Raw genomic sequence first — 56,680 nt, 5'->3', positions numbered from 1 at the left:
TTAAGGTCACCATCGCCGGCGAGCGCATGGAGGTCGACTTCAACGGCTCGGACGGCGCGGTCGCCGGGCCGGTCAACCTGCCCATCGGCGCCACCGAGAGCCTGGCCAAGGCGATCTACAAGGAGCTGACCACCGCGACGGAGCCGTCCAACGCGGGGCACTACCGGGCGCTGGACATCAAGGCGGACCCCGGCAACTTCTTCCACGCCGTCTACCCGGTCGCGACCTTCACCCAGTGGAGCGGCATCGTCGCCTTCGAACTGATGCACAAGGCGCTGGCCCAGGTGCTCGACTCCATTCCCGCCTCCTCGGGGGGCGACGAGCCCGGGTTCATGGCGCTCGGGCACGACCCGCGTACCGGCGCCGACTATGTGATCAGCAACAACGAGGGCATCGGCTGGGGCGCCAGCAGGGACCACGACGGCGCCAACGCCCAGCAGCACCCCTCGCAGAGCGTGGTGCGCAACACCCCGATCGAGGTGCTGGAGCACAAGGCGACCCTGTTCCACGAGCGGCTCGAACTGATCCCCGACTCCGGCGGCGCGGGCCGGCACCGCGGCGGCCTGGGCGTGCTCAGGCAGGTCCGCTACCTGGCCGACGGCGAGGTGCTGTCGATGAAGAAGAAGAGCAAGACCCGCCCCTGGGCGCTGCACGGCGGCCAGGAGTCCGAGCCCAGCGAGATGGTGCTGTGGCCGGAAACCGAACGCGCCAAGCGGGTCGGAATGTACCGCGCGGCGATGCGGGCGGGGGACCGGTTCGTGAACCGGACCGCGGGCGGCGGGGGATACGGCGATCCGCTGGAGCGCGATCCAGCCGCGGTGGTGGCCGACGTGCTGGACGGCTACGTCAGCGCCGAGATCGCCGAGCAGATCTACGGGGTGATCGTCGATGAGACCGGCGGCTGGCGGCCCACACCCGCCAGAGCCGAAAACCACGAAGGGTAACAGCCGATGCACCGCTCCCATATCCCGCCCAAACTGATCTCCCTCCTGCTCCTCGGTTCGCTGGCCCTCGCGGCGTGCGGCGGCGCCGGCGAGCAGAGCGGCTCGACCGGCTCCACCGGCGGCGCCGACCCGCGCAAGCAGACACTGATCATCGCCGAGAACGAGCCGCCGGCCACGTTCGACCCGGCCCAGGCGGACAACTCCACCGTGGACGAGGTGGTCATCCCCGCCTACGACACCCTGGTCCGGTACGAGGGCGACAAGCTCAGCCCCTCGGTGGCCACCGAATGGGCCTTCGCCGCCGACGGGAAGAGCCTCGACGTCACCCTGCGCGGCGACGTGACCTTCCACGACGGCGCCAAGCTGACCGCCGCCGACGTGGCGTACACGCTGGACCGCATCGCCAAGCTCAAGATCGGTGTGGCCTCGCTGATGAGCGCCTACGACTCGACCACGGTCACCGACGACACCCACCTGACGATCAAGCTGAAGCAGGCGTACTCGCCGTTCCCCGCCGCGCTGACCAGGGTCTACCTGCTCAACTCCGCGCTGGTGAAGAGCAACGCGGGCGCGGATGACGGGCAGCAGTGGCTGGCCTCCAACGACGCCGGGTCCGGGCCGTACAAGCTGGCCGGGTACACCCCCAACCAGGAGGCCAAGTTCGTCAAGTTCGACGGCTACTGGGGCGGCTTCACCGGCCAGGCGGCCAACGTGGTCTTCCGCTACCTGCCGCAGGCGGCGACCCAGAAGACCTCGCTCACCAGCGGCGACATCGACATCGCGATGGACATCGACCCCAACGACTGGGCCGGTCTGGAAAGCTCCGGCTACGTGGTGAACAAGGCCGACACCAACGTGCAGCTGTACGTGTTCTTCAAGATGAAGGACTCCCCGCTGGCCGACAAGGCGCTGCGCGAGGCCATCGCCTACTCCTACGACTACGACCAGCACGTCTCGGCGATCCTCAAGGGCGCGGGCAAGAAGGCCGTCGGCGTGCTGCCCAGCGCGATGTCCTGCTTCGACCCGACCGTGCCGCAGCCCGGCCGCGACCCGGAAAAAGCCAAGAGCATCCTCGCCGCCGCCGGTCTCAAGGACGTCACCCTGACGATGACCTACCTGAAGGCGACGGCCGAGATGGAGCAGGCGGCCACGCTGCTCCAGTCGAACCTGGCGGAGGTGGGCATCACCCTCCAGCTTGAGGCGATCACCTACCCGCAGTACGTGGAGAAGCTGAAGAGCAACGCCACCACTCCCGACCTCGGCATGATCTACGCCTTCCCGCCGTACCCGGACCCCGACTCGGTCCTGTACCTGCTGTTCGACTCCAAGTTCATCAACAACGGCCAGAACAGCGGCGGCTACAGCAAACCCGCGATCGACGCCCTGGTCCAGGGCGCGCAGCAGCAGACGGACATCGACGAGCGGTGCACGGCGTACAAGGAGGCCCAGCAGACCATCGCCGCCGACGTGCCCTCGGTCAACATGTCCAATCCGCAGTACGTGACGGTCCTGCGCGCCGGGCTGAACGGCTACGTCTACCAGCCCGCGCACCACCAGACCGTGGACGTCTACAAGATCCAGGTGGGCTGACCTCCCATGGGCCGCTTCCTGCTGCGGCGCCTGGTCACGAGCGTCGTCGTCCTGGCCGGGCTGGCGGTCGTCACGTTCCTGATGACCCAGGTCCTGCCCGGCGACCCGGCCAGGGCCGCGGCGGGGCGGAACGCGACGGCCGAGCAGGTCGCCGCGGTCCGCGCGCGGCTCGGTCTCGACCAGTCGCTGCCCGACCAGTTCTCCGGCTACCTGGGGCGGTTGCTCCACGGCGACCTCGGCACCTCGGTCTTCACCCAGCGGCCGGTGCTGGCCGACGTGGCCGCCATGCTGCCCGCCTCGGTGGAACTGGTGCTGGCCGCGATGGCGATCAACATCGCGGTGGCCGTGCCGCTGGGCGTCTACGCCGCCTACCGGCGCGGCCGGGCGGCGGACGTCGCCGCCCGGCTCATCACCCTGCTCGGCGCGGCGGTGCCCGTGTTCTGGCTGGGGCTGATGCTCCAGCTCGTCTTCGCGGCCCAGCTGCGCCTGCTGCCGCTCACCGGCCAGCTCGCCTTCGGGCAGCAGGTGCCGAGGATCACCGGCATGATCTCGCTCGACGCCCTGCTGTCGGGGAACTGGGTGGCCTTCGGCGACGCTCTGCTGCATCTCGTGCTGCCGGCGGTGACGCTTGCGGCGGCGTTCGTCGCCGTGGTGGCGCGGACGGTGCGCTCCTCCATGATCACCACGCTGGACTCCGACTACATCACGCTGGCCCGGGCGACCGGCGCGTCGGAGCTCCGCGTGGTGGTGCGCCACGGCCTGCGCAACGCCCTGGTCCCGGCCAGCACGATCCTCGGCATGCAGCTCGGCTGGATGCTCGGCTCCACCGTGCTGGTCGAGGCCATCTTCGGCCGGACCGGTATCGGCGCGTACGCGGTGACGGCGGTCCTGCAGAACGACCTCTACGCCGTGATCGGCACCGTCCTGGTGATCGGAGTGGTCTTCGTGGTGATGAACGTCGTCGTGGACCTGGTCCAGCTCTGGCTGAACCCGCGCCTGCGCAAGGCGGCCGGCCGGGAGCGGCGGGCGGAGATCGCGGTGAACGCATGACGCGGATCATGGCGATCGATCGGATCGCCCTGGCGGTCGCCGTGCTCGTGGTGACGCTCGCCGTGGTGGGGCCGTTCCTCGCGCCCCACGACCCGTACGCCGTCGACCTGGCCAACGCGCTCCACGGTCCCTCCGCCGCGCACTGGTTCGGCACCGACGTCAACGGCCGCGACGTGCTCAGCCGCATCCTGTACGGCGCCCAGGTCACCCTGCCCGCCACCGTGATCGTGATCGCCGCCGCCACGCTGCTCGGCACCCTGATCGGCACGGTCGCCGCGCTCGGCGGGAAGGCCGTGGACGAGGTGCTGATGCGGCTCACCGACATCGGCCTGTCGCTGCCCTCGATCATCCTCGCCCTCGGGCTCGCCGCCGCGCTCGGCCCCGGCCTGCGGTCCGCGGTCATCGCCCTGGCCCTGACCTGGTGGCCCGGCTACGCCAGGCTGGTCCGCACCCTGGTCCGCGAGGTCAAGGACGCGGAGTATGTGGACGCGGCCCGCATGCTCGGCGTCTCCCGGGCCAGGCTCGTCTTCCGGCACATCCTCCCCAACGCCCTGAACAGCCTCTACGTCCAGACCACGCTGGATGTCTCGGCCGTGATGCTGGTCATCTCCGGCCTGTCGTTCGTCGGGGTGGGCGCGCAGGTGCCGTCCGCGGAGTGGGGGGCCATGATCGCCGCGGCCGCCAACAACCTCACCAACGGCTGGTGGGCGGTGGCCTTCCCCGGCCTGGCGATCCTGCTCACCGCCGTCGCCTTCAACCTGGTGGGCGACTGGCTGCGGGTACGCAACGACCCGACGATCCGGGAGGGGGTCCGATGACGTCCACTCTGCTGGCCGTACGAGACCTGCGGGCGTCTTATCCCGGGCCTTCGGGCCCTGTTGAGGTCGTCCACGGCGTGGATCTCGACCTGGCGCGCGGCGAGAAGCTCGCCCTGGTCGGCGAGTCCGGCTCGGGCAAGTCCGTCACCGCCCGCGCGATCCTGCGGCTCGACCCCGACGCCACGCTGAGCGGGCGGGTCGAACTCGACGGCGCCGACCTGCTCGCGCTGCCGACCCGCCGGATGCGCGCCATCCGCGGCGCCCGCGTCGGGCTGGTGTTCCAGGACCCGCTCGCCGCGCTCAATCCCGTCATGACGATCGGCTGGCAGATCACGCAGCCGCTGGTCATCAGGGGCGTACCAAAGAAGATCGCCCGGCGGCGCGGCGTCGACCTGCTCGCCCGCCTCGGCGTCCGCGACGCCGAGCGCCGCTTCGACGACTACCCCCACCAGTTCTCCGGCGGCATGCGGCAGCGGGTCGTCATCGCCATCGCGGTCATCGCCGAACCCGACCTGCTCATCGCCGACGAGCCGACCACCGCCCTGGACGTGCGCGTCCAGGCGCGGGTGCTGGAACTGCTGCACGAGCTGACCGGCGAGCGGGACATGGCCGTCCTGCTCATCACCCACGATCTCGGCATCGTGGCCGGCTTCGCCGACCGGGCCGTGGTCATGCGGCACGGCCGGGCGGTGGAGACGGGCTCGGTCGAGGACATCTACCACCGGCCCCGGCACGAGTACACCAAGGCGCTGCTGGCCGCCGTCCCCCGAATCGGCGGCGACCCCACCCGCCCGCTGATCACGATCAAGGAGGGCGAACGGTGACCGAGCCCCTGTTGCGGGTGACGAATCTGACGAAGAGCTTCGCCGGGCGCCGCGTGCTGTCCGGCGTCTCCTTCGAGGTCGCGCCGGGCGAGGTGCTCGGCCTGGTCGGCGAGTCCGGGTCGGGCAAGTCCACCACCGCGCGCTGCGTCGCCCGGCTGACCGAACCCGACGCCGGGCAGGTCGTCCTCGGCGGGCGCGACGTGCTCGCCGCCGGCCGCCGCGAGCTGCGGGTGCTCCGGCGCGACATGCAGATGGTCTTCCAGGATCCGTACGCGTCGCTGAACCCGCGCATGACCGTGGCCGCGCTGATCGAGGAGCCGCTCGCCGTGCACGGGCTCGAACCCGACCGGCGGCTGCGCCGGAAGCGGGCCGCGGACCTGCTGGAGACCGTGGGCCTGTCGGCCGAGCACCTGGACCGCCACCCCCGGTCCTTCTCCGGCGGGCAGCGGCAGCGCATCTCCATCGCGCGGGCGCTGGCCGTGCGGCCCCGGCTGCTCATCTGCGACGAGCCGGTCTCCTCGCTGGACGTCTCGGTGCAGGCGCAGGTGCTCAACCTGCTGCGCGACCTGCGGCAGCGGCTGGACCTGTCGATCCTGTTCATCGCCCACGACCTCGCGGTCGTCTACTACCTGTGCGACCGGGTCGCGGTCATGGAGCAGGGCACGCTGGTCGAGATCGGCACGCGCGCGGAGGTGTACGGGAATCCGCGGCATCCGTACACCAGGTCCCTGCTGGACGCCGTGCCCGTGCCTGACCCCACCGATCGAGGGAGTCGCCCATGAGAATGTTCGTCAACGGACAGGCGATGTCCGGAGGCAGCCTGAACACCGCCCTGAGCGGCGCACGCCTCCTCGGACCCGCCGAAACCGCGCCCCGATACCGGTTCTACTCGGTACGGGATGAGTTCCCCGGCCTGCACCCAGTGCGCGACGACGGCGTGGCCGTCCCCGGAGAGCTGTACGAGGTGACCTACGAGATCCTGCGCGACGAACTGCTTCCCCGCGAACCACCCGAACTGGAGCTGACGGTGATCGAACTGTCCGACGGCTCGGGCTGCCTGTCCATGCGCATGCGCGAGGAGTCGCTGACCGCGCCCGGGGTGACGGACATCAGCGCCGCGGGCGGCTGGCGCGCGCACATGGCTGCGAGCGCGCGATGACGCCCGCTGAGACGGTGGTGCGCGGGGGAACGGTGGTCGAGGCGGGCTGGTCCGCGCCCGCCGACGTGTTCATCGCCGAGGGCCGGGTGACCGCCCTCGCCGTGCCCGGCACCCCCGCGCCGCGCGGCGCCACCGAGATCGACGCGACCGGGACACTGGTCATGCCCGGCGGCGTGGACCCGCACTGCCACGTGGGCTTCACCTCCGGCGAGTTCACCTCACTCGACGACTACGCGCAGTGCACGACGGCCGCCGTGTTCGGCGGCACCACGACCATCGTCGACTTCGCGATCCCGCGCCCCGGCGAGCGGCCCGCCGACGTGGCCTACGCCCAGCGGGCCAAGGCCGGGCAGGGCCTGTGCGACAGCGCTCTGCACGCCTGCGTGGTCGAGTGGGACGAGACCGTGCCCGGCCAGCTCGGCGCGCTGGTCGCCGACGGCGTCTCCACCGTGAAAATGTTCACCACCTACCGCGGCGAGACCATGGCGAACGAGGACACCATCCTGCGCACCATGAAGACCCTGCGCGACCTCGGCGGCATGGTGGTGATCCACTGCGAGGCCGACCACATCATCGAGGACGCCCAGACCCGCTGCGCGGCCAGCGGCGCGATCGGCGCCGAGCACATGGCCGGCACCCGCCCCGAACTGGCGGAAACCGCGTCCGTGGCCGAGGTGCTGGCCATCGCCGAGTCGCTGCGCGCCCCCGTCTACTTCGTGCACCAGTCGACCGCCGAGGCCGTCGAACTGGTCGCGGCGGCCCGCCGCCGCGGCGTGCGCGCCTTCTCCGAGTCGGTCGCCCACCACCTGATCCTCGACGACACCCGGTACGGCGGAGCCTCCCCGGAGCGCTTCGTCTGCTGCCCGCCGCTCCGCCCACGCCCAGCCGTGGACGCGCTCTCCCGCCACCTGTTCACCGGCGAGATCACCACGATCGGCAGCGACCACTGCTGCTACGACCTGGCCCAGAAACGGTCACACCGAACCGACGTACGAGCCATGCCGAACGGCCTGCCCGGCGTCGAGACCCGCCTCCCCGTGATCTTCTCCGCGTACGTGGCGGGCGCCGGCCTGCCCGCCACCCGCTTCGTCGCCCTGACCTCGGCCAACCCCGCCCGGGCCAACGGCCTGTATCCCCGCAAGGGCACCCTGATGCCCGGCGCCGACGCCGACATCGCGATCTGGGACCCGGCCGCGCGATGGCAGGTGACCAGCGGCGAACTCCACATGGCCACCGACTACACCCCCTACGAGGGCATGCTCCTCACCGGCCGCCCGCGAACCGTCCTGGTCGGCGGCCGCCCCGTCGTCCACGACAACACCCTCCTCGACCCCACCCCACACGGCCGCCACCTGCTCGCGGGACCCATCCTGACCTCTACAGCATGAGCACCAGTTGGCCGGCGATCAGGATGTCGAGGATGTCGCACCACTCGGCGTAGGAGCGGGCCACGACCTTGTCGTCTCACGCGCCCGTGAGCACGATCTTGCCTTGGAGGTGCCCGCGGGCGGCTCGTTCGTGCGCCCTTCGAGCATCCGCGAGCGGGAACGTGCTGTCGATGGCGACGCGAAGCGTGCCCGCATCGAGCAGGTGCCCGAGTTCTGCGAGCTGCGGGCCGTTCGAGCGCACTTGGGTGCCCGAGATCGTGACGCCTAGCTTCGCGGTCTCTTCGGGGTCGTAGTCGCCGAAGAACACCGGGTACAGCGCGCCGCCGCGCTTGAGCGTGCGCAGGAAGCGACTGCTGTCGCGACCACCGACGGTATCGAGAACGAGATCAACGTCGTGCGCGACTTCCTCGGGGCGGCTCTTGGTGTAGTCGATGAATTGGTCGGCGCCGAGCTCGCGCAGGAACGACTCATGCGTTCCCGATGCCACCGCGATGACGCGGGCACGCTTCCATTTCGCGAGCTGCACCGCGAAGTGCCCCACGCCGCCCGCGGCGCCATTGATGAGCACCGTCGTCTCGGCGCCGAGTGCCATCGGGCGATGCCGTGCCGCTTGAAAGGGCGACGGATGTTCGTGTCCGAGCTCGATCAGGAACTGCCACGCGGTGAGCCCTGCCATGGGCACTCCTGCGGCGTGCACGTGATCGATGTGAGCCGGCTTGCGGGCGAGGTCTGACGCGGGCGCGGTGACGTACTCGGCATAGGCGCTGCCCTCGAGGCTGGGAAAGCGCAGGAGGCCGAAGACTTCATCGCCGGCGGAGAGGCCATCGACATCCGCGGCGGCGGCCTCGACGACGCCCGACACGTCCGTCCCCGGAATGGCGGGCAAGCTCAACGGCGGTCTCAGCTCAGGAGGCACGTTGGGCATTCCTTCGCGACGGTACCAGTCGGGGGGATTGACGCCAGCCGCGTGCACGCGAATGAGCACCTCACCCGGCTTCGGCTCGGGAATCGGCACTTCGTCGTAACGCAGCACCTCAGGACCACCGAACTCGTGCAGCCGAATGGCCTTCATCGTGTTTGCCGGCATCGTTTTCGCCTTTCACCGCAGTTGGGCTATGCTTAGCGGAGCAGTGCTCCGAATATATACGGAGCACTGCTCCGATTGTCAAGGTAGGCATATGCGAGCCGACGCGAAGAAGAACTACGACCACCTGCTCGTCGTCGCGAGCGCCGTCGTGGCCGAGCAAGGCGCCGACGCGTCGCTGCGTGACGTCGCCCGCAGGGCCGGCGTCGGGCTCGGCACGCTGTACCGTCACTTCCCGACGCGAGAGGCGTTGCTTGAGGCCTTGCTCCGCGCAGGCTTCGACGAGCTGGCGGCACGGGCAGCCGAGCTCGAAACGTCGAGCTCCCCCGAGGAGGCTCTCGTTTCGTGGCTACGCGACTGCGTCGCGTGCGCACATGAGTATCGGGGCGTTGTGGCGCTGATGGTGGCCGCCATTGAAGACACCGAGTCCGCACTCCATGCTTCGTGCGTCACGATGCGCGCGGCCGCCACGCGGCTCCTCGCGCGCGCTCAGGCCGCGGGCATGGCGCGGACCGACATCGATGGCACCGATCTGTTCGCGCTGATCGGGGCGCTCACGTGGCTCGGCGACCAACCTTCGCTCGCGCCCCGCGCCGATCATCTCTTCGGTGTCGTCGCGAGCGCGATCCTGACCGATCAAGCGCGCAGATCATGCGCCCCGCGGCCACAAAGTTGATCCGCGACGGACTGGCCCACGGCGCCTATTCGTTCCTGACCCACGAAAGAGCTCACTCGCTTAGGGAGCGAAGTACACTCGACGGCGCAACCTCAGCAACCTGCATCTCCGGTATACCGAAAGGTGATGGGCGCATGAAGTCAAACGTCATCCGTTTGGAAGTTCCGCACGACTTCGACGACTCGGATGCCGAGACTCAGGTCCACCCCATGGCCAGGAAGCTGTTTCCCGCTACAACTGCCGCAGGAGCATTCGGAAAAGCAGGGCAGTGGGTGGAGGAAAATGACGTTTTCCTCGTTGACGTTTCTTGGGATTTCATGCACGACGAACCCGAGCCCTACGTACTGAGCATTTACTTTACCTTCGAGCTGCCCCCCGAGGATGAGTAGGTTCGACCGGCCACGCGACGTCGTCGATCGCGAGCCACGGCGCGACGGCCACGGCCGTGGGCGTGAGCCCGGCGAACGCCTTGACCTCGCGGTGGAGGTGGGGCTGGTCGACGTAGCCGCTCTCGGCGGCGACGCTGGCGGCGGCGTGACCCGCCGCGAGAAGGTGGGCGGCGTGGTCGAACCGCACCAGTCGGGCGGCGCGTTTGGGAGTGATGCCCAGTTGGGTCCGGAAGCGGGACCATAGGCGCTTGCGGCTCCAGCCGACCTCGTCCGCCAGGCCGTCGATCCGCACCCGCCCCCGGCTGGTGAGCGTCCGCCGCCAGGTGTAGACGACTTCCGGATCGACGGGTGGGCGGGCGCCCAGCCGTCGGCCGAGGATTTCCGCCGCGATCGTGAACCGTTCGTCCCACGACGCGGCGGCGCGCAGCCTGTCCTCGGCTCGCCCGGAGTCGCGGCCCCAGACATCATCGAGGGATACCACCGTCCCGCTGAGCTCGGTAGCCGCGCCGAACACCGCGGCTATCGCGGCCGGCTCCAGCCGGATCTGGAGGCACTCGCCGGCCCCCCGGCCGGCTACTCGAAGATCGCCGGGGAGGAGCCCGATGACGACACTGCCGCGTTCGTGCCGGCCGTGGATGTCGTAGCCGAGGCCTTCTCCCTCGCTCAGGTCGATGATCAGGGTGACGGATGGGTGCGCGACCATGGCGATGTCCACGCGTGCGGGACCCGAAGAATCAACGGCTGGGGGAGGAGCGCGTCGAGACTCGGGCCTGTGCTGATCAGCGCGAGCGACCTCACCAGGTCCGGGCGCTGTTCGGCGAGCGCGGTGGCGATGTAGCCGCCGCTGGAGTGCCCGACCGTGGTCACGCGACGAAGGCCGAGGTCGTCGAGCATCGCCGCCAACCGGCCCGCCTGCACCGGCACGTCGTATGACCGCGCGGGCGGAGACTGGCCGCAGCCCGGGAGGTCGACCCGGATGACGTGATGGTGGCCGGCGAGTGCCGGGACCACCGGGCTCCAGGAACCGCCCGAGAACCCCGATCCGTGGATGAGCAACAGCGGCGGCGCCTCCCGCGGGCCGTCGTGGACCACGCGCATCCCATGCGACTGCTCAAGGTTGTACTCACTCATGCAGAAGACGATGCATGGGTTGCCGCCTATCAGTCTTGGACAAATGTCTGCACTCCCGCCGAACATGACCCTGGGGGACATAACCGCTGACCTGGGCTAACGCAATCGCGTGTACCTGGTGACAGCACACTGGCCAGGGGACGATACATCGGATGTTTTGTCACGGTCTATCGGATGCGGACAGAAGATTGTTCTGATTTGCCGAGTCGTGAAGGGGTCGTGGCCTCCGGCAAAGGGAGGGTGAGCTGGGACGGTCGGATCTCGCCGGGAGATGCGAGCGCCGGAGCGTGACCACTGAGGTCCGATCACGAGTGGGAGAACATCGGACCATAAGTCTTGTTGCGGACAGGTTTCGGTGCTATTTCCTTATTTCGGACCCCCCATGTGATCGGAGGAATCTGTGATCAACTCTCCGCAACGAAGACTAGGCGTCGCCCTTCTCGCCGCGTTAGCGCTGGCTGTCGGGTTGACCATACCGGTGCAGGCGCAGGCCGACCCCGAACCGGCAGTCGCCGCAGCCCAGACACCCGATGACTTAACCCTGTGGTACGACAAGCCCGCGACCAACTGGGAGACCCAGGCCCTGCCGATCGGCAACGGCCCGCTGGGCGCCAAGGTCTTCGGCGGCGTGGCGAGCGAGCAGATCCAGTTCAACGAGAAGACCTTGTGGACCGGCGGTCCCGGTCAGGCCGGTTATGACTTCGGCAACTGGCGGACGCCGCGGCCGGGCGCCATCGCCGACGTGCAGGCGCAGATCGACCGCGACGGCAGAGTGAGCCCGGACACCGTGGCCGCCCGGCTCGGGCAGGGCAAGACCGGTTTCGGTTCGTACCAGACTTTTGGTGACCTATATCTGGACATCGCCGGAGCGCCGCAGAGCTCCACCGGCTACCGCCGCGAGTTGAGCCTGCGCGACGCCGTGGCCAAGGTCGGCTACACCGCCGACGGTGTCACGTACTCCCGCGAGTATTTCGCCAGCAACCCCGGCAACGTGATCGTGGGCCGGCTCGCGGCCGACCAGGGTGGCAAGATCTCCTTCACCCTGCGCCACACCTCACCGCGCAACGACAAGACCGTCACCGCCGCCGACGGGCGGCTCACCATCCGCGGCGCGCTGACGAGCAACCAGCTGAAGTTCGAAGCCCAGGTACAGGTGATCGCCCAGGGCGGCTCCCGCGTGGACGCCGGGGACAAGATCACCGTCACCGGCGCCGACAGCGCGGTGTTCGTGCTGTCGGCGGGGACCGACTACGCCGGGACGTACCCGACCTACCGGGGCGAGGACCCGCACGCCGCCGTCACCGGCGCGGTGGACGCCGCCGCGGCCAAGGGCTACGACCAGCTCAAGGCCGCCCACCTCGCCGACTACCGCGAGCTGTTCGACCGGGTGAAGCTGGACCTCGGCGGATCGACGCCGACGATCCCCACCGACGAGCTGCGCAGGAACTACACCGGCGGTTCCGCCCTTCAGGACCGCGCCCTGGAATCGCTGTTCTTCGCGTACGGCCGTTACCTGCTGATCGCATCCTCCCGCGAGAACGACATCCTGCCCGCCAACCTCCAGGGCGTGTGGAACAACGTCACGAACCCGCCGTGGGACGCCGACTACCACGTCAACATCAACCTGCAGATGAACTACTGGCTGGCCGAGCAGACCAACCTGCACGAGACCACCAAGCCCTACGACCGCTACATCACCGCCATGGTCGCCCCGGGCCGCAAGACCGCCCAGGACATGTACGGCGCCCGCGGCTGGGTGGTCAACAACGAGACCAACCCGTACGGTTTCACCGGCCTGCACAACTACCCCGCCTCGTTCTGGTTCCCCGAGGCCGCCGCCTGGACGACCCAGCACCTGTACGACACCTACCGCTTCACCGGCGACGTGACCTACCTGCGCGAGACCGCCTACCCGGCGATCAAGGGCGCGGCCGAGTTCTGGCTGGACTTCCTGCACACCGACCCGCGTGACGGCAAGCTCGTCGTCTCGCCCAGCTTCTCCCCGGAGAACGGCCAGTTCTCGGCCGGCGCCTCGATGTCGCAGCAGATCGTCCGCGAGGTCTTCACCAACGCGCTCGCCTCGGCCAAGAAGCTGGACGTCGACCAGGCGTTCCAGGACGAGGTGACCGCGGCCCTGAGCAAGCTCGACCCCGGCATCCGGATCGGCTCCTGGGGCCAGCTGCAGGAGTGGAAGACCGACTGGGACTCTCCCACCGACACCCACCGGCACGTCTCCCACCTGTTCGCCCTGCACCCGGGCAACCAGCTCACCGCGGGCACCCCAGAGGGCGAGGCCGCCAAGGTCTCCCTGACCGCGCGCGGCGACGGCGGCACCGGCTGGTCCAAGGCCTGGAAGATCAACTTCTGGGCGCGCCTGCTGGACGGCGACCACGCCCACAAGATGCTCGCCGAGCAGCTGAAGTCCTCCACCCTGGACAACCTGTGGGACACCCACCCGCCGTTCCAGATCGACGGCAACTTCGGGGCCACCGCGGGTATCGCCGAAATGCTGGTGCAGAGCCAGCACGACGTGGTGCACGTGCTTCCCGCGCTGCCCAGCACGTGGAAGGACGGCTCGGTGACCGGCCTGCGCGCCCGCGGCGACGTCACCGTCGACGCCGCCTGGAAGGGCGGGGCCCCCGACACGATCACCGTACGGCCCGGCAAGACCGGCCCGCTCAAGGTCAAGTCGTCCATCATCACCGGCCATTACCGGGTCTACGACGAGCAGGGCGACAGCGTCACCCCGCAGCGCGATGGCGACGTCCTGAGCTGGGAGGCGCAGGCGGGCAAGGCGTACACGATCGAGAACGAGTCCGCCGTCACCCTCAAGGCGCCGGCCGCGGCCTCGCCCGGCGTCCCGTTCGAGGCCGAGGTCACCGTGACGGCCATCCGCGACCGCGAGGTGCCCGCCTCCGACGTGACCCTCACCCTGCCCGCCGGGTGGACCGCTACGCCTGGCTCCCAGCACCTGCCGGCCGCCTCGCCCGGTTCCCCCCGCACCGCCACCTTCACCGTCACGCCCGGCCCGGCCACCGGATCACGCCAGGCGCAGATCGTCGCCAAGGTCGTCGGTGACTCCTGGCAGGGCTCGGCCACGGCCGCGCTCGCCCTGACCCCCTGCTTCGCCCCGCCGACCGGCTCGGTGCTGGTCGCCTGGAACCCGACGCAGGGCGGCACGGTCACCGACTACTCCGGCAACGACCGCCACGCCACCGTCGCGGGCGGCACCGCCACCTACGACACCACCGCGCCCACCGGCAGCGGGCTGAACCTCACCGGCTCCACCTACATGGTCACCGGCAACACCCTGCTCGGTTACCTGCCCGAGGCCACGTTCGCGGCCGAGGTGAAGATCGGCGGAACCGGCTACCGCCGCCTGTTCGACTCCCAGCCGTCCGGCAACCCCGGCAACGACGGAGTGCTCATCGACGTGACGCCGAGCAACCAGCTGCGGTTCATCGGCGCGGGCACGGGCATCACCCTGAACACCACCCTGCCCACCGGCCGCTGGATCGACCTGGTGGTCACCCTCGACCGCACCGGCCTGGTCACCGTCTACGTGGACGGCGAGCAGAAGGCCACCGGCCAGGCCACCTCCGACGGCATCACCGGCTGCACCTCCCGCTCCCTCCGCTTCGCCGCCGACCAGGGCGGCGGCCAGCGCATGACCGGCGCGGTGGACCGCGCCGTCATCATCGCCGGGAAGCTGACCGCGGCGGAGGCGAGGAACTGGAAGCAGCTGGCCGACAAGTTCGCGCCGGTGACGGCCGCGACGACCACCCCGGCGGAGCCGGCGAGCGGCTGGTTCACCAGCGCGCTGCTGGTCACGCTGTCCGGAGCCGATGAGGCGCAGGGCAGCGGCGTCGACCGCACCGAGTTCCAGCTCGACGGCGGCGCCTGGACCCGTTACGCCGAGCCGGTCGTCATCACCGGCGACGGCTCGCACACGCTGGCTTACCGCTCCGCCGACAAGGCGGGCAACGTCGAAGCCGCCAAGACCCTCGCGGTCAAGGTGGACGCGACGGCGCCGGTGACCACCGCGGAACCCGCTCCGGCGAACGACGGCGGCTGGCACGCCGACAGCGTGCCGGTGGTTCTCGCCGCGACGGACGCGACGTCCGGCGTGGCGGGCACCGAGTACTCGCTGAACGGCGGCGCGTGGACCCCGTACACCGAGACGGTCACCATCTCGGGCGAGGGACAGCACGAACTGCGCTACCGCTCGACCGACAAGGCCGGCAACGTCGAGGAGATCAAGGCCGTCACGGTCAAGATCGACGACAGCGCTCCCACCGTCCTGGTCACCGGTGTCGCCGACGGCACCACGTACGGCGACAGTCTGGACCTGGAGATCGCCTGGGAGGCGATCGACTCCGGGTCCGGGGTGAAGTCGGTGACCGGCACGCTGGACGGCGAGCCGTTCACGTCCGGCACGGTCCAGTCGCTGTACAAACTGGCCCTGGGCGAGCACACGCTCACCGTCACCGCCGTCGACAACACCGGCAAGCAGACCGTGCAGACGGTGACGTTCTCCGTCTGGACCTCGACGGACGACGTCTCCGCACTGATCGACCGCTTCGAGGCCGCCGGGAAGCTCAACGCCACCGGCGCCGCCAAGCTGCAGGACAGGATCGCCAAGGTCATGGTGTCCGAGGACAAGGGAAGAGAGCGAGACAAGAAGAAGATCGTCAAGAAGCTCGAGCGCTTCGTGGAGACCGTCAACGACCCGAAGATCGTCTCGAACCCCGAGGTCAAGACCACCCTCCTGCGTGACGCCAACGCTTTGATCACCGAGAACGGCGGCACACCACAGAACTGAGTCGCCCCCTACGAGAGGTGCCGGGCAACCGCAAGGAAACCCGGCACCTCGCGCTTTTGCGCCTCCGCCCGGATCCTGCGCATCGCCGGGGCGCTGTCCGACGAGGAACTGCTGACCCGGTGCGTGCCAGGCAACCCCACCGGCGCGAGCGCCCCCGCCGACTGGTCGCTGATCGGCATGGCGGCGGCGAGCATCGCCGTTACCTTCCTCGAATCGGATCCGGAGATCGTATGGGACGAGGAACGCTCGGCCACCGTGCGCGACCTGCTCGGCACGAATTCCGATTGACCGGTGCTTGCGGTCACGCAGGATGATGCGCGGCCGGCGGGAGCCTCGTCATCTGGGCGAGCAACGGGGCGGGGAGAAGCCGGCCGTCCGGCAGCAGGCGGAAGAAGCGGTTGAGGTCGGCGGCGGTGGAGACGGCCGCCCAGCGCGCCGCTTCTCACCCTATGTGACTGAGTGTGATGACGAGATCGCCCTGACCACCCGTCCGGCGCTCCCCTTGGCGCGACACGAAGATCAAAAATGATGCCACCAAGAGTGACTTCAAGGTCGCAGCTAGTAACGTTTCGGCCGAGTTGATCTATCAGAAGGAGCTTCGTGTTGATGTCACGACGACGCACGTCCGCCCTCGCCGCCGCCCTGCTCACCCTGGTGACCGCGGCGGCGGCGCAGGTCATGGCCGCTGGGACCGCCGAGGCGGCCCCAGGCGTGCGGAAGAATGTAACGCCCTGTGTACGGCCAGGCCAGACGGCCTATCCGGTGAACTACTACTGGAAGAACGTGCTGGGCATGCAGCTCGGCAGCGGCAATGTGGCGGTGGACACCACGCCCGCGTTGTGGGGCGGCCAGATCGCGCCCGGCTCGACCTTCACCCTCCAGTTGGCGCACCGCACCGCCAGGTGGCCGCTGCTCGTGCGCAGCTACACCACCAGCTGGGACCTCTCCTCGCTGCTGGCCAACGCCGACATCGTCAGCCAGTCGGGTGCGGGCACCATCAGCGGCACCACCCTGACGATCCCGTCGTCGGGCACCAAGACCGACCCCACGCCCAAGGTCATCACCTTCCGCGTCAAGCAGGGCACCGTCGGACAGAGCATGACCATCCGCCCGACCGGCATCAGCAGCGTCGTCGCCGCTCCCGGCCAGCTCGGCAACAACACCCCGGCGCCGCCGATCCAGATCGTCAACGGCCAGACCATCTCGCCGACCACGGCCGTCAACGACACCGCCACCACCCGCCAGGACACGGCCGTCACCATCCCGGTCCTGGCCAACGACACTGGCTCCGGCGCGACGATCACCGCCGTCGGCAAGCCCGCCAACGGCACCGTGACGATCTCCGGCAACAGCCTCGTCTACACGCCGCCGACGGGCCTCAGCGGCACCGACACCTTCACCTACACCATCAGCACGCCCTGCGGAACCAGCACCGCGACCGTCACCGTCGTGGTCACCTGCGTCACCAACCCGATCAACCTGGCCAACGGCAGCTTCGAGTCCCCGTACGTGGCCACGGCCAACTGGAACATCCCCGACGCGTCCACCAACCCGGCCGCCGGTTGGCGCACCACCGCCTCCGACGGGATGCTGGAGATCTGGCGCAGCGGCTTCCAGGGCGTGCCCTCGGCCGACGGACAGCAGTTCGGTGAGCTCAACGCCAGCGAGCCGTCCACGCTCTACCAGGACGTGCCGACCGTGCCCGGAACCGTGATGAGCTGGTCGATCTGGCACCGCGGCCGCGCGGGCACCGACGTCATGCAGGTGCTTCTCGGCGCACCCGGCGCGACCGTGGCGCAGACCCCGACCGGGGCGACCTCGCCCAACATCTCCACCGACAACACCGCCTGGCGTCAGTACACCGGCACCTACGTGGTCCCGGCCGGGCAGACCACGACACGATTCTCCTTCCAAGCCGTCTCGTCCGCGGGCGGCGGCGCGTCCGGCAACTTCCTCGACGGCGTCGTCTTCCAGACACCGCCCTGCCAGCCGATGCAGTAAGGCGTCACCCGTGGCCCGGGCCTTCCCGGGCCACCTTTTCAGAGTGAGGGGCGCGAACCTCGTCGCCGCTGCGCGTAGGGACTTGATCGGCAACGGAACGGTCAGTGGCGTTAGCAGGCCGGCGCGGCGGACTCGCCGCCATCCGCCGTTCCGACCCCGGACTCCCGTGATCCCCGCGGCCGGGTCGCGGTCATGACGAGGCCGGTGCCGCCGCACCGGCCGCCAGAGCCGCCTGCACGATGCGGAGCGCTTCGGCCGCGTCGAGGCCGACGCTGGCGATCACGGCGGCGTAGTCGGCGGCGGCCCGGCGGGCCCGCTCCCGGCCTTCCTCGCCGGCGGCCGACACGAACGAGCCCGCCCGCCCGCGCGTCTCGATCAGCCCCGCCTCCTCCAGCTCCCGGTAGGCCCGGCCGACCGTGTTGACGGCCAGGCCGAGGTCGGCCGCCAGGTGGCGGATGGTCGGCAGCCGGGCGCCCACGGCCAGCGTGCGGTCCTGGATCTGCCGGGCGAGCTGGGATCGCAGCTGCTCGAACGGCGGTACCGGCGAGGCCGCATCGATGACGATCATCGGACGCTCATGGCCCGCCGGGCCACCGTCGCGCACGACGGCGTCCTGGCATGGAGCGCGAGGCACGCGGCCAGGCTCAAGACGATGTAGGCGAGCGCGGCGGCGCTCCACCAGCCGGGCGCGGTGCCGAACAGCACCACTGGCAGCGACCACGGCACGTTCGGCGTGGTGAGCTCGCGGGCGTCTTCGACGCGCATGATGACGTCGGCGGTCAGCGACTCCTCGTCCTGCGCCACGACCGGGCGCCTGAGCAGGTGGCGCAGCTGCAGGGCGGTGATGGCCCTCGCGCCGAGCAGGCCGATCAGCACGACGACGGCCAGCTGCCGCACGGTGGGGTCGGGAACGGCCAGGGCGCTTGCGGCCAGCACCATCGCGCCGGCGAACGTGGCGACCGCGAAAATGGCGTACGGCCGGCCGAGCACGGTCCGCCAGCCGGGCTGGATCGGATGGGCGGCCCTGCGCGACAGCGTCGCGCCCGCCCGCTGGTCGACGCGTCGCACCCACCGGTCGAGCAGGGACTGTGCCAGCAGCAGCCCGGCCACCGACGCGGCCAGGGCCAGCAGCGGCAGCGGGCGATGCGGCGGGAGGCCGCCGAAAGCGGAAGTGGCGGCGAGGGCGCTCACGATGATCAGCGCGGCCAGGATGACGTAGGTGGCCAGGCGGGCGCGTCTGCGGACCGCCAGCCGGCTGGCGAGCAGCGGGGTCGGGTGGGTGTCGGCCAGGTCGTGGCCGGCCAGCCACTCGCCCGCCATGCGCAGATCGGGCGTGCGCGTCGGCGGGTCGGTGTCGGGTAGCGGTTCGCTGGTCATAGCGCCTCCTTTGTCCCAAGCTTTGTAGCAATAAGATGCGTCATACCTTGCGACAAAGTCAACGTCCGGGACTCTCGTCGTCCCGATGATGCAAACCCCGAAGAAATCTTTCGGCGTTGCTGTCACAGGTCGGGAGGCTGTCCTGTCTTAGCTGGCGACCGGATGGCAGTCGATGCCCCGGCGGACAGGAAGGCTTGTCATGAAGATCGTGGTAATCGGCGGTACCGGCCTGATCGGGTCGAAGCTCGTGACCAAGCTCGGTGAGCACGGCCACGAGGCGGTCGCGGCGTCGCCGAACACCGGCGTCAACACCCTCACCGGCGAAGGGCTCGCCGATGTCCTGGCCGGGGCGGCCGTGGTGATCGACGTGTCGAACTCCCCGTCGTTCGAGCCCGCCGCGGTGCTGGAGTTCTTCGAGACCTCCACCCGCAACCTGCTCGCGGCGGAGGCGGCGGCAGGCGTCGGGCACCACGTCGCGCTGTCGGTGGTGGGAACCGAGCGGCTGCCCGGCAACGGCTACTTCCGGGCGAAGATCGCCCAGGAGAAGCTGATCGAGGGCTCGTCGATCCCGTATTCCCTCGTGCACGCCACCCAGTTCTTCGAGTTCACCCGGAGCATCGCCGACGCGGGCACCGATGGCGGCACGGTCCGGATGGCCCCGGTGCTCTTCCAGCCCATCGCGGGCGGCGAGGTCGCCCAGGTGGTCGGCAGGGTCGCGACGGGGTCGCCGTTGAACGGGAGGGTCGACGTGGCCGGGCCGGAGCAGTTCCGGATGGACGTGTTCTTCCGGGACGCGCTGGCGGCGTGGCACGACCCGCGCGAGGTGGTCACGGACCCGCACGCGCGCTACTTCGGCAGCGAGCTGGAAAACGGAAGCCTCGTGCCGGCGGGCGAGGCGATCCTCGGCGAGATCCGGTACGCCGACTGGCCGGGCCGCATCCCGGCCGGCGAGTAACGCGCCGGGTCGGTGGCAGCCGCCTCTTCGACAGTCGAAGCGAGATGATCGTTGTGGCAGGGACGCTCGTCGAGAAGCAAGGACCGCCAACGATGCAGGCGAAGAACACCGGTGACCTCCAGGAGGCGGAGGCGTTGTTCCATGCGGCGCGTGGGCGCTTGTTCGGGATCGCCTACCGCATGCTGGGCAGCGTGAGCGAAGCCGATGATCTGCTCCAAGAGGTGTGGATCCAGTGGCAGACCTACGACCGGGCCACCGTACGGAACCCGGAGGCGTTTCTCGCGACGACGACGACCCGGCTCGCGATCAACGTCCTGCAGTCGGCGAGGGTACGCCGTGAGACCTACGTCGGTCCGTGGCTGCCGGAGCCGGTCGACACCACCGCCGACCCGGCGCTGGGCGCCGAGCGCGCGGAGGCCCTCGAATTCGCGGTGCTGATGTTGCTGGAGCGACTCACCTCCACCGAGCGCGCGTCCTACGTGCTTCGAGAGGCGTTCGGATACTCCTACGAGGAGATCGCCGAGATCATCGGGCACACGCCGGCGAACGTGCGCCAGCTGGTCAGCCGCGCGCGAAAGCACCTGGCTGCGGAAAAACGCGCAAATGTCGCCATCTCCGAGCAGAAACGGTTCCTGACCGCGTTCGTGGCGGCCGCGCGGTCAGGAAACGTCGCCGTACTGGAGGAGCTTTTCGCCGAGGACGTCATCTCCTACTCCGACGGCGGAGGCGCCGTCCGGGCGTCGAAGTTCCCGGTCGTGGGCCGTCGCCGCGTGGCGAAGTACGTGCACGCGTTCGCCGACAGGTTCTGGTCCGGGGTGACGGTGGACCCGGTCGAGGCCAACGGCTGTGCCGCGGTGCGCTTGTCCCGTGACGGGGACGTGTTCGCCGTCGTCACCGTGCGCGCCACCTCGAACGGTATCGACCGAGTGCTGTGGATGATGAACCCGTCGAAGCTCACGGCCATGGCCCTATAGAGGGCCGGCATGTTCGCGTTGCCGTTCGGCGAGATATACCGGAACCTCGCCGCCCTCGCCCGCCGCCGCCCGCGGCAGGCGACGCCGCAAGAACATGACCGCATCGTCACCGCCTTCTGGTCGGCTTGCGAGACCGGCGACGTCAACGCTCTGATGTCCCTGCTCGACCCGGACGCCACCACACTGAGCGACGGCGGCGGCAAGGTTCGCACCGCCTTGCATCCCATCCGAGGCGCGGACCGCACCGCACACTTCATGCTCGGCGCGTTGTCACATCAGCCCGCGCTCGAAGCCACCCTGCAATCGGTGAACGGCAAGACCGGCCTGGTATTGCGACACGACGCACTCGTCTCCGCGGTCGTCAGCTTCCAAGTGCAGCGCGAGAAGATCACCAACGTGTGGGTGGTCCTCAACCCCGACAAGCTCCGCAGCTGGAACCACCATCGCGATCGGTAGCGAGGGTTTCTGCGTCACAGCGGGCGCACGTGCTCGCTGGCCGTCCGCGCCGAAGAAGCCGACTCAGACGGCTGGCTGCGGCTGGAGGTGACCTTCCAAGATCCGAGACACGCCGAATGGGCACGCCTTCCGGCGCCTGGGCCGGGGGTCTGGCGATCGGCACCCTGCTGGGTGCGCTCGCCGTCGCCGTGGTGACGCTCGCGGTCACGGCCTGACTGGCCGGTACCGCACACTCAGCTCGGCCGTGGGGTCGCCTGCGCCGACCCGGTGGAGGTAGTGCGGCCGGCCGCCGGGGAGGTCCAGCAGCCGGATGCCGTCGCCGAGCAGCACGGGCGCGATGTGCAGGTTGATCTCGTCGAGCAGCCCGCGTTCGAGAAGCTGGCCACCGATCGTCGGTGAATGCACTTCGACGTTCTTGCCGCCGGCCGCGGTCAGCGCGATCCGTACCGCCTCGGCCACGTCACAGTCGAGGAATGTGACGCCGTCGGCGGGCTTGGCGTCCTCCGGGTGGTGGGTGAGCACAAAGATGGGTCCGGTCCAGGCGCCGCCGTAGACGATGCGGGGATCCGGGAAGTGGTCCCAGCCGCGCCGGCCGCCCAGGATCGCGCCGGTGGTCGTGACGTACTCCTCGATCAGGCCCGGCTGGGGCGAGATGCCGGTCATCATCCAGTCCATCTCGTGGTTCGGCCCGGCCACGTACCCGTCCAGGGACATGGTGAAGTGCCAGAGCACCTTGCCGTTCGCGGTCTGCGGTTCGATGTCGTTCACTGCTGTCTCCTCTGCCGGCTGATTGCCTCGTGCGGTATTGAGACGGCATCCACCGCGGAACCTCATCGGTCCAGGGTGGGTGGGAGGTTGAACGACGGGAACAGGGCCGGCTCGTGGAAGGCGACGATCTCGGTTATCCGGCCGTCGCGGACCAGCAGCACGCCGATGCCGAACGGCTCGTACGCGTGCCCGCCCGGCGGACGCCGGTACGTCGCCGCGGCCAGCTGGCCGTTGGCGCTCGCCGGCAGCATGCGCAGCGTTCCGATGTAGTCGGGTGAGCCGGCGTCCCAGCTCGCCGACAGCGCTGCCAGCACGCCGTCGCGGTCGGCGAACCACTCTGGGTACGGTGGCATCGTCGCCCGCACGTCCCGCGCCAGCAGTTCGGCGATCTCGGTCAGGTCGCCGCGCTCCACCGCGGACATGTAGCGGCGCAGGATCCTGCGGTCCTCGTCGCTGGGCGGGGTTGAGGGGGCCCAGTCAGACCGGCCGGGCGGCAGGTGGGTGCGCAGGGTGGCTCTGGCCCGCTGCAGTGCGCTGTTGACCGAGGCGACGCTGCCGTCGAGGGCCTCGGCCGTCTGGCGGACCGGCCAGCCCAGCACGTCGCACAGGATCGTCGCGGCGCGCTGCCTCGGCGGCAGGTGCTGGATGGCGGCCAGGAACGCCAGCTCCAGGGTCTCCTTCGCGACCACTGCGGCCTCCGGGTCGTCGGCGCTCGGTGCCACCGGCTCCCACAGGTGGCCGGGGAACGGCTGCAACCATGGGCCGGCCGGCGAATCGGCCTGGTCGGGCAGCGTCCGGCGGCTCCGGCCGTCGAGGAAGTCCAGGCAGGCGTTGGTGGCGATCCGGTACAACCAGGCGCGCAGTGAGGAACGGCCCTCGAAGCCGTCCCGGCCGCGCCACGCCCGCAGGAACACCTCCTGGACCAGGTCCTCCGCCTCGTCGAACGACCCGAGCATCCGGTAGCAGTGCACCCGCAGCTCGCCCCGGTACCGCTCGGCACGTTCGGCGAAGTCGGTCACCGGGCGATCTCCATCAGGACGCCTTTCTGTGTGCGGCTGGCGGGGTTCCGGCCGGAGCGGGGCTCAGTCGAGCAGAGGTACGACCGTGGGACGTAGCGGCCGGTACCGCCGTCGATGTCGACGGAGTGGGTGCCGTAGAAGTGCATGTTCTCATGGTGGGTCGGCCAGATGTGCGCCAGGACCTCGCCATCGACCCGCGGTCCGCCCAGCGGCTCTGGGAGCTGAGCGAGGCGTGAAGCTGCCAGGACGCCTCGTAGCGCGACACAGTGGCCGAACCAGCTCACCGAGGGGCTAAGCGGACCGGTGTCGTGGTGGTCCAGTCGAAGTGGTCCAGGGCGGTGCGGATGGTGCCGCGGATGACGGCCGAGTCGCCGAGGGCGGAGCGATGGACGGTGACGAACGGGGGCGCGTCGGTCAGCAGGGCTTTGACGGTGGTGGTGAGCAGGTCGCCGAAGGCCCAGGTGAGGGAGCCTCCCAGGACGATGTGGCGGGGGGCCATCATCCAGCTGAGCGTGGACAGGGCGCGGGTGAGGATGGCGGCGAAGCGGTGCACCTCGGCGAGGGCGGCGGGGTCGCCGGTGTGGGCGCGGGCCAGCAGGGCGGCGGCCTCGGCGCGGCGGGATTCCGGCTGGAGGCGGCCGAGGCCGATCAGGGGAGAGGTCATGAGGTCGTCGAGGCCGAGGGCCTTGGCCCAGAAGATCTCTCCGGCGGCGCCGTCGACGCCGCGGAAGGGGGTGCCGTTGACGACGATGCCGAGGCCGTTGTTGCGGCCTTCGAGCATCAGCCAGAGCATGTGGTCGGCGCCGGGGGTGGCGCCCTCGCGGAGTTCGGCCAGCGCGGCGAGCTTGGCGTCGTTCTCGACGTGGATGGGGCAGTCGAAGTCGGCGGCGAACTCCGCGCCGAGCCGGACGCCCATCCAGTCGCGCATGGACAGGCGGACGGCGACCATGCCCTGGTCGTCCACGTTGCCGGGGGTGGCCACACCGACCGCGCCGATCTGGCCGGGGCGCAGGCCGACCGCGCCGAGCGCCTGCGCGATGGCCTCGCGGGCCAGGGCCAGGCGTTCGGCCCGGCCGGGTTCGCCGCGGACGGGGAGCACCCGCCGGGCGAGTTCGACGCCGCGCAGGTCGGCGACGGCGGCGGCGCAGTGGCCGTGCGCGATGTCCACGCCGAGGACCATGCCGGCGTCGTCGCGGAACGAGAACAGCCGGGCGGGGCGGCCCCGGCCGGTGGCCTGCGGGTCGGGCGGGTGGGTTTGGATCCAGTCTCTCTCATCGAGGTCGGTGAGAATGAGTTCGACCGTCCGCCTGGACAGGCCGGTACGGGCGGTGAGCTGGGCCAGCGAGACGACCGAGTGCTCGTAGAGAGTGCCCAGCACGGTTTCCGCGTTGGCCTGGCGCATCGCCTTCGGATCAAGTGCCGCCACTCGCGTCCTCCTGCCGCGCACCCCGGGACCGCCGGTCAGCCGACGCGGACGGTGGCCGTCAGCGCACGGTCGGCGGCGGAGAACCCGGCCGTGAGGGTGAAGTCCCCCGGCTCGTACGCCCAGCCCCCGGCCCAGTGGGCGAAGGTCCGGACGGGGATGTCCAGCTCGGCTTCGCCGGTCGCGCCCGCGGCCAGTCGTACAGTAGCGAAACCGGCGAGCCAGGTCACCGGGCGGTCGATCGCGGTTTCCGCGCGGGCGCCGTACAGCTGGATGACCTGCTTGCCCGCCCGGTCGCCGGTGTTGCGGACCCGGACCCGGACGGTGAAGGTGTCTTCGCCTGCAGGGTCGACGGTGGCGGGGACACGGAGGTCCTCCAGGGCCCACGTGGTGTAGCCGAGGCCGTGGCCGAAGGGGTAGGCGGGGGTGCGGCCGAGACGCAGCCAGTTGCGGTAGCCGACGTGGATGCCCTCGTCGTAGTGGACCTGGCCGGCCACCGGCTCGATCCGGAGGATCGGCACCTGGGCCTCGTCCGCGGGCCAGGTGGTGGGCAGCCGCCCGCCGGGTTCGGCGGCGCCGGTGAGCAGGTCGCCGACGGCGGCGCCGATCTCCTGGCCGCCGAACCAGACCTGGAGCACGGCGCCCACGTCGGACGCCCACGGCAGCAGCATGGGGGCGCCGCAGTTGACCACGGCGACGGAGGCAGGGTTGGCCTGGGCGAGCGCGGCGACCAGGTCGTCCTGGCGGCCGGGCAGGGCGAGGGTGTGCCGGTCCTCGCCTTCGGCCTCCAGCTCCTTGTTGCTGCCGACGACGACCACGACCAGGTCGGCGTCGCGGGCGGCGGCGACAGCGTCGGCGATCAGCCGCTCGTCGTCGATCTCGGGCGGGAGCAGGCCGATCCGGAAGCCGAGCGCGTTGCGCAGGCCCGCGTCGGCCCGGCGCAGGGCGAGCGTCAGCTTCAGCTCGACGGGCCGGTCCTGGTGTACGGCGAACGGGAAGGCTTCCACGGGGGCGGCGAGCAGGGCGGCGCCGAGGTCGGTGCCGACCGGTTCGATGTGGCGCTCGCCGACCAGGTGATCATCGGCGGTCACCCGGAGCAGGCCGAGGGTGCTGACGCCGAGCCGGATCTCGCCGCCGGTCTCGGGCAGGTAGCGGGTGTGGACCTCCACGGTGGCGGCCTGCTCGATGGGGGCGTCGCCGCCGAACCAGACCAGGTCGCTGGAGCGGCGCTCCTCGGTGTGGATGACCTCGCCCTCGGAGTCCAGGAAGCGCACGTGCGCGCCAGGCTCGCCGGTGACGGGGTTGGTCATCCGGCCCGGTGCCAGGTAGGCGAGGCCGTTCTCGACCAGCGGTCCCGGCCGGTAGGTGACCTGGGCGGCGGGGAAGGCCGCCCGGATGCCGTCCAGCGGGGTGACCACGTGGGCGGGGACCACGGTCGCGCTGCCGCCGCCCTGCGTGCGGGGGTGGGCGGCACTGTGCCCGACGACCAACACCCGTCGCACCCAGGAAGGGTCGATCGGCAGCACGCCCCGGTTCTCCAGCAGCACCGCGCCCTCGGCGGCGGCCTCGCGGGCGAAACGCACCGGGTCCACGTCCGGGGTGGTCCTGGGGACGGCGAGCGGGCTGCCGTCCAGCTTGCCGAGCCGGGCGGCCAGGCGCAGCAGGCGGAGCACCTTGCGGTCGACCACCGCCTCGTCGATCTCCCCGGCCTCCACCGCCTTCACCAGGGCCTCACCCCAGGGTCCGTCCGGTCCTGGCATGACCAGGTCCTGGGCGTACCGAGCGCTGTTCAGGCTGCGGACGCCGGTCCAGTCGCCGACGACGACCCCGTCGAACCCCCACTCGTCGTTGAGCGGCGTCTCCAGCAGCGGATTCTCGCTCGAGGTGGCGCCGTTGACCGCGTTGTAGGCGCTCATCACCAGCCAGGCGCGAGCCTCGGTGACGGCCTTCTCGAAGGCCAGCAGGTAGACCTCGCGCAGGGCCCGTTCCGACACCCGGACGTCCACCGTGTAGCGCTCGGTCTCGAAGTCGTTGCACAGGTAGTGCTTGGGGGTGGCGCCGACGCCGTGCCGCTGGATGCCCTCGGTGTAGGCGGCGGCCAGTTCGGCGGTGAGCACCGGGTCCTCGCTGAACGCCTCGAAATGCCGGCCGCCGCCGGGCGTGCGGTGCATGTTGATGGTCGGGCCGAGCACCACGTCCACCCCCTTGCGCTGGGCCTCCCCGGCCAGCACCGCCCCGTACGCCCCGGCCACGCCGCGGTCCCAGGAGGCGGCGAGGGCGGTGGCCGAGGGCAGGTTCACCGACGGGTCGCGCTCGTCCCAGGCCTGGCCGCGGATGCCGGAGGGGCCGTCGGAGAACACGATCGGACGCAGGCCGATCCGGGCCAGCTCCCGGGTGGACCAGAAGTCGCGCCCGGTCAGCAGGGAGACCTTCTCCGCCAGGGTGAGGCCGGCGCAGAGCCGGTGCAGGTTCGCGGACAACGCGGAGCCTTTCGCTATTTCAGGCCGGTGGTGGAGATGCCCTGGATGAAGAAGCGCTGGAGGAACAGGAACAGCACCAGGATGGGGAGCACGATCACGGTGGCCCCGGCCAGCAGCAGGCCGTAGTTGACCGTGTTGGCGCCCGCCGAGATGAGCGCGATGCCCACCGGCAGCGTGTACATGTCCTCGGTCTGGGCGGCGACCAGCGGCCAGAGGAACTCGTTCCAGGAGGACAGGAACTGGAGGATGGCCAGGGTGGCCAGGGCGGGGCCGGAGAGCGGGATGACGACGGTGAAGAAGATCCGGAACTCGCCCGCGCCGTCCAGCCGGGCGGCCTCGATGAGCGAGTCGGGGATGTCGCCGATGAACTGCCGCATGATGAAGACGCCGAGCGGGGCGGCCAGGAACGGCAGGATCAGCGCGCCGAAGGTGTTGGCCAGCCCCATCCGGGTGACCAGCACGAACAGCGGGATGAAGGTGACCACGGTCGGCACCATGAGCATGGTCATGACCACCGCGAACAGGGCTCTGCGGCCGGGGAACTCGATCTTGCTCAGTGCGTACCCGAGCATGGAGCAGAAGAGCAGGTTGCCCAGGACGACGGCGACCGCGACGACCACGCTGTTCACGAAGTACGAGCTGAAGTCCACCCGGGTGAACAGGTCGGCGAAGTTGCGCAGCGTGCCGTTCTCCGGCAGCAATGTGAATTCGCCGGAGAGGATCTCGCGCTGCGGTTTGAACGCGCCGCTGACCATCCACACGAACGGCAGCACGGTCAGGGCGAGGCCGATCAGCAGCGGGATGTAGAGGTACCACCGGCTGCGCCGGATATTTTTCCTGATGGCCAACGCTCTAGTCCTTAGCCCGGAGGACGCGGAACTGCACCAGCGTCACGATGGCGATGGCGACGGCCAGGATGTAACTGGCCGCGGAGGCGTATCCGTAGTTGCCGTAGCCGAACTGGTTGTAGGTGAAGTAGGTGATCGAGAGCGTGCTGTCCAGCGGTCCTCCACCGGTCATCACGAACGCCTCCTCGAAGAACTGGAAGTAGTAGACGCTGATCAGCACGCAGCCGAGCAGGATGGTGGGGCGCATCAGCGGCAGGGTGAGGGAACGGAAGCGCTGGAAGGGCCCGGCGCCGTCCATCCGGGCCGCCTCGTACACCTCGGCGGGCAGGCCCTGCAGCCCGGCCAGGAACACGATCATCAGAGTGCCCATGTTCCGCCACATCGCCATCAGGATCAGCGACGGCATCGCGAAGCTGGTGTCGTGCAACCAGTCGGGCCCGGTCACGCCGAGCCCGGCCAGGCCCTGGTTGAGCAGGCCGTCCGGCTCCAGGATGTACTTCCAGACCACGGCGATGGCGACGATGCTGGTCACCACCGGCGTGTAGAAGCCGACCCGGAACAGCGCCCGGAACCGGTTGACGCCGTTGTTCAGGGCCAGCGCGATCAGCATCGCGACGGCCACGGTGAGCGGCACGCCGACCCCGGCGAAGTAGACCGTGTTCCCGATCGCCCGGAGGAACTTCTCGTCGGAGAACAGGTCGGCGAAGTTGGACAGCCCGACGAACCCCACCGCGAACGGCGTGCGCAGGTCGCGGCTGGTCGCGTCGGAGAAGCTCAGCGCCAGCGAGGCGGTGAGCGGCCCGACCATGAAGGCGGCGAACAGCGCGGTGAACGGCAGCGCGAGCAGCCAGCCGGCCAGGGCGCGGCGGCGCCGCCACGCGGGCCGCCGGCGGCGGTGCGCGGGTGCGTTGGCAGTGGGGTTCATTCGGTACGTCTCCTAGGCGGCGGGGCGTTACTTGAGGCCGACGGCCGACATGTCCTTCTGCAGGCCCGCCGCCGCGTCCTGCGGGGTGATGGTGCCCCGGGCCAGCCGCTCGCCGTACCCGTCGACGATCGAGGAGAGCTGCGCCCAGGTCGGGATGACCGGCGGGGTGGCGGTGGACTTGAGCTGGTCGTTGAAGACCGCCACGGCGGGGTCCTGGTCCAGTCCGGCCACGCCCCACGCGGCGGTGACCGCGGGCAGGTCGGCGGTCAGCTCGCTGAAGCGCGCGGCCTGCTCGGGGGTGGAGATGAACCGGATGAACTTCCAGGCGCCGTCGGGGTTCTTGGCATCGGCGAAGACGGCCAGCTGGCCGCCGCTGAGCCAGCTCACGCCGCCGCCGGCGCCGGCGGGCACCGTGGCGATGCCGATCTTCTGGTCGAACTCGTCGCCGAGCAGCTCCTTGAGCGGGCCGATCAGCCAGGAGCCGTTCACCACCGAGCCGACCTCGCCGCGGGCCAGCCGCTCCTCGACCGAACCCCACGGCTCGTACGTCCCGGTCTGGCTGGACACGCCGTCCTTGACGAGCGACTGGTACTTGGCCAGGCCCTCGATCACCTGCGGGGTGTCCAGGGTGAACTCGGTCTGGTCGGCGTTGGTGAGGGCGCCCCCGGCCTGCCAGATGTACGGCAGGAGCACCTGGTGGGTGAAGCCGGCCTCGCCGGTGGCCAGCAGCAGCCCTTCCTTGGCCCCGGCCTTCTTCAGCGCGGCGCCGAAGGTGTTCAGCTCGGCCCAGGTCTTGGGGGCGCTGACGCCGGCCTTCTCGGCGAGGTCCTTGCGGTAGAAGAGGGTCCGGGTGTCGACGTAGAGGGGGACCGCGTAGCTCGCGCCGTCGATCTTGGTGGCCGCGATGGCGTTGGCGTCGAAGCCCGACTCGTCGATCAGCCCGGCGGGCACGGGGGCGAAGCCCTTGGCGGCCACGAACGCGGCCAGCGCGTCGGGGTTGAGCAGGGTCACGTCGGGCGTCTGGCCGGAGGCGATGGCGGTCGAGATCTTGGTGGGGGCGTCGTCCCAGGGCACGCCGGTGACGGTCACCTTGGCCTCGGGGTTGGCTTGCTGGAAGGCTTCGCCGATCTTGGGCATCTGGTCGCCCTCGCCGCCCATCGCCCAGACGGTGATCTCGCCCTTGGCGGGGCTGTCATCGATGGCGGCGGCGGGGGTGGCAGGGGCGCTCGCGGTGTCGCCGCCGGTGTCGCGGCCACAGGCGGTCAGCGTAAGGGAGGCGGCGGTGAGCAGGGCCAAGCCCGTGGCGTACTTCTTAATGATCATGTGGATCGTCCTTCGGGAGTGGAGGTGGTGGCGGGTCCGGCAGCCTCCCGACGGCTGCGTGCGAGCCACTATGTGGTGTCCGGACCGATTTATGCAATAGTCGCGCGTTAATTATCTATGAAGTAGTTACAGTGGTAGTGAACTTCGGCGGCGGTCGCGAGGCGGCTGGCCAAGGGCTGCTTGACCCGGTTCAATGTGGCTGAAACCGTGGGCGCTGCCCGCCCACCCTCGGATCGGAGACCCTTTGAACGCGCCGGACGCGGCTCCCCCCGCACCGAACCAGCACAGCGCCGACCAGACCATGGCGCAGGTGGGCGCCCGCATCCGGGTGCTGCGCTCCCGGCGCGGGCTGACCCTCAAGGAGGTCGCGGAGCGGACCGGGATCAGCACCTCCATGCTGAGCATGCTGGAGCGCGGCGTCTCCAACGCCTCGGTCGGCACGCTGGTCTCGGTGGCCTCCGCGCTCGGCCTGCACATGTACGACCTCTTCGACCGGCCGGACCAGGGCGCCGGATCGCCGGTGACCCGGCTGGCCGAGCAGACCCTGATCCGGGCCGGGGAGGGCACCACCCGGCGGGTGGCGCACAACGACACGCAGGCGGGGGTCGAGCTGGCGGTCAACACCTACGAGCCGGGCGGCGCGAGCGGCCCGCGGGCCACCCACCACGGCGGCCGGGAGTTCGGTGTGGTGGTCTCCGGCTCGCTCACCGTGGAGCTGGACGGCGAGATCTACGAGCTGGCGGAGGGCGACGTGATCGCTTACCCGTCCACCCGCCCGCACCGCATCGTCAACTCGGGCCCGGGCGAGGCCGTCGCGGTGTGGATCAACATCGACTGATTTATCCCGCCATGACTGATTTTAGTGCCACTTAACAACTTTGATGCAATTGAATGCTATGGTCCTTGGCGTGACGGAGAACCACCAGACTTTCCCGGGCATGCGCGTCGTCTCCCCCGAGCAGTGGGGGCCCGACCTGGGCCTCGCCGCGGGCGGCACCTGGCGCGAGATCATCGGACCCCGGGCCGGCGCCAGCTGCCGCAGCCTCTACGCCATCGACCTAGGGCCGGGCGCCGCCACCCGGCCGCTCGCCCACGCCGGCGAGGCCGTCTACTACGTCGTCGGCGGCACGGCGACGGTCACCGAACACCTGGCCGGGGGCGGCGCCGCCGGTCACGAGCTGGGCGAGGGCGCGATGGCGCACATCCGCCCCGGGTCGGTGTACACGCTCGCGGCCGAGACGGGGGCCCGGCTCGTCGGCGGGCCCAGCCCGGTGGACCCGGCGCTCGGCACCGCACCCGCCCACCTTGCCGCCGAACCTGGCGTGACCACCTACCACCGGGACCGGCCGGGCCTGCTGGTGCCGTTCATCTCGGCCGATGCCCGGCTGGTCGTCTGGCTCGGCGCCGGGGCGGTCACCGCCAACATGAACTACGTCGTCCTGGAGCCGGGCGAGCGCAACCGGGAACACGTGCACGCCGAGTCCGAGGACACCATCCACATCCTGGCCGGGCACGGCACCGCGGAGAACGTGACCACCGGGGAGAAGTTCCCGTTCGGGCCCGGCGACACCATCCACATCGAGATCGGCTACTGGCACGCGGTCGCCGCCGACCAGGGGGAGCGGGTGGTCAGCGTCGGCGGCCCCTGTCCCGCCGACACCGACATGCTTCGCGCGGCCGGAGTGGACGTCGACGCCCTGCCGCTGACCCTGCGATGACCGTCGTCGCGCTGGAGCAGATCGACGTGGTGGCCGGCGAGGTCACCGCCAACCGCGACCTGGCCGTCGCCCGGGCCGCGGCGGCCTTCCAGGCGGGCGCCGACCTGGTGGTCCTGCCGGAGCTGGCGGTCAGCGGCTACGTCGTCGATCCGGCGCTCGCCCGTACGGTCGCGGAACCGCTCGACGGGCCGAGCCTGGCCGCCTTCACCCGGGTCGCCGGGCGGTCGGGTCTGGTCGTGTACGGCTTCTGCGAGCGTGACGGCGACGACCTGTTCAACACGGTCGTCGCGGTAGACGGGGAAGGCCCGGTCCTGCACTACCGCAAACTCCACCTGTTCGACCGGGAGAAGGGCGTCTACACCCCCGGCGACCTGGGCCTGCCGGTCCGCGAGACGCCGTACGGCGTGCTCGGCCTGTGCGTCTGCTACGACCTGCGGTTCGTGGAGGTGCTGCGCGCCCTCTCCCTCCAGGGCGCCGACCTGGTGATCGCGCCCGCCGCCTGGGTGGCGGGCTTCGACCGCACCGTCCCCGCCGCCGGGGCCACCCGCCATGTCGACTCGGTGCTCGCGCAGGCCAACCTGGACCAGGTGGCCGTGGTCGCGGTGTCCCAGGTGGCCGGCAGCTCGCACGGGGGCCCGGCCACCCTGGGCGGTTCAGTGGCCTGCGACGCCTACGGTGAAGTGCTGGCCGGTCCGCTCTCCCGCACCGCCGCCGACGCCGCCCTGGTGGAGATCGACATCGCAGCGGTGCGCGCGGCCCGGGTGCGTGGCCCGGCGATCCGGCCACGCGAGGACCGCAGGACCGATGTCTATTCCCTCAACTACCGTGGGGAGCCCTGGTGAAGCCGAGCCCGTTCGAGTACGTCCGCCCGCGTGACCTCGCCGAGGCGCTGGCGGCGATCGCCCAGGATCCGGACGACAGCAAGATCCTGGCCGGCGGGCAGAGCCTCATCCCGATGATGAACTTCCGGCTGGCCCGCCCCGCCCGCCTGGTGGACGTGAACCGGGTGCCGGGGCTGGCCGGCCTGGCGGCCGACGGGGACCGGGTGCGGGTGGGCACGCTGACCCGGCACCACGCGATGGAGCGCACCCCGCTGCCCGGCCCGCTCGGCGACCTGCTGCGCCGCGCCGCCGCACACGTCGGCCACCTGCCGATCCGCACCCGGGGCACGTTCGGCGGCTCGATCGCGCACTGCGACGCCGCCTCGGAGTGGTGCCTGGTCGCCCGGCTGCTGGACGCCGAGATGACGGTGCGCAGCCAGGCCAGGGGAACCCGGGTGATCCCGGCGGCGGACTTCTTCCAGGCCGTCTTCACCACCGCGATGGCGCCGGACGAGATCCTCACCTCGATCGCGCTGCCCGCGCTGGACGAGCACTACCGCACCGGCATCGCCGAGTTCGCCCGCCGGGCCGGGGACTTCGCGATCGTGGCCGCCACCGCCGCCGTCCGGGTCGAGGACGGGCTGGTCACCGAGGCCAGGATCTGCCTGGGCGGGGTGGCCGAGGTGCCGTTGCGGAGCGCCGCCGCCGAGCGCGTCCTGCTCGGCGCACGCTGGTCGCCGGAGCTGGTGACCGCCGCCGCCGAAGCGGCCGCCGCCGACTGCGACCCGCCGGGCGACGCGCATGGCGACCCGGCCTACCGCCGCGACCTCGTCCGCGCCCTGATCCCCCGGGCGCTCGGCCTGGACGTGCGGCGATGACCGGGGCCGAGCCGCCGACCTGGACCGGGCGGGCGCTGCCCCGGCTGGAGGACCCGGCGATCGTGCGCGGCTGGGGCCGCTACGTCGGCGACATCGCCGCCCGCGACCAGAGCTGCCTGCACGCCCGGTTCGTCCGGAGCGCCGTGGCCGCCGGGCGGCTGATCTCGGTCACCGCCCCGCCTGGCGTCACCCTGTTCACCGCCGCCGACCTGGCCGAGGTGAAACCCATCCGGGCCGTGCTCAACCGGCCCGACTTCGTGGCGGTGGACACCCCGATCCTGGCCACCGGCATGGTCCGCTTCGTCGGCGAACCGGTCGGCCTGGTGATCGCCGCCTCCGAGGCCGAGGCCGAGGACGCGCTGGAGCTGGTGGACGTCGAGATCGAGCCGCTGCCCGCCGTGGTCTCCGCCGAGCAGGCGCTGGCTCCCGGCGCGCCGCTGGTGCACGCGGTGGACTATCCCGGCGATCCCAACACCGTGGTGGACGGCCGCATCCACACCGAGGGCTTCGACGCGGCCTTCGCCCGGGCCGACCGGATCGTCGAGATCCAGGTCAGCTCGGCCCGGCAGAGCGCCATGCCGCTGGAGGCCCGCGCCGCGCACGCCGCCTACGACCGGGCCTCCGGGCGCTCCACCCTGCACGTGACCACCCAGATGCCGCACCTCATCCGGACCGGCATCGCCCACTCGCTCGGCCTGCGCGAGGACGATCTGCGGGTCGTCGCCCCCGACGTGGGCGGCGGCTTCGGCGCCAAGATGGCGCTGGCCAGGGAGGACGTGGCCCTGGTCTGGGCGTCCCGGCGGCTGCGCCGGGCCATCGCCTGGCTGGAGACCCGCGAGGAGAACTTCCTGGCCGCCTGGCACAGCCGCGAGCAGGTCTACGACATCACCGGCGCCTTCACCGCCGACGGCGAGCTGCTGGCCCTGCGCGGTGACCTGGTCTGCGACGTCGGGGCCTACAGCTGCTACCCGGTGACGTGGGGCGTGGAGCCGCTGATGGCGATGGCCGAGCTGCCGGGGGCCTACCGGGTGCGGGAGTATTCGGTGCGGTCCCGGGCGATCGTCACCAACAAGTGCCCGATCGCGCCCTACCGGGGCGTGTCCCGGCCGGTCCAGGTGCTGGCCATGGAGCGGCTGTTCGACGTGGCCGCCGCCGAGCTGGGTCTTGACCGGGTCGCGATCCGGGCGCGGAACCTGATCACGCAGTTCCCGCACCGCTCGCCCAGCGGGCTCGTCCTGGACGAGGCATCCCACCTGGAAACCCTGCGCGCCGCCACCGAACGGGCCGATCTGGCCGACTTCCGGGACCGGCAGGAGCGGGCCCGCGCGCAGGGCCGCTACCTCGGCCTCGGCATCGCCTGCTTCGCCGAGCGCACCGGCTACGGCACGCCCGCCTTCGCCGCCAGGTCCCGCCCGATCCAGCTCGGCCGGGAGCCCGCGCCGCTGATCACCCCAGGGTACGAGCGGGCGGTGCTGACCATGGACCCGTCCGGCGCGCTCACCCTGCGGATCGGGGCCTCCCCGCACGGGCAGGGGCTGCGGACCACGCTGGCCCAGCTGGTCTGCGACGAGCTGGGGCTTGAGCCGGGCGCGGTCCGGGTGATCGCCTCCGACACCGACGCCACGCCGTACGGGTGGGGCAGTTTCGCCAGCCGGGCGATGGTGATCGCGGGCGGGGCGTCGCTGCTGGCCGCCCGGGAGCTGGCCGCCCGGCTGCGGGTGCTGGCCGCCGCGCGGCTGGGCGGGCTGCCCGACGACATCGAACTCGCCGGCGGCCAGGCCGTACGGGCGGGGGAGGAGACCGGGGTCTCGCTGGCCACGCTGGCCCGGGACACCTACCTGAACGCGCACCTCATCCCCGACAAGGGCGAACCCGCGCTGGAGGCGGTCGGCAGGTACGACCCGTCCGGCACCTTCGCCAACGCCTGCCACGTCGCCGAGGTCGAGGTGGACCCGCTGACCGGCCAGGTGTCGGTCACCCGGTTCCTGGTCGCCGAGGACGCCGGGCGGCTGATCAACCCGGCCATCGTGGACGGCCAGATCCACGGGGGAGTGGCGCAAGGGGTCGCCAACGCGCTCTACGAGGAACTGATCTACGACGAACGGGGGGTGCTGGTGACCACGTCGCTGATGGACTACCTGCCGCCGACCATCGCGGAGATGCCCGGCATCGACATCGTGCACCTGGACACCCGCTCCGCCGAGTCGATCACCGGCGCGAAGGGGGTCGGCGAGGGCGGCACCATCGGCGCGCCCGCCGCCATCGCCAACGCCGTCAGCGACGCGCTCGCGCCGTTCGGCGTCGGCGTCTTCCACCTGCCCGCCACCCCGCACCGGGTCAGGACCGCCGTCCGCACCGGCGCCGACATCCGCCGAACCGAGAAAGGGACCGCATCATGAGCTCCGCGATTCCGCTCCGCCTGTACGTCAACGGCGACCGGTACGAGATCGCGGTCGAGCCCCGCCGCACCCTGGCCGACGCGCTCCGCGAGGACTGCGGCCTGACCGGCACCCACCTGGGCTGCGAGCACGGCGTCTGCGGCGCGTGCACGGTGCTGGTGGACGGGCAGCCGGTCCGGTCCTGCCTGATGTTCGCCGTCCAGGCCGAGGACACCTCGGTGCGCACGGTGGAGGGCCTGGCCCCGGACGAGGAGCGCCTGCACCCGGTGCAGCAGGCGTTCTGGGAGAACCACGGCCTCCAGTGCGGGTTCTGCACCCCCGGTTTCCTCGTGCTGATCGCCGGCTACCTGGAGGAACATCCGGACGCGGAAGAGGCCGAACTGCGCGAGGTGCTCTCCTCCAACCTGTGCCGCTGCACCGGCTACCAGAACATCCTGACCTCGACGATGTGCGCCGCCCGAGCCATGCGCGGCGAGCCGTGATCGGGGCGCGGGCGCTGCGCATCGAGGACCCGGTGCTGCTGCGCGGCGCCGGGCGGTTCGCCGCCGACACCATCCGCCCCGGCGAGCTGCACATGCGGGTCGTGCGCTCGCCCATCGCGCACGGCCGGATCCGCTCCGTCGACGTCACCCCGGCGCTGCTGCTGGACGGCGTGGTGGCCGCCTGGACCCACGCCGACATCGCCGAGCTGCCCGCCATCGGGTTCCGGCTGACCCCGCTGGCCGACCTGCTGCCCTACCGGCAGCCGGTGCTGGCCCGGCGGATCGTCCGGTACGTCGGCGAGCCGGTCGCCGTGGTCTTCGCCACCTCCGCCTACCTGGCCGAGGACGGCGCCGAGCTGGTCCAGCTGGACCTCGACCCGCTGCCCGCGCACCTGGACGCCGACGCCGAACCGGTGGCCTGGCTCGACGCCGAGCAGGCCACCTGGGCGGCGGGCCTGGGCCACCAGCTGCCCGCGCAGGACTCCCAGGCCACCGCCTTCACCGTGGAGTACGGCGACGTGGCCGCCGCCTTCGCCGCCCCAGGACCCGGCTACCGGGTGATCGAGTCGGACGCCCGGATCGGCCGGCACACCGGCGTGCCGATGGAGTGCCGGGGCCTGGCGGCCGTCTACGACGCGGCCGAGCAGCAGCTGATCGTGGACGGCGCGGCCAAGGTGCCGTTCTGGAACCGGGAGGCGGTCGCCGCCATGTGCGGCCTGCCGCCCCGCCAGGTCCAGGTCCGGGAAACCCACGTCGGCGGCGGCTTCGGCCCGCGCGGCGAGCTCTACCCCGAGGACGTCCTGGTCACCCTGGCCGCCGTACGGCTGCGCCGCCCGATCAAGTGGATCGAGGACCGGCAGGAGCACCTGGTGGCCACCAACCACTCCCGCGGGCAGCATCACCGCCTGCGGGCCCTGGTCCGGGCGGACGGCGTGATCGAGGCGCTGGACGCCGCCTTCGTCCTGGACCAGGGCGCCTACGTGCGCACCCACGGCGCGACGGTGGCCTCGCTGACCGCCTCGATGCTGCCGGGGCCCTACCGGATCCCGAACTTCCGGGTCCGCGCCCAGGTCCGGCTGACCCACAAGACCCCGGCCGGGACCTACCGCTCGCCGGGCCGCTACGAGGGCACCTTCGCCCGGGAGCGCCTGGTGGACCGGATCGCCGGTGAGCTGGGGCTGGATCCGGTGGAGGTGCGCGAGCGCAATTTCATCCCGGCCGAGGCGATGCCGTACGAGCGGCCGATCCAGGCGATGGGCACCGAGCTGGTGCACGATTCCGGCGACTACGCGCTGCTGCGCGCGAAGGTGTGGGAGAAGTTCGACCTGGACGGCGTGCGGCGTGACGTCGCGGCCCGCCGGGCGGCCGGGGAGCTGGCCGGATTCGGGTTCGCGTTCTTCGTGGAGAAGAGCGGCATCGGGCCGTACGAGGGGGCCCGGATCTCGGTGGACAGTTCCGGCGCGGTCACCGTGACCTGCGGCGCGTCCTCGGTCGGGCAGGGCGTGGACACCGTGCTGGCCCAGGTCGCCGCCGAGGTGCTGGGCATCGCGCACGACTCGATCCGGGTGGTCCGGGGACGTACCGACCAGTTCGAGTACGGCCGGGGCGCGTTCGCCACCCGGCTGGCCGTGATGGCCGGTTCGGCGGTGTCCAACGCCGCGCAGGCACTGGCCGACAAGGCCCGCCGGGTGGCCGCGCACACCCTCGGCGTCCCGGTCGAGGACCTCAGCCTGGCCGGCGGCAAGGTCCTGGTGACCGCCGACCCGGCCCGGGCCCTCAGCTTCGGCGAGATCGCCCGCCTGCTGGACCCGTCCGGCGCGGCCGAGCTGAAGGAGTCGCCGGGCCTGACCGCCGACGGCTGGTTCCACTCCGACCACATGACCTACCCGTACGGCCTGCACGCCGCCGTCGTCCGGATCGACCCCGGCACCGGCCAGACGCACGTCGAACGGTTCATCGTCGGCTACGACGTCGGCCGCGCGCTCAACCCGACCCTGGTGGAGGGCCAGATCGCGGGCGGCGTCGCGCAGGGCCTCGGCGGCGCGCTGTACGAGGAGTTCCGGTACGCCGAGGACGGCACCCCGCTCTGCACGACGTTCATGGACTACCTGATCCCCACCGCGATGGAGATCCCCCCGATCGAGACCCTGATCACCGAGGACGCGCCCAGCCCGATCAACCCGCTGGGGGTGAAGGGCGCGGGCGAGGGCGGCACCACGGCGGTCGCCGCAGCGGTGGCCGCCGCCGTGGACGACGCGCTCGGCCGGCCGAACGCGATCACCTCGGTGCCCATCCACCCCGCCCGGATTCGCGGCCTGCTCACCTGACGCCCGCTGACCTGGGCCGGTGGCCGTACCAGCCCAACCGACTTCACTCCAATCGAACACCTATCACTCACATTGAACGGAGCCACATCATGCGGATCGTCGACCTGACCCACCCCTGGGGCATCCACACTCCCGGCTGGGTCGGCTACCCGGGCGGCAAGATGTACTACACCCAGAACCTCCAGACCAACCAGATCGTCTCGCAGCGGATCGAGAGTTCCCTGCACAGCGGCACCCACCTGGACGGCCCGATGCACGGCACGGACGGCGGCCTGGACATGGCCTCGCTGCCGCTGACCAAGCTGATCCACCCGGGGGTGATCGTGGACGTCTCCGACGTGGTGTCCGACTGGGACCTCATCGAGCCGGAGCACATCACCGCCAAGGTGGAGGTCCGCAAGGGCGACATCTTGATCATCCACACCGGGTTCATCGACTACTACCAGGGCCGGGAGAAGCAGGACCTGGTCCGCTACTTCACCATGCACCCGGGCGGCAGCGTGCGGCTGGCCAGGTGGATGGCCGACATGGAGATCGCCTGGTGGGGCATCGACGCCGGGTCCGGCGACCACCCGATGAACACCACCATCCGGAACATGCGCCCCGACCTGCTGAAGAAGTTCGAGGCGCACGTGGGCATGAGCTATCAGGAGTTCCTCGGCGAGTACACCTACACTCACCACATGTCCGGCCGGGAGATCACCTCTGACATCTTCCCCATGCACCACCTGGCGTTCCAGGACGGCTGCATCCACGCCGAGAACGTCGGCGGCGATCTGAAGACGGTGCTCAACCAGCGCGCGATCATCGGGGCCTTCCCGTGGAAGATCGAGGGCGGCGAGGCGTGCCCGTGCCGGATCATGGCCTTCTTCGACTGCGGCGCCGACGAGGTCATCGATGGCCTGGCCGGCTGGAAGGGCTGAGCGATGCTGCTCAAGAACGAGTTCGAGCTGGACGCCGACCTGGACCGGGCCTGGGCGCTCCTGACCGACCTGGAACGCATCGCGCCCTGCATGCCGGGGGCGCGGCTGGACGGCCGGGACGGCGACACCTACCTGGGCAGCGTCCGGGTGAAGGTCGGGCCGATCGGCGCGCACTTCACCGGGACCGCCCGGTTCGACCAGCGGGACGACGCGGCCCGGGTCGCGGTGATCGCCGCCAGCGGCAAGGACCCCAAGGGACAGGCCACCGCCGCCGCCCGGATCCACGCCCGGCTGGAGCCGGTCGGCCCGGCCAGGACCCGGGTGCTGATCGACACCGACCTGGACATCTCCGGCCGGATGGCCCAGTTCGGCCGGGGCGCCATCGCCGACGTCAGCAACCGCCTGATCGGCCAGTTCGTCACCAACCTGAGCACCCAGCTGGTGCCCGCCGACACCCCCCAGCAGGCGGCCGCCCCACTGCCGCCGTCGCCGTCGCCGTCGCCGTCGCCGTCGCCGTCGCGGGAGCCGGAGCCGGAGTCGGGCGGTCTCAACGCGCTCGACCTGATCCTCCCGGTGCTCCGGGACCGATACGGCAAGGCGGCGGCCGGCGCCCTGCTGGGCTTCCTGCTCGGCTGGCTCGTCTTCGGACGCCGCCGATGACCGAGCGCCTGCCCCGGCTCACCCCCGCCGACCTGGACCAGGCCCAGCACGCGGTCTACCAGGCCATCGCGGGCGGAGACCGGGCCAAGGGCGTGCAACACTTCCCGCTCACCGCCGCCGACGGCTCGCTCCACGGCCCGTTCGGGATCATGTTGCACGCCCCAGGCGTCGGCCTGGCGTTGCAGGCTCTCGGCGCGGCCGTCCGATTCGGCACCGACCTGACCCCCCGGATCCGGGAGATCGCCATCCTGCAAACGGCGCACGCCACCGGAAGCACCTTCGAGTGGTGGGCACACGAGCGAGTCGGCCGCGCGGCCGGCCTCACCGACCCCGAACTGACCGCCCTCTCCCTCGGCTCCTTCCACTCCGCCGACCCGGCCGAGAACACCGCCGCCACCTTCGTCACGACCCTGCTGACCTCAGCCACGGTCACCGACGCGGAGTTCACGACAGCCTCAAACGTCCTCACCGACCAGCAACTGATCGACCTGACCGTCCTGGTCGGCTACTACCGAACACTGGCCCAACTGCTGACGGTCTTCGCGATAGGCACACCCACCGACTGAGCCCGGCCGACAAGGGCTGCCAGCCGCTGCTTGTGATCGCGGTCGCGCGGGGCGAAGCCACGATGCCCAGCAGCCGGGGGGGACGTACGGGTGCCCACGTGGGACTTCACCGTGAAGTGCGGGGCTCGGCAGTGTGGATGCGTGCTGGGGGCCGTCTGTCGGTGACGGCCCAACCCACCCGGGCCATGACGCATGAGCACACAGGGCTCACGTGTCGAGCTGTCGTTAAGGCTCCGCGTCAGGACGGGGCGAGGACGCAGAACTCGTGGCCCTCCGGGTCGGCCAGGCACGTCCACGGGACGTCGCCCTGGCCGAGGTCGAGGTCGGTGGCGCCGAGGGCCCGCAGCCGGGCCACCTCCGCCGCCTTGTCGTCACCGGGGTACGGCAGCAGGTCAAGATGGACGCGGTCTGGCACGGTCTGCACGCCGGGCGTACGGAGGAACTCGAGATACGGGCCGACACCCTTGGCGGAGCGCAACGTCGCCTGATCGTCAGTCACCTCGTGCAGGGTCCAGTCCATCGCCTCACCCCAGAACCGGGCCATGGCCCGCGGATCCGCGCAGTCGACCACCACCGCGGCGATCGGTCCGGTGTCCCGGTAGATCTCCCGGGGCTCCAGCACGCAGAACTCGTTGCCCTCGGGGTCGGCGAGGACCGTCCACGGCACTTCGCCCTGGCCCACGTGGGCGGGCGTCGCACCGAGAGCCTTCAGGCACGCGACCAACTCCGGCTGATGGGCTGCAGAGGTGGTGGCGAGATCGAGGTGCTCAGTCACATCCGGGTGTCCGGCGCGTTCATCTAGCGGTCGCACCGAGCACCGGCCCGCGCTGCTGAAGGCGCTGTCCCACATCCGCGACGGGGACATGCTGACCGTCCAGGAGGTCGACCGTCTCGGCCGCAACCTCCTCGGAGGACTGATCGTTGGTCTGCGTCTCCCGCCCCTCGTGCCCGGTACTTGTGCTCGACGCTTGGTTCTGATATCACGCTGTGGCAGACACTCAACCGACTGGTCGGTCGAGTCTCGGACAGAAAGGCCGCCAAATGAAGCTACTGAACGAGGGCCCCGTGGTCTCGGACCAGCAAGTCGCCGACTACCGAGCCAACGGATGGGCGAGGATTCCCGGGCTGATCCCCGTGGAGCAGGCGCTGGAGCTGAAAGCGCGCCTCGAACTGCTGCGGGCCCGCAGCGAGGAACTGACCCCGGACCCTGAGCGCATCCGCTCGCGCGGGCAGAAGCACATCGGAGCCGAACCGAGCCGCCGTCAGCATGTGATGTACGAGAACCCCGGCGACTACGACCACCTCTTCCACGCGGTCACCTACTCGCGGCGGATGGGAGAGACGGCGGCCCGATTCCTGGAGGCCGAGAGCGTCCGCTACCTCCGTTCAACGATCTTCGAGAAGGTCGCCGAGTCGGCGGGCAACGCCGCCACGAACCTGCACCAGGACTTCCCCTACCTGCCGGTCGACCGCTCCGGCACGATCACCATCTGGCTCGCGCTCTGCGAGGTGGCTCCGGACATGGGCCCGCTCCAGTTCGTCAGCGGCAGCCACACCTTCGGCTCACTGGGAAGAGACGCCCAGACGAACGTCCGCCCCGACTTCGTCGCGCAGCAGTACGCCAGACACGCGTGGCCGCTGACCGACCCTTCGGCGATGAAGCCGGGCGACGCGACCATTCACGCGGACCTCACCATCCACGGAGCGGCCCGCAACACGACCGACAGACCACGAACCGGGTTCGCGATGACCTACATGCGATCCGACGTCCTCTACACCGGTGCGCCCTGGCGCCACACCGACGCTCTGGGCCTTGAGCCGAACAAGCCGTTCGACCACGAGATGTTCCCAATCCTGACGTGACACCAGGACCTATCGCCCCTTCCACACCGGCGCTCGCTTCTCCGCGAAGGCTCGGGGGCCTTCGCGGGCGTCTTCGCTGGTGTACGCCTTGCGGAACAACCACTCGCTGGGTTCCCTGGCCATCGTCGGACCCAGGTCGGCGGCCAGCCCGACCATCCGCTTGCCGGCCCGGACGCTGAGCGGGGCGTTCGCCGCGATCTCTTCGGCCATCTGGAGCGCGGCATCGAGCACCTGGCCGTCCGGGACGATGGCGTTGGCCAGCCCGACCTCGTACGCCCTCCGCGCGCTCAGCGGCCGGCCGGTCAGCAGCAACTCCATCATGATGCGCTGCGGCACCATCGAGATGAGTGGCGTCGCCCAGGGAGCCCCACGCCCGCGCTTCGCCTCGGTGATCGCGAACGTGGCGCTCTCGCCGACGACGCACAGGTCACAGCTCTGCGCCAGGTAGAACCCTCCGGCCAGCGCCGGGCCCGCCACGGCGGCGATCGTCGGCTTCTCCAGTGCTCCGGTGCTGCCCGTGAGCTGCATCCACTCCGCGGGCACTTCGCCGAGCGCCGCGTCCGCCATCTCCTTCATGTCGCCACCGGCGCAGAAGACCGGCCCTTCCGCCGCGACCACCGCGCAGCGCAGCTCCTCGTCGGCCTCGAAGGCGTCGAAAGCCTCCCGCAACTGCTGTCGCATCGCGAAGTTCAGCGCGTTGCGCTTGTCAGCTCGGCGAAGAGTGATCACGCCAACGTGGGCGACGCGCTCCAAGGAAACCAACACGGTATGTCCTCCAGCGATCGATACTGAGCCGACTGGTCGGTCGGCTCCGCGATACCCTACTGCGTGGAGAACTCCTGCCTACGGGCACCCGACGGTGGTGACGCGTTGACGACCCCATCCAGCAGCCTCTTGACCCGGCCGATCGCTGCGGTTAAATTCAAGCCCAGGTTCCCGACCGACTAGTCGGTCGAACACCGGCTAGACGCTGGAGGCAGGGCATGAAGGTAGTTGTCGAACTCGCGGCAGAGCGGATCACCATCGCCGAGCCGGAGGATTTCCATAGCCTGTCGGTGACGGCGGTGGGGGACGGCGACGCTCGCGACCTGCTCCAGCGGGTGCTGACCGGCGAGGGGGCGGGCGAACTCCGCGACGGCCACGTGTGGCTCTCAGTCGGGTGGTTGGCGCGCCGGCTCGGTTTCCCCGCAGATCCGGGGTTCGACGCGATGATCGACTACGCGCGCTCAAGAGGCTGGTTCTCCGACTCGCCCGAGCAGGTGCGCGCGCACGTCGAATGGGAAACCGGCCATGCGGTCGTGCGTACCCTGCCCAACCGGGGGAGGACCGTCTCATCCCAGGAATACCGGCATGTTCTCGGCCACTTCGTCACCGGCGTGACGGTGGTGACCGCGATGTCCGGCGGGCAGCCGATCGGATTCACCTGCCAGTCGATGAGCGCCCTGTCCCTGGACCCGCCACTGATCCTGATCTGCCCCGGCAAGGGCTCCACCACCTGGCCCAGGATCGCGGCCGCGGGAACCTTCGCCGTCAACCTGCTCAGCGCCGAGCAGGGCTCCATCTGCTCCGCCTTCGCTCGCTCCGGCTCGGACAAGTTCGACGGAGTCGCCTGGAACCCCGGCGACCTGACCGGCGCGCCGGTCCTGGACGACGTCCTGGGCTGGCTCGAATGCGAGATCCAGGACATTCACGAAGGCGGGGACCACTGGATCGTCACGGCAAGGGTGCTGGACCTGGAGGCGCACCAGCGCAACCCCCTCACCTTCTTCCGCGGGCGTCTCAACGAGGCCCACGCCTACACAGGATGAAGAACATGTCGTATGTGCACCCGATGTGGCACCACTCGGTCCTCGCGCCGGAACACGCGCCGGCACCGGTCGTCCTGGAGCGCGCCGAAGGCGTCTACCTGTGGGACCGCGAAGGCAACAGGTACATCGACGGACTGGCGTCCTTCGGGGCCTGCATCGTCGGCCACGGCAGACCGGAGTTGGCGCAGGCCGCGTACGACCAGATGAGCAGCGGCGCCCACCTCGCCCCGGTCTTCGGCTGCACCAACGACGTTTCACGGCGGCTCGCCGAACGCCTCCTCGCCCTCACCGGACATTCCGGGGGCAGCGTGCGCTTCGCGACGAGCGGCTCAGAGGCCGTCGAGGCCGCCTTCCGTATCGCCCTCAACTACCACCTGAACAGGGGCGACACGGAGCGCCGGATCATCCTGGCCACCGAGGGCTCCTACCACGGCACGACCGTGGCCACCCTGGCCGCCGCCGGCCGCGGCGAGAACCGCCATTTCATGAGGGACCTCGACGACATGTTCGTCAGGCTCCCGGCGACTCCCCAACAGGAGGAGGCGGCCTCGGCCGAGTTCCTCGAAGCGCTGCGATCCACGATCGAGCGCGTCGGCCCCCACCGCATCGCGGCGTTCGTCGCCGAACCCATCCCGGTCAGCTTCGGCATCCGCATCCCGCACCACGACCACTGGCGCAAGGTCAAAGAACTCCTGCACGAGCACGGCATCCTCTACATCGCCGACGAGGTCCTCAACGGCTTCGGCCGGACCGGCGAACTCTTCGCGGAGCAGCACTTCGGCGTGACCGGCGACCTGATCACCATGAGCAAGGGACTGTCCTCCGGCTACTTCCCGATCAGCGCCTGCGTCGCGTCCGCCGCGGTGACGGCCGCCTTCGACGAGTACGGCGAACGCGCCCTGCGCCACATGGGCACCTACTCGGCCCACGCGGCGGGCTGCGCCGTGGCGATGCGCACCATCGACATCATCGAGGACGAGGCACTGGTCGAGAACGCCCGCATCCAGGGCGCTCGCGTGGGCGCGGGCCTGACCGCCCTGGCCGCCGAGTTCCCCGGCCGCGTACACCCCCCGACCGGCCTCGGGCTCTTCTGGACGGTCGTGCTGAACCCGGACGGCGACCGCCAACTCGCGCGAGAGGTGCTGGCGGAATGCCGCGCCCGCGGCATGATCACCCAGGCCAACGGCAATGTCCTCTACTTCTACCTGCCGCTCGTCGTGACCGCCGAAGAGGTGGACGAGTCACTGGTGATCCTGTCGGAGAGCTTCCGCGCGGTACTCAAGTAGCGGTGCTCAAGTAGGGCCTTTCAGTTGGTGCTCGCGATCCCCCGCTGAACGATGCTCCAGAACGCGTCCGCGATCTCCTCGGTCGTGTTGGGCCCTTCCGGCTGATACCAGTGGTACGCCCAGTTGCACATGCCCGAGATCGCGAGCGCCACGAGATGCGAGTCGACCTCCCGGAACTCGCCCGTCTCCTGCCCCTTGTTGATGGTCCTGGTCACCTCGTCCCAGAACCGCGCCCGCTTGACGTCGATCTCGTCGCGCTTGGCCCGGGACAGCTCCCGGTAGTGCTCGAAGAACACGCGGACGTGCCCCTTGTGCGTCTCCATCAGCGACAGGATGTCCCCGATCGTCGCCCGGATCTCGTCCGTGGGCGAGGCCGTCGCCGCTCTGGACGACTGCTTCTCCACCAGGAGATCGATGAACTCGTCGTGGATCGAGTGAAGGATCTCCTCCTTGCTCCGGAAGTAGTGGTAGATCGTCGGCTTCGCCATCTGAACCGCGCGAGCGATCTCGTCCATGGAGGTACGGGCGTAGCCCAGCTCGTCGAACAGCACCGCGGACTTGCTGACGATGTACTGCCGTCTGCGGTCTGCCGCCGCGGTCGGGCGGTGCGGTTTCTCGCCGGAGAGCTCGGCTGGGGGCATCTGCGTCCAATCTCGAGGCCGTAAGAGCCACCTTACTGAGGGTCCGCAGGCCGGCTCGACTCGTGGGTGATCTCGATCGCACCCGACCGGGAGAGCGCGGCGATCGCGTCATCCGTCATCCCGAGCACAGTACGGAGCACGAGAAGGGTGTGCTCACCGAGCAGGGGGCCTGGAGACCTGGCAGGAAATCGCATCTCCCCGAGCCGCCAGGGCACACTGAGGACGAGCTGTTCCCCCAGGTACCGGTGCGGCACCGGGGTGATCCGGGCGCGCGGATCCGACTGCACCTGCTCGAAGGTGCGCACGGCCGCCACGGGAATGCCGAGCGCCGCCAGCTTGACCTCCAGCTGTGCCCCCTCGCTCAAGGCGCAGGTCTCGTCGAGCGCGGCGGCGAACTCCGCGGGACCTGGCTCGCCGGACAGGCCGAGGAAGCCCGCGAGATCGCCGCGTTCGGTATCCGTCCTGGCTGTGAGGGCCAGCCACTCGTCCTCCCCGGCGCACCGCCAGGTCCCGTACGGCCAGAAGGCCCGGTGACCGTTCCCCGGCACGGCGAGCTCGGCACCCCCTTCCACCGCCGCCACGCCGACACGTTCCAGCGCGACCAGCGCCTCCGTCTGGGACAGGTCGACGTGACACCCCTCCCCGGTCTCCTCCAGGCGCAACAGAGCCCCCAGCAGCGAGACCAAGGCATGATCTGCCCCGTTCGGATCCCCCAGCGCGGGATTGAAGAGGCCGACCAGATCGTCGGCGGAGTAACCCACCATGGAGTCCAGACCGGCGAGCCCGGACATCACCGGGGCGTACCCGCCGAGCCCGCTCATCGGCCCGTCCTGACCGAGCAGCGACATGGACAGCATGACCAGCCGCGGATTCCGCCGGGCCAGGTCCTCGTACGCCAGCCCGCGCCGCCCCAGCACACCCGGTCGAAGGTTCTCCACGACGACGTCGACCCGCGCGGCCAGATCCCTGATCAGCGCGGCCCCTTCGGCGGTGGTGAAGTCCACGGCGATGGACTTCTTCGCATGATTGACCTGGTTGTAGTACGGCGTCGCCTCCAGCGGCGGCCCGGGCACGGTCGCGCCGTTGCGGATGGCCGGACCCCGCACCCGCGTCGGGTCCGGACGTCCACGGTTCTCGACCTTGATGACGTCGGCACCCAGATCGGCCAGCCCCGCCGTCACCATAGGCCCCGACCAGGCCCAGGACAGGTCGAGCACCCGCAGGCCGGCCAGCGGTGCCGCCGGGCTCGGCGACCACGATTCCAGGGCGACCCGCGCACCCTCCGCCGCGGCCTCCCGCGGCACCCGGATCCGCCACGGCGGGCCAGGCTCGCGGCGGCCGTCCGCTCCGGTGACGAAGAAGCCCCGATGCTCGAACTGCGGCAGGTTCATGGAGTCGCGCAACGACAGCACCGGCGCCATCGGGAAGCGGTGCCTGTCGCTGAGAGCGAAAGCCTCATCCCGGGTCAGGGTCGCGAACCACGCTTTGAGATGGACGTCGGCTTCGTCGGCGTGGAGCCGCGCCACCTCACGGGGGTCCTGGAACTTCTCGTCACGGCTCCACGACGGGTTGCCCATGGCTTCGAGCAGCCCCACCCAGTCCGAGTCGGTCCGGCACATGACCGACACCCAGCCGTCCGAGCACTCGAACATCGCGGCCGGGTACGAGCCCCCCGACATGCTGGCGCGCGCTCCGTCACGCGCCCAGGGCCGCTCGTACGGCAGGAAGTTGGAGGCGATCTGACCGGCGTAGTACGTCAGTACGTCCGTCGGCGACAACGACCAGCGCTGACCGCGCGTTCCGGATCGCCGCGCCAGGAGCAGCCCCAGCAGCGCCATCGCCGCGGCCTCGGTCCCGACGTGGTAGTAGGGCAGGTCCAGCGGAAGCGTGAGCGGCGCCATCCCCGGGTTCCCGATGGCCCAGGACATGCCCGCGGCGGCGCTCGCCGTGATGGCCGCGCCGTCGGCGCCCCCGGTGTCGATGTCGACCAGGATCGTCGTGTCCGGCTGCCTCGACGCGATGAGCGCCGCGAACTCCCGCACCCGCCGGTCGCAGGCGCTGTGCTGCGCTGCGTCGGTGATGACGACGTCGAACGACTCCTGGAGAAGCCCCGCCGGTTCCCTGATGATCTTGCCCCGGTGGATGGACGCGGTGAACCCGTCCAGGTTTTCGGGCGCGCAGTCCGCCAGCAGAGGCCCGTCCAGCCGGGTCACTCTGGCCCCGAGCTGCCGGGCGAGCAGGCCCGCGTAGGCGGCGGCCGGCGTCACCGAGATCTCCAGGACGTGCAGGCCGTCGAGAGGTTCGTGGGCAGGGCTCATGCCCGTTCCCCCGGGAACTCGAAGTCGAAGATACGCACCCGGTAGTCGTGGGACTTCAACCACGCGCTCAACCGGCGATGGGCAGGGTCCGACTTGTACGCCTCCAGGTCGTCCTGACCGCCGAACTCCAGGCTCAGGACGTACCCGGGACCGGGCTCCTCCGGCTTGGTGAAGAGAGCCGGTCCGATCCGGACCTGGCGGAGGCCGGGGATTTCCTGCCGCCAGGTGCTGACGATGGCGGTCATCTCGGCGGCGTCGCCGGGAGAGAAGGACTCGTCGAAGCCGAAGAACACTACGCGCTGGACACTCATGGGTCTGCTCTCGGGGGGTCGGGGTGGTCGTTCAGGAGGCCGGGGCGGGATCGGCCCTGTCCCAGCCGAGAAGCGACCGGAGCGTCCCGCCGTACAGCAGGGAGAGCGCGTCCGTGTCGAGGCCGGGGATGTGCGACAGGTAGTGCGTGCCCTCCCAGTACGAGTGCAGCCCGTTGGTACGGGTGAAGTCGCTGCCCCACATCACCCGATCCACCCCGTACGCGTCGAGGAGCCGGCGGATCGGATCCCACAGGTCGCGAAACGGGAAAAGCTCACTGGACAGGGAGGGTGCCCCGGTGAGTTTCAGGCTCACGTTGGGGATCTCCGCCAGCCCGAGCACGGCGTCGAGGTGCTCCCACGGCCGCTCCGGCCGGGCCGCGCCGAGCAGCGGCGGCGCCAGCCCCACACCGAGGTGGTCGATCATGAACCTGAGGTCGCCGTACTCGCGGAGCACGGCCACCAGGCGCGGGTCGACCGGGTGGGCGAGCGAGAAGGCGACCGCGAGGCCGAGCGCCCGGCAGGCGCCCAGCACACGGGTGAACTCGCCGCGCTCATGCCGGCCGGGCTCCCGCAGCCCGAGGATCCGCACCCCCAGCAGGCCGCGCCCGGCGTCGGCGGCGAGCTGGTCCTCGACGTCGCCGGCCAGGTGGTCGATCCAGCCGACGACCCCGAACTTGCGCGGGAACCGGGCGGCGGCGGTCAGTTCGAAGTCGCTCTGCTCGCCGTACACGCCGACGGGGGTCAGGATTCCGCCGTCGACGCCGACCTCCGCCATGGCGATCAGGACCGTCTCCGGGTCGGCCGACTGGCCGGCGTGGATGAGGAACTGGTTACGCCCGGAGGGCAGCTGGCCCGGCCGGTACTCCTTGACCCAGGGCCGGGTCGGATGGTCGGTCCGCCAGCAGTGGATCTGTGCGTCCAGGATCTCCAAGATTCCACTCCTCCGCTGGTCAGGAGACGAGCCGGGCAGGCGCTTCGACGGTCATCGAGCCCAGGAACTCGCCCAGGCCCTTGGCTTGGGCGTCCACCCGGGTGCTGGACGCGACGCCCTCCTCCAGCCACCCGTGGACTAGGAAGTTCATGGCGCGGAGCTTGGGGAAGACGTGCCGGTGCACGGTCAGGTCGCGCGCTTCGGTGAGAAGTTCCTTGAGCTTGTCCACGGTGAGGAAGGCGCGCAGCCACTCGAACGCGTCGTCCGTCTCCGCCCACACGCCGAGGTTGGCCAGGCCCGCCTTGTCGCCGGAGCGGGTGCCGATGAACGCGTCCAGCCGGGTCGAGACGACGGGGCCGGCCACGACGACCGGGGTGTCGTCCACGGGCTCGGTGTCCGGCGGGGGAAGCTCGGTTCCTGAGGCCGGCCAGGGGACGCCGATCCTGGTGCCGTCCGCCAGCACGATCGCCTGCTCGACGACCGCCTTCGGGATCAACGTCGGCCACTGCACCCCGAACAACCGCTCCTTCGCGGGGGGCGTGAACGTGTAGAAGCCGGGGATGCTGGAGGTGCCGAGCTGGGTGATCCGGTCGGAGAAGTTGACCCGCGAGACCCGGCCGCGGTCCTTGTCCTTGGCGTTGATGACGATGAACGCCGTGGACTCGTCGTAGCTGCCGGCCGTGGGCGTGACCGGGCCGATCCTGGTCCAGCGGAAGCCGTCGAAGGACTCCGGCGCGCCGACGGCCGCGGTGACCTGCTGCCGCAGCCAGGCCTCCTTCTGTTCGATCCGCCCGCCGGTGAGGCCGATGGTCACCTGGTTGCGGTAGCCGCCCTCGTACGCGAGCGAGAGCTTCAACTGAGCCGTCGGCGGCAACCCCTTGGTCGCCTTGACCAGCACACGGTCGGGGCCGACCCGCTCCAGCTCCGTCGAGGCCAGATCGGCGATGACGTCGGGATTGTGGTAGTACCTGCTCCCCACCTCGTAGAGCAGCTGAGCGGTCACGGTCCCGATGTCCACCACGCCGCCCGACCCGTGGGACTTGGTGATGACCGCGCTGCCGTCGGCCCTGATCTCGGCGATGGGCATGCCCGGCAGGCCCAGATCGGCGAAGTCGTCGAAGTTGGCGTAGTTGCCGCCCGTCGCCTGGCAGCCGCATTCGATGACATGCCCGGCCACCAGCGCGCCGGCCAGGGCGTCCCAGTCGTCGGCCGCCCAGTCGAACTTCCAGGCCGCGGCGCCGATGACCAGGGCGGCGTCGGTGACGCGGGGGCAGATGACGATGTCCGCGCCCTGGCGCAGCGCTGCCACGATCGGCCAGGCGCCGAGGTAGGCGTTGGCGGTCAGCACGGGCTGTTTGTCGATGTCCAGGATCTCGCCGGTGTCGATGTTGGCGAACGTGGCGCCCGCCTCCCGGAGCTCGGTCAGGCTGTCGATCTGGTTGTCGCCGCTCACCGCGATGATGTCGAGGTCGATCCCGAGCTCCGCGGTCAGCTCCCGCAGCCGAGTCGCGCACGCCTCCGGTTCGAGACCGCCGGCGTTGGTGACGAGCTTGATGCCGCGCGCCTTGATGTCGGCCAGGTTGTCGCGGACCTGGTGGAGGAAGCCTTCGGCGTACCCCACGCCGCCGCGCATCTGGTTCTTCCGCAGCACCAGCATCGTCAGCTCGGCGAGGTAGTCGCCGGTCAGGACCTCGCAGTCGCTCGCGATGAGCTCCTGGACGGCGGTGTGGCGGTCGCCGTAGTAGGCGGAGAACTGGCCGACGCGGAGCGCGTTCTGGTCGCGCGAAGTCATGAGGCGATCCCTTCGGGTCTGTGCTCAGAGATGCCGATCGGCGACCGGTTCAGTCGAGCGAATCAGCTCGTGCGCGAGCGGACCTAGCCCTAGGCAACCAACGCGAAACAAGTTTCGTCAAGATACTCGGCGAAATTGTCGACACTATTGACCGACCAAAATTTCGGCGTTACGTTGTGCCAACCGTAGACCGTTCGGTAGTTGTGAGCGCCCGCTCCCACCTACGCCAGCGGGGCTGGCAGAGCCTACAGAAACCGGGACGAACCGATGGAACCTTTCACTCATCTGGAGCAGAACAAGGACCTGCGCGCCGCTGTGAAGCAGCTGTGCGGCCGGTTCGACCTCGAGTACTGGGACAGCTGCGACAAGGAGCACCGGTTCCCGGAGGAGTTCTTCAACGCCTTCGCCGAGGCCGGCTTCCTGGGCACCACCATCCCCGAGGAGTACGGCGGCGGGGGCGGCACCATGCGCGACCTCATCGCCATCCTGGAGGAGGTGGGGGCGTCAGGCGGCGCCCTCAACGCCTGTAGCACCGTGCACACGCCGCTGCTCTGCGTCCCCACCCTGCTCAAGTACGGCACCGAGGAGCAGCGCAAGTCCTTCTTGCCCCGGATCGCGGCGGGCGACCTGTTCGTGACGTTCGGCGTGACCGAGCCCGACGCCGGCACGGACACGACGCAGACCTCCACCCGCGCGACGCCCACGGAGGGCGGCTACCTGGTCAACGGAACCAAGGTCTGGAACACCGGCGCCCTCCGGGGACAGAAGATCCTCCTCCTGGCCCGCACCTCGACCCCGGAGGCGCACCAGCGCAAGGGTGAGGGACTCACGCTCTTCCTCACCGACCTCCACGCGGACACCACCGACATCCGGACCATCCCGAAAATCGGCCGCAACGCGCTCGCCTCCTGCGAGGTCTTCTTCCACGACCACTTCGTCCCCGACACCGACGTCGTGGGCCAGGTCGGCCTGGGCTTCTACCATCTCCTGGACAGCCTCAACGGCGAGCGGCTCTACCTGGCCGGCGAGGCGCTCGGACTCGCTCGCTGGGCGTTGGAGAACGCGTCCAGATACGCGCAGGAACGCACCGTGTTCGGGCGGCCCATCGGCAAGAACCAGGGTGTCCAGCATCCCCTGGCCGCCGCCTATCTCGACGTGCTCGCCGCCGGCCTGGTCGTCTACCGGGCCGTGGAGGACTACGAAACGCACGGCGCAGCCAAGATCGGGCTGGTCGCGAACGCCGCCAAGCTGCTCGCCACCGAGGCCTCGTTCAAAGCGCACGACGCGGCGATGCAGGTGTTCGGCGGGTACTCCTTCGCCCGCGAATACCACATCGGCAGGCACTGGATCGAGTCACGACTCCAGCGCATCGCGCCGGTCAACAACGAGATGGTCCTCAACTACGTCGCCGAGCGCGCGCTCGGCCTTGCGCGCAGCTACTGATAGGACAGATAACAGATGGCATACTTCGGCCCTCCGATGAAGTTCGGTATCTTTCTCGGCCCCTGGCACAAGGTCGGCATGAACCCGACGCTCGCGCTCCAGCGCGACCTCGAACTGATCGAGCTGCTGGACCGCCTCGGCTTCGACGAGGCGTGGTACGGCGAGCACCACTCCGGAGGCGTTGAGATCCTGGCCTCGCCCGAGCTGATGATCGCCGCCGCCGCCCAGCGCACCCGGCGCATCAAGCTCGGCACGGGCGTGGCCTCGCTGCCGTACCATCAGCCGTTCATGCTGGCCGACCGTATTCTGCAGCTCGACCATCTGACCCGCGGCCGCATGATGTTCGGTGTGGGGCCGGGCCAGCTGCTGAAGGACGCCCGGATGATGGGCATCGAGACCTCGACCCAGCGGGAGCGCATGGAGGAGGCACTGCAGGTGATCCTGCGCCTCTTCAAGGGCGAGACGGTCACCCACAAGTCCGACTGGTTCGAGTTGCGGGACGCCGTGCTGCAGATGAAGCCGTACTCGGACTTCGACGTCGCGGTGACCGCGGCCGTCTCGCCGTCCGGGCCGAAGCTGGCCGGACGGCTGGGCACCGGCATGTTGTCGCTGGCGGCCACCGACCCCGTCGGCGTCGAGCGTCTCGGCCAGCACTGGGACATCGTGCAGACCGAGGCCAAGGAGCACGGCCAGGTCATCGACCGCTCGTCGTGGCGCCTGGTCGGCCCCATGCACATCGCCGAAACTCTGGAGCAGGCCAAGAAGGACGTCGAGTACGGTCTCCTGTGGATCACGCAGTACCTACGCCACATCTCGCCTCACTCGCGGGGCACCTACGACAACCTGGACAAGCTGGTCGACGACATGAACGAGTCGGGCGCCGGCGTCATCGGCACTCCCGAGATGGCCATCGCGCAGCTGGAACGCCTCGACGAGAAGTCGGGCGGCTTCGGCACCTACCTGATCCAGGGCTTCAACGCGGCGCGGTGGCCGGCCACGCAGCGCAGCTACGAACTGTTCGCCGAGGAGGTCATCCCGCACTTCACCGGCCAGCTCGACGTGGTGCGGGCCAGCTACGACGCGGTCGTCGCGAGCGGCACCGAGGCCGCCGAGGTCACCGCGCGGGCCCAGGCGGACGCGACCGCGGCCTACCGCCAGGAGCGGGCCGGCCGCCAGGGCTGAACTCCCCCCAACGGATCAACGGAGCAGCAGATGACGACAGAAATCGACGGGGTCGCAAGCCTGGACCTCGGTAGTGTTGAACGCGCCGTGCAGGCTCTTCGAGCTCTCATCGCCGGTCGTAAGCTGCTCCCCGGCGAGCAGTTGAAGCAAGAGGACCTCTCGCGCCTGACGCAGACCAGCCGAGGCACCCTCCGGGAGGCTCTCCAGGTGCTCGCCGTGGAGCGCCTGGTCTCCTACACCCGCAACCGCGGCTACACGGTCGCCAAGTTCGAGGCCGACGAGATGCGGCAGCTGTACGAGCTCCGCGACTTCGCCGAGCAACGGCTGCTGGAGTCGATCCCGACGACGGTCGGCGACGACGACATCGCCGTCCTGGTGGAGATCAACGACCAGATCAAGGCGTCCCTCGACCAGCCGCACGCGATTCTCACGCTCAACGACGAATTTCACCTCAAGATGTTCGAGCTCTCTCCGCTACAGATCATTGCCGAGGAAACGCGGCGCTGGTGGCACATGTCGACCGCCTACCGGGCCCTGTCGGTGACCACGTCGCCCGACCGGTCCCGGATCGCCTCGGACCACGACAGAATGATCGACGCTCTGAGGCGGGGTGACACCGCCGGTCTCGTGGCCATCGGCTACGAGCACAGGCACGACTCCCTGTACCGAATCATCCCCGCCATCAGCTGAAGCGCATGAGCACTTCACCGTGAGTATGGCACTGCCAGAGAACCAGACCGACTGGTCGGACGATCTCATCTCCGCAGTCCAACCAAGGGTGCAAACCGCATGGATATCTTGATACAGACGGTGTTCAACGGCGTCGTCGCGAGCGCTGTCTACTTCTTGATCGCAGCTGGGATCACGTTCGTCTTCGGGCTCACCAAGCTGATCAATTTCGCGCATGGCCAGTTCTTCGTGCTGGCGATGTTCGTCGCGTACGAGCTGACCCGCCTGGGCCTGAACTTCTTCGTGGCGGCGGCGGCCGCGATCGTCGTCGGGGCGCTCCTCGGGTACCTGAGCGAGCGGCTGCTCTTCCGGTTCACGTCGGCGAATCCGTACAACGGCCTGATCGTCGGCCTGGGCCTGCTGCTCGTCCTGGAAGCGGTGGCGCTCAAGATCTGGGGAGGTTTCCCGGTCCGGGTGCCGGCCTCGTTCAGCGGGGGTTTCGGGGTCGGGTCCTCCTTCTTCTCCTACAACCGCATCACCGTGCTGGCCATCGCGGTGGCGCTGGCCGCGGTGCTGTTCCGGCTGCTGAAGTCGTCCCGTCTTGGGCAGCAACTCCAGGCGGCCCACGAGAACCCGGTGGCGGCGGCGCACGTCGGCATCAACGTCGGCCGGATGGTCACCTACGCGTTCATCGTCGGCTCGGGGCTCGCGGGCCTGGGCGGCGTGCTGCTCGGAACGCTCCAGCCGATGAGCGCCTTCGACGGGCACGGCCTGATCATCAAGGGTTTCGCCGTGGCGCTGCTCGGCGGGCTCGGCAACCTGTCGGGCGCCATGAAGGCGAGCGTGCTCTACGGCGTCGGCGAGACGCTGGTCGCGTCCTACCTGATCCCGGACTTCGTCCCGATCTTCACCTACGGCGTCATCATCGTCGTGCTGGTGTTCCGGCCGGGCGGGCTGTTCGAGAAGGGGCAGGGGAGCGAGCAGACCTTCTCCCGCAACTCGATCGGGCGGATCCATCGGCAGCGCGACCTCACCCGCGGGGAGCGGCTGACCGTCCTGCTGGTCGCCCTGGCATGCGCTCCGATGCTGTTCGAACTCGCGCCCGACTCGCACGCGCAGGCGCTGCTCGTGGTCGCCGCCCTCTACGCCGTCCAGGTCTACGCGCTGTCCTACGTGTACGAGACCACCGGCATCCTGTCCATCGCCCAGGCCGGGCTGATGCTGGTCGGCGCGTACAC

Annotated in this window: 52 protein-coding genes and 2 pseudogenes (2 of these 54 only partly in view); 34 read left to right on the top strand and 20 right to left on the bottom strand. The window is 70.3% G+C overall.

The annotated features are described in order from the left end of the window. The 8 genes in view from Amac_RS41735 to hydA are tightly spaced (at most 6 nt apart) and all read left to right on the top strand, a layout consistent with a single transcriptional unit that may run on beyond the window. Positions 1 to 944, top strand: partial view of a hydantoinase B/oxoprolinase family protein gene (locus tag Amac_RS41735; RefSeq protein ID WP_155359957.1) — the 3' portion only. Its footprint begins 775 nt before the window's first position; 944 of the gene's 1,719 nt are visible here — the last part of the coding sequence; its start codon lies beyond the left edge, outside the window; the stop codon is at positions 942 to 944. A 6-nt stretch (positions 945 to 950) separates the two neighbouring features. Then, the gene (locus Amac_RS41730) at positions 951 to 2,534 is read left to right on the top strand and encodes an ABC transporter substrate-binding protein (protein WP_155359956.1); all 1,584 of its coding nucleotides are present in this window, start codon (positions 951 to 953) and stop codon (positions 2,532 to 2,534) included. A 6-nt stretch (positions 2,535 to 2,540) separates the two neighbouring features. After that, positions 2,541 to 3,584, top strand: coding sequence for an ABC transporter permease (locus tag Amac_RS41725; protein WP_155359955.1), 1,044 nt, complete (start codon positions 2,541 to 2,543; stop codon positions 3,582 to 3,584). Then, positions 3,581 to 4,402, top strand: coding sequence for an ABC transporter permease (locus Amac_RS41720; RefSeq protein ID WP_155359954.1), 822 nt, complete (start codon positions 3,581 to 3,583; stop codon positions 4,400 to 4,402). The genes Amac_RS41725 and Amac_RS41720 overlap by 4 nt, the downstream gene beginning before the upstream one ends. After that, positions 4,399 to 5,226 carry an ABC transporter ATP-binding protein gene (locus Amac_RS41715; RefSeq protein WP_155359953.1) on the top strand — a complete coding sequence of 276 codons (828 nt, stop codon included), beginning with the start codon at positions 4,399 to 4,401 and terminating at the stop codon, positions 5,224 to 5,226. Before Amac_RS41720 ends, Amac_RS41715 begins: the two co-directional genes overlap by 4 nt. After that, positions 5,223 to 6,008: an ABC transporter ATP-binding protein gene (locus Amac_RS41710; RefSeq protein WP_155359952.1), complete on the top strand. Its 786-nt coding sequence runs from the start codon at positions 5,223 to 5,225 to the stop codon at positions 6,006 to 6,008. The genes Amac_RS41715 and Amac_RS41710 overlap by 4 nt, the downstream gene beginning before the upstream one ends. After that, positions 6,005 to 6,385 (top strand): allophanate hydrolase-related protein, encoded by a 381-nt coding sequence (locus tag Amac_RS41705; RefSeq protein ID WP_218041606.1) that lies wholly within the window; start codon positions 6,005 to 6,007, stop codon positions 6,383 to 6,385. Before Amac_RS41710 ends, Amac_RS41705 begins: the two co-directional genes overlap by 4 nt. Next, positions 6,382 to 7,773, top strand: coding sequence for a dihydropyrimidinase (gene hydA, locus Amac_RS41700; RefSeq protein ID WP_155359951.1), 1,392 nt, complete (start codon positions 6,382 to 6,384; stop codon positions 7,771 to 7,773). The genes Amac_RS41705 and hydA overlap by 4 nt, the downstream gene beginning before the upstream one ends. 76 nt (positions 7,774 to 7,849) lie before the next feature. Here hydA and Amac_RS41695 read toward each other — a convergent pair whose 3' ends face one another. Further along, complete coding sequence (locus Amac_RS41695) at positions 7,850 to 8,860, bottom strand: NADP-dependent oxidoreductase (RefSeq protein ID WP_174900292.1); 1,011 nt, start codon at positions 8,858 to 8,860, stop codon at positions 7,850 to 7,852. A gap of 91 nt (positions 8,861 to 8,951) precedes the next feature. Here Amac_RS41695 and Amac_RS41690 point away from each other — a divergent pair, with 91 nt between their 5' ends. Next, a complete protein-coding gene (locus tag Amac_RS41690; RefSeq protein ID WP_155359950.1) occupies positions 8,952 to 9,533 on the top strand; it encodes a TetR/AcrR family transcriptional regulator in 582 nt (193 codons plus the stop codon). Positions 9,534 to 9,667: 134 nt separating this feature from the next. Then, positions 9,668 to 9,922 carry a hypothetical protein gene (locus Amac_RS41685; protein WP_155359949.1) on the top strand — a complete coding sequence of 85 codons (255 nt, stop codon included), beginning with the start codon at positions 9,668 to 9,670 and terminating at the stop codon, positions 9,920 to 9,922. On the opposite strand, the gene Amac_RS41680 is transcribed toward Amac_RS41685, so the two are convergent. Together Amac_RS41680 and Amac_RS41675 are read right to left on the bottom strand one after the other, a co-directional pair. Further along, the gene (locus tag Amac_RS41680; RefSeq protein WP_155359948.1) at positions 9,891 to 10,625 is read right to left on the bottom strand and encodes a helix-turn-helix domain-containing protein; all 735 of its coding nucleotides are present in this window, start codon (positions 10,623 to 10,625) and stop codon (positions 9,891 to 9,893) included. The genes Amac_RS41685 and Amac_RS41680 overlap by 32 nt on opposite strands. After that, on the bottom strand, positions 10,598 to 11,053 hold the full coding sequence (locus Amac_RS41675) for an alpha/beta fold hydrolase (RefSeq protein WP_246269048.1): 456 nt from the start codon (positions 11,051 to 11,053) through the stop codon (positions 10,598 to 10,600). Before Amac_RS41675 ends, Amac_RS41680 begins: the two co-directional genes overlap by 28 nt. A 466-nt stretch (positions 11,054 to 11,519) precedes the next feature. On the opposite strand from Amac_RS41675, the gene Amac_RS41670 reads away from it, so the two are divergent. The 3 genes from Amac_RS41670 (at position 11,520) to Amac_RS55590 (ending at position 17,876) form a co-directional block, all read left to right on the top strand. Further along, entirely contained in the window at positions 11,520 to 15,875 is a 4,356-nt protein-coding gene (locus Amac_RS41670; RefSeq protein ID WP_246269047.1) for a glycosyl hydrolase family 95 catalytic domain-containing protein, read from the top strand. Between the two features lie 123 nt (positions 15,876 to 15,998). Beyond that, the gene (locus Amac_RS41665; RefSeq protein WP_155359947.1) at positions 15,999 to 16,163 is read left to right on the top strand and encodes a hypothetical protein; all 165 of its coding nucleotides are present in this window, start codon (positions 15,999 to 16,001) and stop codon (positions 16,161 to 16,163) included. A 318-nt stretch (positions 16,164 to 16,481) separates the two neighbouring features. Continuing rightward, on the top strand, positions 16,482 to 17,876 hold the full coding sequence (locus Amac_RS55590; protein ID WP_155359946.1) for an Ig-like domain-containing protein: 1,395 nt from the start codon (positions 16,482 to 16,484) through the stop codon (positions 17,874 to 17,876). A 190-nt stretch (positions 17,877 to 18,066) separates the two neighbouring features. On the opposite strand, the gene Amac_RS41655 is transcribed toward Amac_RS55590, so the two are convergent. Together Amac_RS41655 and Amac_RS41650 are read right to left on the bottom strand one after the other, a co-directional pair. Next, positions 18,067 to 18,444 carry a GntR family transcriptional regulator gene (locus Amac_RS41655; protein ID WP_155359945.1) on the bottom strand — a complete coding sequence of 126 codons (378 nt, stop codon included), beginning with the start codon at positions 18,442 to 18,444 and terminating at the stop codon, positions 18,067 to 18,069. After that, the gene (locus tag Amac_RS41650) at positions 18,441 to 19,253 is read right to left on the bottom strand and encodes a hypothetical protein (RefSeq protein WP_155359944.1); all 813 of its coding nucleotides are present in this window, start codon (positions 19,251 to 19,253) and stop codon (positions 18,441 to 18,443) included. The genes Amac_RS41655 and Amac_RS41650 overlap by 4 nt, the downstream gene beginning before the upstream one ends. A 199-nt stretch (positions 19,254 to 19,452) precedes the next feature. Between Amac_RS41650 and Amac_RS41645 the strand changes: the two genes are divergently transcribed. Genes Amac_RS41645 through Amac_RS41635 form a run of 3 tightly spaced genes read left to right on the top strand, consistent with a single transcriptional unit; the run spans position 19,453 to position 21,638 of the window. Then, complete coding sequence (locus tag Amac_RS41645; protein WP_155359943.1) at positions 19,453 to 20,208, top strand: SDR family oxidoreductase; 756 nt, start codon at positions 19,453 to 19,455, stop codon at positions 20,206 to 20,208. A 44-nt stretch (positions 20,209 to 20,252) separates the two neighbouring features. Then, the gene (locus tag Amac_RS41640) at positions 20,253 to 21,182 is read left to right on the top strand and encodes an RNA polymerase sigma-70 factor (protein ID WP_246269046.1); all 930 of its coding nucleotides are present in this window, start codon (positions 20,253 to 20,255) and stop codon (positions 21,180 to 21,182) included. Between the two features lie 9 nt (positions 21,183 to 21,191). Beyond that, on the top strand, positions 21,192 to 21,638 hold the full coding sequence (locus tag Amac_RS41635; protein WP_155359942.1) for a sigma-70 family RNA polymerase sigma factor family protein: 447 nt from the start codon (positions 21,192 to 21,194) through the stop codon (positions 21,636 to 21,638). Positions 21,639 to 21,842: 204 nt separating this feature from the next. On the opposite strand, the gene Amac_RS41630 is transcribed toward Amac_RS41635, so the two are convergent. The 8 genes from Amac_RS41630 to Amac_RS41595 all read right to left on the bottom strand — a co-directional run bounded on the left by Amac_RS41630 (position 21,843) and on the right by Amac_RS41595 (position 30,424). Then, positions 21,843 to 22,406: a dihydrofolate reductase family protein gene (locus Amac_RS41630; RefSeq protein ID WP_155359941.1), complete on the bottom strand. Its 564-nt coding sequence runs from the start codon at positions 22,404 to 22,406 to the stop codon at positions 21,843 to 21,845. A 62-nt stretch (positions 22,407 to 22,468) separates the two neighbouring features. Then, positions 22,469 to 23,425 (bottom strand): RNA polymerase subunit sigma-70, encoded by a 957-nt coding sequence (locus Amac_RS41625; RefSeq protein WP_155359940.1) that lies wholly within the window; start codon positions 23,423 to 23,425, stop codon positions 22,469 to 22,471. Further along, the gene (locus tag Amac_RS41620; RefSeq protein WP_155359939.1) at positions 23,422 to 23,571 is read right to left on the bottom strand and encodes a hypothetical protein; all 150 of its coding nucleotides are present in this window, start codon (positions 23,569 to 23,571) and stop codon (positions 23,422 to 23,424) included. The genes Amac_RS41625 and Amac_RS41620 overlap by 4 nt, the downstream gene beginning before the upstream one ends. Before the next feature lie 134 nt (positions 23,572 to 23,705). Beyond that, positions 23,706 to 24,851, bottom strand: a complete 1,146-nt coding sequence (locus tag Amac_RS41615) for an ROK family transcriptional regulator (RefSeq protein WP_155359938.1) — start codon at positions 24,849 to 24,851, stop codon at positions 23,706 to 23,708. 35 nt (positions 24,852 to 24,886) lie between these two features. Further along, positions 24,887 to 27,328: a glycoside hydrolase family 3 protein gene (locus Amac_RS41610; RefSeq protein ID WP_218041605.1), complete on the bottom strand. Its 2,442-nt coding sequence runs from the start codon at positions 27,326 to 27,328 to the stop codon at positions 24,887 to 24,889. A gap of 14 nt (positions 27,329 to 27,342) precedes the next feature. Then, positions 27,343 to 28,176: a carbohydrate ABC transporter permease gene (locus Amac_RS41605; RefSeq protein ID WP_218041604.1), complete on the bottom strand. Its 834-nt coding sequence runs from the start codon at positions 28,174 to 28,176 to the stop codon at positions 27,343 to 27,345. 4 nt (positions 28,177 to 28,180) lie between these two features. Continuing rightward, a complete protein-coding gene (locus Amac_RS41600) occupies positions 28,181 to 29,101 on the bottom strand; it encodes a carbohydrate ABC transporter permease (RefSeq protein WP_155359937.1) in 921 nt (306 codons plus the stop codon). A 27-nt stretch (positions 29,102 to 29,128) separates the two neighbouring features. Continuing rightward, positions 29,129 to 30,424 (bottom strand): extracellular solute-binding protein, encoded by a 1,296-nt coding sequence (locus Amac_RS41595; RefSeq protein WP_155359936.1) that lies wholly within the window; start codon positions 30,422 to 30,424, stop codon positions 29,129 to 29,131. 244 nt (positions 30,425 to 30,668) lie between these two features. Between Amac_RS41595 and Amac_RS41590 the strand changes: the two genes are divergently transcribed. The 10 genes from Amac_RS41590 (at position 30,669) to Amac_RS41545 (ending at position 41,198) form a co-directional block, all read left to right on the top strand. After that, positions 30,669 to 31,262, top strand: a complete 594-nt coding sequence (locus Amac_RS41590) for a helix-turn-helix domain-containing protein (protein WP_170322930.1) — start codon at positions 30,669 to 30,671, stop codon at positions 31,260 to 31,262. A gap of 70 nt (positions 31,263 to 31,332) precedes the next feature. Beyond that, positions 31,333 to 32,142, top strand: a complete 810-nt coding sequence (locus Amac_RS41585) for a cupin domain-containing protein (RefSeq protein WP_155359934.1) — start codon at positions 31,333 to 31,335, stop codon at positions 32,140 to 32,142. Beyond that, on the top strand, positions 32,139 to 32,984 hold the full coding sequence (locus Amac_RS41580; protein ID WP_155359933.1) for a nitrilase-related carbon-nitrogen hydrolase: 846 nt from the start codon (positions 32,139 to 32,141) through the stop codon (positions 32,982 to 32,984). Before Amac_RS41585 ends, Amac_RS41580 begins: the two co-directional genes overlap by 4 nt. Beyond that, the gene (locus tag Amac_RS41575; RefSeq protein WP_155359932.1) at positions 32,981 to 33,841 is read left to right on the top strand and encodes an FAD binding domain-containing protein; all 861 of its coding nucleotides are present in this window, start codon (positions 32,981 to 32,983) and stop codon (positions 33,839 to 33,841) included. The genes Amac_RS41580 and Amac_RS41575 overlap by 4 nt, the downstream gene beginning before the upstream one ends. Further along, positions 33,838 to 36,240, top strand: coding sequence for a xanthine dehydrogenase family protein molybdopterin-binding subunit (locus Amac_RS41570; protein ID WP_155359931.1), 2,403 nt, complete (start codon positions 33,838 to 33,840; stop codon positions 36,238 to 36,240). Before Amac_RS41575 ends, Amac_RS41570 begins: the two co-directional genes overlap by 4 nt. Beyond that, the gene (locus Amac_RS41565) at positions 36,237 to 36,722 is read left to right on the top strand and encodes a (2Fe-2S)-binding protein (protein WP_155359930.1); all 486 of its coding nucleotides are present in this window, start codon (positions 36,237 to 36,239) and stop codon (positions 36,720 to 36,722) included. Before Amac_RS41570 ends, Amac_RS41565 begins: the two co-directional genes overlap by 4 nt. Further along, entirely contained in the window at positions 36,647 to 39,049 is a 2,403-nt protein-coding gene (locus Amac_RS41560) for a xanthine dehydrogenase family protein molybdopterin-binding subunit (protein ID WP_218041603.1), read from the top strand. Before Amac_RS41565 ends, Amac_RS41560 begins: the two co-directional genes overlap by 76 nt. 89 nt (positions 39,050 to 39,138) lie before the next feature. After that, positions 39,139 to 39,972, top strand: a complete 834-nt coding sequence (locus tag Amac_RS41555; RefSeq protein ID WP_155359929.1) for a cyclase family protein — start codon at positions 39,139 to 39,141, stop codon at positions 39,970 to 39,972. 3 nt (positions 39,973 to 39,975) lie between these two features. Next, positions 39,976 to 40,632: an SRPBCC family protein gene (locus tag Amac_RS41550; protein ID WP_155359928.1), complete on the top strand. Its 657-nt coding sequence runs from the start codon at positions 39,976 to 39,978 to the stop codon at positions 40,630 to 40,632. Further along, entirely contained in the window at positions 40,629 to 41,198 is a 570-nt protein-coding gene (locus tag Amac_RS41545) for a carboxymuconolactone decarboxylase family protein (protein ID WP_155359927.1), read from the top strand. Before Amac_RS41550 ends, Amac_RS41545 begins: the two co-directional genes overlap by 4 nt. 238 nt (positions 41,199 to 41,436) lie before the next feature. On the opposite strand, the pseudogene Amac_RS41540 reads toward Amac_RS41545, so the two are convergent. Beyond that, positions 41,437 to 41,964 (bottom strand): annotated as a pseudogene (locus Amac_RS41540) (VOC family protein); the annotation flags it as partial. Between Amac_RS41540 and Amac_RS58185 the strand changes: the two are divergent. Together Amac_RS58185 and Amac_RS41530 are read left to right on the top strand one after the other, a co-directional pair. Beyond that, positions 41,945 to 42,091, top strand: a pseudogene (locus tag Amac_RS58185) (recombinase family protein); the annotation flags it as partial. The pseudogenes Amac_RS41540 and Amac_RS58185 sit on opposite strands and share 20 nt — an antisense overlap. 148 nt (positions 42,092 to 42,239) lie before the next feature. Next, complete coding sequence (locus Amac_RS41530; RefSeq protein ID WP_155359925.1) at positions 42,240 to 43,061, top strand: phytanoyl-CoA dioxygenase family protein; 822 nt, start codon at positions 42,240 to 42,242, stop codon at positions 43,059 to 43,061. A 9-nt stretch (positions 43,062 to 43,070) separates the two neighbouring features. Here Amac_RS41530 and Amac_RS41525 read toward each other — a convergent pair whose 3' ends face one another. Further along, entirely contained in the window at positions 43,071 to 43,826 is a 756-nt protein-coding gene (locus tag Amac_RS41525; protein WP_155359924.1) for an enoyl-CoA hydratase/isomerase family protein, read from the bottom strand. 218 nt (positions 43,827 to 44,044) lie between these two features. On the opposite strand from Amac_RS41525, the gene Amac_RS55585 reads away from it, so the two are divergent. Together Amac_RS55585 and Amac_RS41515 are read left to right on the top strand one after the other, a co-directional pair. After that, the gene (locus Amac_RS55585) at positions 44,045 to 44,869 is read left to right on the top strand and encodes a flavin reductase family protein (protein WP_218041601.1); all 825 of its coding nucleotides are present in this window, start codon (positions 44,045 to 44,047) and stop codon (positions 44,867 to 44,869) included. Positions 44,870 to 44,874: 5 nt separating this feature from the next. Further along, entirely contained in the window at positions 44,875 to 46,155 is a 1,281-nt protein-coding gene (locus Amac_RS41515) for an aminotransferase family protein (protein ID WP_170322928.1), read from the top strand. Positions 46,156 to 46,175: 20 nt separating this feature from the next. Here the strand turns inward: Amac_RS41515 and Amac_RS41510 are convergent, their stop codons facing one another. The 5 genes from Amac_RS41510 to Amac_RS41490 are packed head-to-tail and all read right to left on the bottom strand — an operon-like array spanning position 46,176 to position 52,148. Further along, on the bottom strand, positions 46,176 to 46,796 hold the full coding sequence (locus Amac_RS41510; RefSeq protein ID WP_155359922.1) for a TetR/AcrR family transcriptional regulator: 621 nt from the start codon (positions 46,794 to 46,796) through the stop codon (positions 46,176 to 46,178). Positions 46,797 to 46,828: 32 nt separating this feature from the next. Beyond that, a complete protein-coding gene (locus Amac_RS41505; RefSeq protein WP_155359921.1) occupies positions 46,829 to 49,114 on the bottom strand; it encodes a CaiB/BaiF CoA-transferase family protein in 2,286 nt (761 codons plus the stop codon). Further along, the gene (locus Amac_RS41500) at positions 49,111 to 49,425 is read right to left on the bottom strand and encodes a Dabb family protein (RefSeq protein ID WP_155359920.1); all 315 of its coding nucleotides are present in this window, start codon (positions 49,423 to 49,425) and stop codon (positions 49,111 to 49,113) included. The genes Amac_RS41505 and Amac_RS41500 overlap by 4 nt, the downstream gene beginning before the upstream one ends. Positions 49,426 to 49,456: 31 nt before the next feature. Next, positions 49,457 to 50,356: an amidohydrolase family protein gene (locus tag Amac_RS41495; RefSeq protein ID WP_170322927.1), complete on the bottom strand. Its 900-nt coding sequence runs from the start codon at positions 50,354 to 50,356 to the stop codon at positions 49,457 to 49,459. A 19-nt stretch (positions 50,357 to 50,375) separates the two neighbouring features. Then, entirely contained in the window at positions 50,376 to 52,148 is a 1,773-nt protein-coding gene (locus Amac_RS41490) for an acyclic terpene utilization AtuA family protein (RefSeq protein ID WP_155359918.1), read from the bottom strand. A 267-nt stretch (positions 52,149 to 52,415) separates the two neighbouring features. On the opposite strand from Amac_RS41490, the gene Amac_RS41485 reads away from it, so the two are divergent. From Amac_RS41485 to Amac_RS41470, 4 genes are all read left to right on the top strand, one after another. Further along, a complete protein-coding gene (locus Amac_RS41485; RefSeq protein WP_155359917.1) occupies positions 52,416 to 53,591 on the top strand; it encodes an acyl-CoA dehydrogenase family protein in 1,176 nt (391 codons plus the stop codon). 36 nt (positions 53,592 to 53,627) lie between these two features. Further along, positions 53,628 to 54,773, top strand: coding sequence for an LLM class flavin-dependent oxidoreductase (locus tag Amac_RS41480; RefSeq protein ID WP_155359916.1), 1,146 nt, complete (start codon positions 53,628 to 53,630; stop codon positions 54,771 to 54,773). Positions 54,774 to 54,803: 30 nt separating this feature from the next. Continuing rightward, entirely contained in the window at positions 54,804 to 55,463 is a 660-nt protein-coding gene (locus Amac_RS41475; protein ID WP_155359915.1) for a GntR family transcriptional regulator, read from the top strand. Positions 55,464 to 55,562: 99 nt separating this feature from the next. Beyond that, positions 55,563 to 56,680: the 5' portion of an ABC transporter permease gene (locus Amac_RS41470; protein ID WP_155359914.1), read on the top strand. The gene runs 811 nt beyond the window's last position; only the first 1,118 of its 1,929 coding nucleotides appear in the window; the start codon lies at positions 55,563 to 55,565; its stop codon lies beyond the right edge, outside the window.

The organism is Acrocarpospora macrocephala (genome assembly GCF_009687865.1).
In the GTDB taxonomy this organism is placed as follows: domain Bacteria; phylum Actinomycetota; class Actinomycetes; order Streptosporangiales; family Streptosporangiaceae; genus Acrocarpospora; species Acrocarpospora macrocephala.
This window is presented reverse-complemented; position numbering and strand designations above follow the sequence as displayed.

Excerpts from the sequence above, each read along its gene's own strand:
- Amac_RS41690 (WP_155359950.1), top strand. The coding sequence starts at position 8,952 with ATGCGAGCCGACGCGAAGAAGAACTACGACCACCTGCTCGTCGTCGCG.
- Amac_RS41550 (WP_155359928.1), top strand. The coding sequence starts at position 39,976 with ATGCTGCTCAAGAACGAGTTCGAGCTGGACGCCGACCTGGACCGGGCC.
- Amac_RS41640 (WP_246269046.1), top strand. The coding sequence starts at position 20,253 with ATGATCGTTGTGGCAGGGACGCTCGTCGAGAAGCAAGGACCGCCAACG.
- Amac_RS41680 (WP_155359948.1), bottom strand. The coding sequence starts at position 10,625 with ATGGTCGCGCACCCATCCGTCACCCTGATCATCGACCTGAGCGAGGGA.
- Amac_RS41475 (WP_155359915.1), top strand. The coding sequence starts at position 54,804 with ATGACGACAGAAATCGACGGGGTCGCAAGCCTGGACCTCGGTAGTGTT.
- Amac_RS41595 (WP_155359936.1), bottom strand. The coding sequence starts at position 30,424 with ATGATCATTAAGAAGTACGCCACGGGCTTGGCCCTGCTCACCGCCGCC.
- Amac_RS41515 (WP_170322928.1), top strand. The coding sequence starts at position 44,875 with ATGTCGTATGTGCACCCGATGTGGCACCACTCGGTCCTCGCGCCGGAA.
- Amac_RS41510 (WP_155359922.1), bottom strand. The coding sequence starts at position 46,796 with ATGCCCCCAGCCGAGCTCTCCGGCGAGAAACCGCACCGCCCGACCGCG.
- Amac_RS41555 (WP_155359929.1), top strand. The coding sequence starts at position 39,139 with ATGCGGATCGTCGACCTGACCCACCCCTGGGGCATCCACACTCCCGGC.
- Amac_RS41505 (WP_155359921.1), bottom strand. The coding sequence starts at position 49,114 with ATGAGCCCTGCCCACGAACCTCTCGACGGCCTGCACGTCCTGGAGATC.
- hydA (WP_155359951.1), top strand. The coding sequence starts at position 6,382 with ATGACGCCCGCTGAGACGGTGGTGCGCGGGGGAACGGTGGTCGAGGCG.
- Amac_RS41685 (WP_155359949.1), top strand. The coding sequence starts at position 9,668 with ATGAAGTCAAACGTCATCCGTTTGGAAGTTCCGCACGACTTCGACGAC.
- Amac_RS41655 (WP_155359945.1), bottom strand. The coding sequence starts at position 18,444 with ATGATCGTCATCGATGCGGCCTCGCCGGTACCGCCGTTCGAGCAGCTG.
- Amac_RS41650 (WP_155359944.1), bottom strand. The coding sequence starts at position 19,253 with ATGACCAGCGAACCGCTACCCGACACCGACCCGCCGACGCGCACGCCC.
- Amac_RS41580 (WP_155359933.1), top strand. The coding sequence starts at position 32,139 with ATGACCGTCGTCGCGCTGGAGCAGATCGACGTGGTGGCCGGCGAGGTC.
- Amac_RS55590 (WP_155359946.1), top strand. The coding sequence starts at position 16,482 with ATGTCACGACGACGCACGTCCGCCCTCGCCGCCGCCCTGCTCACCCTG.
- Amac_RS41530 (WP_155359925.1), top strand. The coding sequence starts at position 42,240 with ATGAAGCTACTGAACGAGGGCCCCGTGGTCTCGGACCAGCAAGTCGCC.
- Amac_RS41500 (WP_155359920.1), bottom strand. The coding sequence starts at position 49,425 with ATGAGTGTCCAGCGCGTAGTGTTCTTCGGCTTCGACGAGTCCTTCTCT.
- Amac_RS41600 (WP_155359937.1), bottom strand. The coding sequence starts at position 29,101 with ATGAACCCCACTGCCAACGCACCCGCGCACCGCCGCCGGCGGCCCGCG.
- Amac_RS41565 (WP_155359930.1), top strand. The coding sequence starts at position 36,237 with ATGAGCTCCGCGATTCCGCTCCGCCTGTACGTCAACGGCGACCGGTAC.
- Amac_RS41635 (WP_155359942.1), top strand. The coding sequence starts at position 21,192 with ATGTTCGCGTTGCCGTTCGGCGAGATATACCGGAACCTCGCCGCCCTC.
- Amac_RS41490 (WP_155359918.1), bottom strand. The coding sequence starts at position 52,148 with ATGACTTCGCGCGACCAGAACGCGCTCCGCGTCGGCCAGTTCTCCGCC.
- Amac_RS41620 (WP_155359939.1), bottom strand. The coding sequence starts at position 23,571 with ATGCACTTCTACGGCACCCACTCCGTCGACATCGACGGCGGTACCGGC.
- Amac_RS55585 (WP_218041601.1), top strand. The coding sequence starts at position 44,045 with ATGAAGGTAGTTGTCGAACTCGCGGCAGAGCGGATCACCATCGCCGAG.
- Amac_RS41720 (WP_155359954.1), top strand. The coding sequence starts at position 3,581 with ATGACGCGGATCATGGCGATCGATCGGATCGCCCTGGCGGTCGCCGTG.
- Amac_RS41675 (WP_246269048.1), bottom strand. The coding sequence starts at position 11,053 with ATGAGTGAGTACAACCTTGAGCAGTCGCATGGGATGCGCGTGGTCCAC.
- Amac_RS41645 (WP_155359943.1), top strand. The coding sequence starts at position 19,453 with ATGAAGATCGTGGTAATCGGCGGTACCGGCCTGATCGGGTCGAAGCTC.
- Amac_RS41725 (WP_155359955.1), top strand. The coding sequence starts at position 2,541 with ATGGGCCGCTTCCTGCTGCGGCGCCTGGTCACGAGCGTCGTCGTCCTG.
- Amac_RS41705 (WP_218041606.1), top strand. The coding sequence starts at position 6,005 with ATGAGAATGTTCGTCAACGGACAGGCGATGTCCGGAGGCAGCCTGAAC.
- Amac_RS41570 (WP_155359931.1), top strand. The coding sequence starts at position 33,838 with ATGACCGGGGCCGAGCCGCCGACCTGGACCGGGCGGGCGCTGCCCCGG.
- Amac_RS41730 (WP_155359956.1), top strand. The coding sequence starts at position 951 with ATGCACCGCTCCCATATCCCGCCCAAACTGATCTCCCTCCTGCTCCTC.
- Amac_RS41545 (WP_155359927.1), top strand. The coding sequence starts at position 40,629 with ATGACCGAGCGCCTGCCCCGGCTCACCCCCGCCGACCTGGACCAGGCC.
- Amac_RS41715 (WP_155359953.1), top strand. The coding sequence starts at position 4,399 with ATGACGTCCACTCTGCTGGCCGTACGAGACCTGCGGGCGTCTTATCCC.
- Amac_RS41695 (WP_174900292.1), bottom strand. The coding sequence starts at position 8,860 with ATGCCGGCAAACACGATGAAGGCCATTCGGCTGCACGAGTTCGGTGGT.
- Amac_RS41485 (WP_155359917.1), top strand. The coding sequence starts at position 52,416 with ATGGAACCTTTCACTCATCTGGAGCAGAACAAGGACCTGCGCGCCGCT.
- Amac_RS41480 (WP_155359916.1), top strand. The coding sequence starts at position 53,628 with ATGAAGTTCGGTATCTTTCTCGGCCCCTGGCACAAGGTCGGCATGAAC.